Source organism: Mycobacterium sp. IDUB_24 (genome assembly GCF_055419385.1).
In genome coordinates this window covers 451,459-506,339 of the sequence record NZ_JBVAXO010000005.1, presented here as the reverse complement: position 1 = coordinate 506,339, position 54,881 = coordinate 451,459, and the positions used below count along the sequence as shown (strand labels likewise).

At 65.1% G+C, this 54,881-nt stretch carries 22 protein-coding genes (1 of these 22 running past the window's edge); 6 read left to right on the top strand and 16 right to left on the bottom strand.

All coding sequences use genetic code 11. The features are described 5' to 3' along the window. The 5 genes from ACZYZF_RS20300 to ACZYZF_RS20280 form a co-directional block, all read right to left on the bottom strand. Positions 1 to 1,061: WS/DGAT/MGAT family O-acyltransferase (locus ACZYZF_RS20300; RefSeq protein ID WP_463744084.1), on the bottom strand; the 1,061-nt coding region annotated here is incomplete at its 3' end. 61 nt (positions 1,062 to 1,122) lie between these two features. Further along, positions 1,123 to 13,146, bottom strand: a complete 12,024-nt coding sequence (locus ACZYZF_RS20295; RefSeq protein ID WP_463836637.1) for a non-ribosomal peptide synthetase — start codon at positions 13,144 to 13,146, stop codon at positions 1,123 to 1,125. Positions 13,147 to 13,337: 191 nt separating this feature from the next. Continuing rightward, positions 13,338 to 32,948 carry an amino acid adenylation domain-containing protein gene (locus tag ACZYZF_RS20290; RefSeq protein WP_463836616.1) on the bottom strand — a complete coding sequence of 6,537 codons (19,611 nt, stop codon included), beginning with the start codon at positions 32,946 to 32,948 and terminating at the stop codon, positions 13,338 to 13,340. Between the two features lie 60 nt (positions 32,949 to 33,008). Next, positions 33,009 to 33,224, bottom strand: a complete 216-nt coding sequence (locus ACZYZF_RS20285; RefSeq protein WP_463836615.1) for an MbtH family protein — start codon at positions 33,222 to 33,224, stop codon at positions 33,009 to 33,011. 1,260 nt (positions 33,225 to 34,484) lie between these two features. After that, positions 34,485 to 36,560: a RecQ family ATP-dependent DNA helicase gene (locus ACZYZF_RS20280; RefSeq protein ID WP_463744081.1), complete on the bottom strand. Its 2,076-nt coding sequence runs from the start codon at positions 36,558 to 36,560 to the stop codon at positions 34,485 to 34,487. A gap of 158 nt (positions 36,561 to 36,718) precedes the next feature. Here ACZYZF_RS20280 and ACZYZF_RS20275 point away from each other — a divergent pair, with 158 nt between their 5' ends. Then, the gene (locus ACZYZF_RS20275) at positions 36,719 to 38,605 is read left to right on the top strand and encodes an alpha/beta hydrolase (RefSeq protein ID WP_463744080.1); all 1,887 of its coding nucleotides are present in this window, start codon (positions 36,719 to 36,721) and stop codon (positions 38,603 to 38,605) included. On the opposite strand, the gene dmpG is transcribed toward ACZYZF_RS20275, so the two are convergent. From dmpG to ACZYZF_RS20260, 3 genes are read right to left on the bottom strand one after another with little or no spacing between them, the layout of a single operon-like run. Next, complete coding sequence (gene dmpG / locus ACZYZF_RS20270) at positions 38,602 to 39,654, bottom strand: 4-hydroxy-2-oxovalerate aldolase (RefSeq protein WP_463744079.1); 1,053 nt, start codon at positions 39,652 to 39,654, stop codon at positions 38,602 to 38,604. The two genes, ACZYZF_RS20275 and dmpG, sit on opposite strands and share 4 nt — an antisense overlap. Then, the gene (locus tag ACZYZF_RS20265) at positions 39,651 to 40,571 is read right to left on the bottom strand and encodes an acetaldehyde dehydrogenase (acetylating) (RefSeq protein WP_463744078.1); all 921 of its coding nucleotides are present in this window, start codon (positions 40,569 to 40,571) and stop codon (positions 39,651 to 39,653) included. Before ACZYZF_RS20265 ends, dmpG begins: the two co-directional genes overlap by 4 nt. Positions 40,572 to 40,582: 11 nt before the next feature. Then, complete coding sequence (locus ACZYZF_RS20260) at positions 40,583 to 41,368, bottom strand: 2-keto-4-pentenoate hydratase (protein WP_463744077.1); 786 nt, start codon at positions 41,366 to 41,368, stop codon at positions 40,583 to 40,585. A 73-nt stretch (positions 41,369 to 41,441) separates the two neighbouring features. Here ACZYZF_RS20260 and kstD point away from each other — a divergent pair, with 73 nt between their 5' ends. The 4 genes from kstD (at position 41,442) to ACZYZF_RS20240 (ending at position 46,049) form a co-directional block, all read left to right on the top strand. Continuing rightward, positions 41,442 to 43,124, top strand: coding sequence for a 3-oxosteroid 1-dehydrogenase (kstD, locus tag ACZYZF_RS20255; RefSeq protein WP_463744076.1), 1,683 nt, complete (start codon positions 41,442 to 41,444; stop codon positions 43,122 to 43,124). Further along, complete coding sequence (locus tag ACZYZF_RS20250; protein ID WP_463744075.1) at positions 43,125 to 43,985, top strand: MaoC family dehydratase; 861 nt, start codon at positions 43,125 to 43,127, stop codon at positions 43,983 to 43,985. 659 nt (positions 43,986 to 44,644) lie between these two features. Next, complete coding sequence (locus tag ACZYZF_RS20245) at positions 44,645 to 45,253, top strand: ANTAR domain-containing protein (protein WP_463744074.1); 609 nt, start codon at positions 44,645 to 44,647, stop codon at positions 45,251 to 45,253. A 58-nt stretch (positions 45,254 to 45,311) separates the two neighbouring features. After that, entirely contained in the window at positions 45,312 to 46,049 is a 738-nt protein-coding gene (locus ACZYZF_RS20240; RefSeq protein WP_463744073.1) for an ANTAR domain-containing protein, read from the top strand. A gap of 6 nt (positions 46,050 to 46,055) precedes the next feature. Here ACZYZF_RS20240 and ACZYZF_RS20235 read toward each other — a convergent pair whose 3' ends face one another. From ACZYZF_RS20235 to ACZYZF_RS20200, 8 genes are all read right to left on the bottom strand, one after another. Further along, positions 46,056 to 46,868, bottom strand: a complete 813-nt coding sequence (locus ACZYZF_RS20235) for a hypothetical protein (RefSeq protein ID WP_463744072.1) — start codon at positions 46,866 to 46,868, stop codon at positions 46,056 to 46,058. Beyond that, the gene (locus tag ACZYZF_RS20230) at positions 46,865 to 47,974 is read right to left on the bottom strand and encodes a hypothetical protein (protein WP_463744071.1); all 1,110 of its coding nucleotides are present in this window, start codon (positions 47,972 to 47,974) and stop codon (positions 46,865 to 46,867) included. The genes ACZYZF_RS20235 and ACZYZF_RS20230 overlap by 4 nt, the downstream gene beginning before the upstream one ends. A 75-nt stretch (positions 47,975 to 48,049) precedes the next feature. After that, on the bottom strand, positions 48,050 to 49,204 hold the full coding sequence (locus ACZYZF_RS20225; RefSeq protein WP_463744202.1) for a lipid-transfer protein: 1,155 nt from the start codon (positions 49,202 to 49,204) through the stop codon (positions 48,050 to 48,052). A gap of 2 nt (positions 49,205 to 49,206) precedes the next feature. Then, on the bottom strand, positions 49,207 to 49,617 hold the full coding sequence (locus ACZYZF_RS20220; RefSeq protein WP_463744070.1) for a MaoC family dehydratase: 411 nt from the start codon (positions 49,615 to 49,617) through the stop codon (positions 49,207 to 49,209). Then, positions 49,614 to 50,591 carry a bifunctional MaoC family dehydratase N-terminal/OB-fold nucleic acid binding domain-containing protein gene (locus ACZYZF_RS20215; RefSeq protein ID WP_463836614.1) on the bottom strand — a complete coding sequence of 326 codons (978 nt, stop codon included), beginning with the start codon at positions 50,589 to 50,591 and terminating at the stop codon, positions 49,614 to 49,616. The genes ACZYZF_RS20220 and ACZYZF_RS20215 overlap by 4 nt, the downstream gene beginning before the upstream one ends. Before the next feature lie 14 nt (positions 50,592 to 50,605). Further along, positions 50,606 to 51,769, bottom strand: a complete 1,164-nt coding sequence (gene fadE29 / locus ACZYZF_RS20210) for an acyl-CoA dehydrogenase FadE29 (RefSeq protein ID WP_463744068.1) — start codon at positions 51,767 to 51,769, stop codon at positions 50,606 to 50,608. Then, positions 51,769 to 52,773 (bottom strand): acyl-CoA dehydrogenase family protein, encoded by a 1,005-nt coding sequence (locus tag ACZYZF_RS20205; protein WP_463744067.1) that lies wholly within the window; start codon positions 52,771 to 52,773, stop codon positions 51,769 to 51,771. The genes fadE29 and ACZYZF_RS20205 overlap by 1 nt, the downstream gene beginning before the upstream one ends. 53 nt (positions 52,774 to 52,826) lie before the next feature. Next, complete coding sequence (locus ACZYZF_RS20200) at positions 52,827 to 54,077, bottom strand: cytochrome P450 (RefSeq protein WP_463744066.1); 1,251 nt, start codon at positions 54,075 to 54,077, stop codon at positions 52,827 to 52,829. Positions 54,078 to 54,244: 167 nt separating this feature from the next. Here ACZYZF_RS20200 and ACZYZF_RS20195 point away from each other — a divergent pair, with 167 nt between their 5' ends. Then, positions 54,245 to 54,881: the 5' portion of a steroid 3-ketoacyl-CoA thiolase gene (locus ACZYZF_RS20195; protein ID WP_463744065.1), read on the top strand. 515 nt of this gene lie beyond the right edge of the window; only the first 637 of its 1,152 coding nucleotides appear in the window; the start codon lies at positions 54,245 to 54,247; its stop codon lies beyond the right edge, outside the window.

Here is a 54,881-nt window from a genome sequence, read left to right as displayed (position 1 = left end):
GGAATAATGGCATTCACCGCATGCTCCTCGTCGGGCACCTCCCCGTGGCGAATCAACGCTTGTTTGACCGCGGCCCGAATCTCACGCAAGTCCTTCGGCGCACGTTCAGGGTCAACCGTGACCGCCACACTGCTTCTCGCGTTGGCGCGAGTGTCACCGTCAGCACGCACATTGACCGGCATCGTCACGACCACCGAGCCGTCCGCGCCGACCCGTCCTGCTCGATGAGCGAGCCGCGCCGCCAACCCCACCAACAGCGAGTTGCTGGTCCCCCCAAGTGCTTGTGCTCGGGCGTCCCACTCATCGGCATCGACCAGGACCGCTGCCATCGGAACCGCCATCGATTCGTCGGTGCCGGCGACAGGTGCAGGTGCGGTGGCAATCGGCGAAGGAGGCCCGCCAGCCGATCCGGCCGCCTCGCGGCTCCGCCGGGCCAACCGGATAGCGGCGACCACGCCCCGGCCCACGGCAGGGATGTCGCGCACGGTTTGCCAGGTGTCCTCCCACAGGGCTTTCCAACGACCGCGCGACGCGGCAGCCGGCCAGCTGATCGGATCGTCATGGCCGAGTGCCGCATCGGCCAGCGCCTCGCACAGCCCGACTCCGTCGATGAGGCAATGCGAGACGACCAAGCTGACGCCTGAGCCGCCGTCGGTGAACGGGAGCACTGCAAGGTGCCATCCGGGACCGTGCTCGCAGTCCAGCGGAGTATTGATCTGCTCGTCGAGCCAGGCGTCGAATTCTTCACGCGGGCGCGCCGCCTCGACGATCTCGAGGTCGGATGAGCCTTCGGACGCTATCCAGCGGTGGCGGCCGAACGCCAGTGGTGACCGTTCGATCCCGCGAGCCAACCGTCCACATCGAAGATGGTCATGGAACCGCCGAAGACCATCGGTATCGACCGGGCGGTCGTAAACCCAGACACTCTGCAGAAGGCTGTTGACCCCGATCGCCAGCCCGAGGTCAAACGTGCGCTGGTCGAGCACATCGAGAGTGTTGCTCACTTTCGTGACTGCGTCCGCGTTGGACTCGCGCGCCTCGTTTCCGTACGTGGTCCGCATTCGCGATCACCGTCCCAAAATCAGCGGCTCGACGCTTTCGCGCCACTGCATCGTCACGAAACTATTCCGCGTTACTTTTCAAAACAGAGCTGAGTTGTTGTACGTACGTGTTGAGGGATTCGGGGGTGAACATCTCGAAGTGAGTGCAGCCCACCGGCATCACCGTGATCTGACCGGAAACATAAGGTCGCCAACTACGCTCAAGTGCTCGTGCCGCCCGTTGGTTGCGCTGCCGCGCCCACCCCGACCGCGACCGCGCCGCCGAGAACATCACCACATCACCGTCGAAAACCTCGGGTTCATGATCGAGCAGAAGTAGCTGGCCCGCACTGACACTGCGCGCCATGAATTCCACCAACCGCCGCGACGGAGGACTCGACCCGTGCCGCGCGATGATGTCGGACACCCGCGAATAGGTCAACGACCCGACATGCACCGGAACCCGAACCTTGTTGGTGCGCAGGATGTAATCCAAAACCCATCCCTCGGCCACCGCCCGATTGCTCGCAATCTTCCGCGTGATGCGTTTCCAGAACCTGTTCGGGTTCAACAAACCATCGAGCAACACCAGCCGCTGCACCTCACACCCACGCCGCTGAAGCTCCACCGCCAACGCGTGAGCAACCACACCACCGAACGACCACCCCAGAACCCGGTACGGACCAGTCGGATACAACTCTTGCAGCCGATCGGCATAACTGGCCGCCATCTGCTGAATCGACGAAGCTTCCGACTCACCTTCAGCCAGCGCCCGGTTGATCCCGACGATCGGGCCGTCCACGTACTGGCCCAGCGCCCGATACGACCAACTCAACCCGAAACCGTCATGCACACAACACAACGGCACACCGTTGCCGGGTTTGAGAATCTCGACCGGGACCACTTCCCGCGAGCTCTCAAGCCGGCCCACCTGCTGGGCCAGACTGCGAACCGTCGGCGCATCGAACATCACTCGCACCGCCAACTCGGTACCCAAACTCTCATTGGCCGCGGCGATCACCCGCATCGCGGAGAGGGAATCGCCACCCAGGTCGAAGAACGAGTCGTCGACCCCCACCCGCTCCAGACCGAGAACTTCGGCGTATATGCCGACCAGGATCTCCTCGGTGAGCGTTTCCGGTGCACGGTACTGCCGAGCATCGACGTAGTCAGGCACCGGAAAAGCACGACGATCCAACTTCCCGTTGACCGTCAACGGCAAACTCTCCACCACCACCACGGCCGCCGGCACCATATAGCGCGGCAACCGTCTCGCCATGGCAGCCCGGATTTCGGCCGGGTCTGCGGTACCGGTGACGTAACCGAACAGACGCTTATCACCGGGACGATCTTCCCGAGCGATGACGGCGGCCTGATCCACTCCCTCCAGACCAGCAAGCACTGCTCGGACATCACCCAACTCGACGCGATACCCACGGATCTTGACCTGCTCATCCGCCCTACCCAAATACAACAACTGCCCATCTGCGCCCCAACGCACCAGATCCCCGGTGCGATACATGCGCTGCCCAGCGGCAAACGGGCACGCCACAAACCGCGACCCCGTCAACCCACCCCGACCCACATACCCATTCGCAAGGCCGGAACCGGCCACATACAACTCACCGACCACCCCAGCCGGCACCGGCCGCAACCACCGATCCAACACAAAGAACGCCGCACCCTGAATCGGCACACCAATCGGTACAACCCCCGAACCAGCAACCAGCGGCGCGCTGAACGACGTGTACCACGTCTCCGTCGGCCCATACCCATTGGCCATCAACCGAGCCGGCGCCCACCGATCGACCAACTCGGTCGGACAGGCCTCACCCGCCACCACCAACGCCGCCGACTCCAAGCCGTCCGAGGAGAGCGCCGCCGCGGCAGACGGAGTCTGATTCAACACCGTCACGCCCTCGGCAATCAGCAACGCGTGCAACTCATCCGGCGAACCCACCACCGCATCCGGCACCACCACCAACCGCCCACCGCTCAGCAGCGCACCGAAAATCTCCCACACCGACACATCAAACGCATACGAATGCCACTGCGACCACACCCCCGCAGCCGGCAACCCCACGTCCAATGAAGTGAGCAACCCAGTTACGTTGCTATGAGGGACCGCAACGCCCTTCGGGATGCCAGTGGTGCCTGAGGTGTAGATGACATAGGCGACGTCATCAGGAGCCGGCACCGGTAATGCAGTGCTCGACGCCGTATCGATCCGCGGATCCGCGACATCGACGACAGCCACTCCCAGGCCGTCCAATCGCCCAGCCAACGCGCCAGTGGTCACGGCGGCCACCGGCCTGGCGTCACCAACCACCACCGCGATCCGCGCATCCGGGTACGCCGGGTCGATCGGCACATACGCGGCCCCCGACTTCAACACCGCCAGAATCGCCACAATCGCAGCAGCAGAACGATTCAGCAACAACGCCACGCACTCACCCGGACCGGCACCATGTTCGACAAGTAGGTGCGCCAGCCGATTCGACGATTCGTCGAGTTCTCGGTACGACGTGGACCTGCCGTCGAAGGTCACCGCCGCCGCATCCGGGTCACGCGCGACCTGCTGGGCGAACACCGCCGGAACCGAGCCCGCCCCCCTCGCCGGGGCGGTCAGCGCGGCCCGATTTCCGAACTCATCGAGACGAGTATGGTCGTCGGTCCCCAACACATCGATCGACGACAAGCGCTGCGCCGCATCGGCCGTCATCGCCTCCAACACCCGCTCCAACCGCCCGATCAACGCCTCGATGGTGCCCGCGTCAAACACATCCGTACGGAACTCCACCGAACCACCGATACCGGCCGAGGCACTCTCCGCATCGAATCTCTCTCCCAACGCGAGGACCAGATCCATACGTGCGGTGTGGGTTTCGGCCATCTGGGGCGCGGCGCGTACATCGCCCGCTTCAGACTGATCGGCAGGGGCACTGGCGGGGTTCTGCCAGGCCAGCATCACCTGGATCAGCGGGTGATGACTCAGGCTACGGACTGGGTTGAGCCGCTCCACCAACACCTCAAACGGCACATCCTGATGCTCAAAGGCTCCCAAGCTGCGCTGACGCACCTGCCCCAACAACTCACCAACCGTGAGATCCCGCGACAGATCCACCCGCAACACCAGAGTGTTGACAAAGAACCCGACAAGATCATCCAAGGCCGGGTCGCTACGACCAGCAATCGGGAAGCCCACCGCCACATCGGAACTGGCCGTCATGCTCGACAACAACACCGCCAACGCAGCCTGCACCACCATGAAACTGGTCGCATTATGATCCCGGGCTACCGCCGCCACCCGCCGCTGCAACCCGGCCGGCCAATCCACCTCGACGACGGCGCCCCGGTAATCAGCGACCGCCGGATACGGCCGGTCGGTCGGCAACTCGAGACGGTCCGGGAGCCCTGCCAGTGCCTCCCGCCAGTAAGCCAATTGCCCGGCAATACGGCTTTCGGGATCAGACAGCTCGCCGAGCTGCTCACGCTGCCACAGCGTGTAATCCGCGTACTGCACGGGCAAGGGAGACCACGCCGGCGCCTGCCCGCCGCATCGGGCCGCGTAGGCGCCGGCCACATCCCGGGCGAGCGGGGCGAACGACCAAGCGTCCCCCGCGATGTGGTGGATCACAGCCACCAGCACATGATCGTCGTGGGAAACGCGGAGAAGTGTTGCCCAGATCGGAATCTCGGTACTCAGATCGAACGGATGCCTCACGGCCGTGTCGATGGCTTTGGCGACCCGGTCGGCCTGCCAATCTGACGCATCAACCTGCTCCCAGCCGATGTCAGCCTGCTCGGCAGGGACGACCACCTGCCGAGGGACACCGTCGACCGCGGGGAAAACCGTACGCAAAGACTCGTGACGCTCCACCACATCGGCCAACGCCCCGCGCAGCGCGGCGACGTCCAATCCGCTGACCCGATAGACCATCGGCATGTTGTAGATCGGTGAAGGACCGTGCAACTGCTCCAAGAACCACAACCGCTGCTGCGAATACGACAACGGCACCACTGCAGGCCGGCGCATGGGCATCAACGGTGTCCGTCCGCCCGACTCGGTCGCGATTCGGGGCTCCAGCTGGGCCACTGTCGGCGCATCGAATACCGCGCGGACCGCCAGGCCACTGTCGAATGCGGTGTTGATCGCATTGATCAGCCGTATGGCGGACAGGGAGTCACCACCGAGGTCGAAGAACGAATCGTCGACGCCTACCCGGTCCATGCCCAGGACTTGAGCGAAGATGCCGGCCAAGATCTCCTCTGAGGGCGTGGTCGGGGCGCGATAGCTGTCAGCGTTGCTGTACTCCGGTGCCGGCAACGCACGTCTGTCCAGTTTGCCGTTGACGGTCAACGGTATTGCGTCGACGACGATCACCGCCGCAGGCACCATGTAGGTCGGAAGGTGTTCGGCCAGCTGGGCCCGCGCCCTACCACTGTCCACCAACCCGGGCGTCGTCTCGGTGACGTAACCGACGAGTCGCTTCTCGCCTGGTTGATCCTCGCGGGCGATGACGACGGCTTGTTCCACGCCATCCAGATCGGCCAGCGCGACCTGGATCTCGCCGAGTTCGATCCGGTAGCCGCGGATCTTGACCTGCTCATCGGCTCGGCCGAGGTATTGCATCTGCCCATCACTACCCCAGCGCACCAGATCACCGGTCCGATACATGCGCGTTCCCACGCCGCCGAACGGGCAAGAGACGAAGCGGGATGCCGTCAACCCGGCTCGACCGACATAGCCGACGCCGACGCCGCGGCCCGCCACGTACAACTCCCCCACAACGCCTGGGGGCACTTCTCGTAGCCAGCGATTCAGAACGAACAACGCGGCCCCCGGCGCCGGGGCACCGATCGGAACAGTGTTGGCAATCCCTGTGTCAGCTGTCAACGGGGCACTGATCGCCGCGTACACCGTGGCCTCGGTGGGTCCATAGGCGTTGATCAGGACACGTCCCGGCGCCCACCGTTCGACCAACTCGGTGGGGCAGGACTCCCCGGCCACCACCAAGGCGGTGGATTCCAGGCCCTGTGGTGAGAGCATCCCCGCGGCCGACGGTGTCTGACTCAAGACGCTGACCTTCTCGGCCACCAACAAATCGTGCAGATCCTGCGGTGAACGGGCCACCTCCTCGGGCACCACCACCAGCCGTCCGCCGTGCAACAGCGCTCCGAAGATGTCCCACACCGATACGTCGAACACCAACGAATGCCACTGCGACCACACCGTTCCTGGGCCCACCAACGCCGGATCCACTGCTCCGAGGAATTGCGTCACATTCTGATGAGTGATCGCGACGCCCTTCGGGACGCCTGTGGTGCCCGACGTGTAGATCAGATAGGCGACGTCATCGGCGGCCGGCTCCGACAACGCGGTTCTGGGTTGCGTGTCGATCCGGGGGTCATCGATATCGATGACAGTCAGGTCGTGCCCGTCCAGCCGTGCGCGCAACTCAGCGGTGGTGACCGCCGCGACCGGACCGGCGTCTCCCAGCATGAACTCGATCCGCGCATCGGGCACCATCGGGTCGATCGGCAGGTACGCTGCCCCCGACTTGAGCACTGCCAGGATCGCGACGATCGCCTCGGCGGAATGGTTGAGCAGCAACGCCACGCACTCACCCGATCCGGCGCCATGGCCAACGAGTAGGTGCGCCAAGCGATTCGACGCCTCATCAAGCTCGCGATAGGTCCACGAACTCCCACCGCACACCACCGCCACCGCATCCGGGTCACGCGCCACCTGCTCGGCGAACACCACAGGAATCGACACGCCGGTCAGCGTTTCGGACAGCACCGCCCGGTTGCCCCATGCGTCGAGGCGCACGTGATCACCGGGCTCCAGGAGATTCATCGACGACAGGTTCGCTGCGGGATCCGCGGTCAGATCCTCCACCACCCGTGTCAACCGGTCGATGAAGATCTGGATGGTGGCGGCGTCGAACACGTCGGTGCGGAATTCCACCGCTCCGGTGATGCCGGCCGGGTCACCGGCACTCCAGCGCTCTGCCAACGAGATCATCAGATCCATGCGGGCAGTCTGCGTGTCCGCTTCCAACGGGGTGGCCTGCATGCCGCCCAAGGCCGGTTGGGCAGCTTGTTCGTCGTCCTGACCGGTCAGGTTCTGCCACGCCATCATCACCTGAACCAGCGGGTGGTGGGTCAAACTGCGGGCCGGGTTGAGCCGATCGACCACCATCTCGAACGGCACATCCTGGTGCTCATAGGCCGCCAGGCTGCGCCGCCGCACCTGCGCCAACAACTCGGCAGCCGTGGGATCCCCGTCCAGCTCTACCCGCAGCACCAGGGTGTTGATGAACACCCCGACCAACTCATCCAACGCCGGGTCGCTCCGTCCCGCGATCGGGAAGCCCACCGCCACATCGGAACTGCCGCTCAGGCTCGACAACAACACCGCCAACGCCGCCTGCACCACCATGAAACTGGTCGCGTTGTGCTCAGTCGCCGCTCGCGCGATCTGCTGCTGCAATTCGACCGGCCACCGCACCGCCAGACTGGCCCCTCGATAATCAGCCACCGACGGATACGGCCGATCCGTCGGCAACTCCAGGCTCTCGGGCAGTCCCGCCAACGCCTGCTCCCAGTACGATAACTGGCCGGCGATCCGACTCTCCGGATCACCCGGATCACCCAGATACGAGCGCTGCCACAACGTGTAATCCGCGTACTGCACCGGCAACGGAGACCAACCCGGGGCTTCACCCGCGCACCGGCTCGCATAGGCCAATCCGATATCACGCACCAGCGGACCGATCGACCAGCCATCGCCGGCGATGTGATGGACCACCGCCACCAGGACATGTTCACCCTCGCCGATGCGGAAAAGGGTTGCCCTCAGCGGAATCTCGGCAGACAGGTCGAATGTGTATCCGACGGCCGCGCGAATCGCATCGTGCAGCCGATCGACGGGCCAGTTCGTGGCGTCAACGACCTGCCAGCCCAGATCGGCCTGCCCCGCCGGCAGCACGACCTGTCGAGGTACACCATCGACGGCGGGGAATACCGTGCGCAAAGACTCGTGGCGCTCCACGACATCGGCCAGGGCCGCACCGAGCGCCACCACATCGAGCTCACCGGTGATCCGATACGCGGTCGGCATGTTGTAGATCGGCGACGGTCCCTCAAGCTGGTCCAGGAACCACAACCGCTGCTGGGCATACGACAGTGGAAGGACAGCGGGGCGTTGTTGGGCCACCAATGGCTCGCGCCGGCCCGAGCCCTCACCGGCATGCGCCGCGAGTTGTGCCACCGTCGGCGTCTCGAACACCGCCCGGACCGCAAGATCGGTATCGAGGGCGGCGTTGACGGCATTGATCAACCGCATCGCCGAAAGAGAGTCGCCGCCCAGATCGAAGAACGAATCATCGGCCCCGACCCGCTCCAACCCGAGCACCTGGGCATAGATCCCGGCCAGCACCTCCTCAACCGGAGTGGCCGGAGCACGATATTCCTGACCGTTGACGTAGTCCGGTGCGGGCAGGGCGCGCTTGTCGAGTTTGCCGTTGACCGTCAGAGGCAACGCATCGAGCAGCACTACGGCTGCGGGCACCATGTAACCGGGCAACCGCTCCGACAGGGCGGCACGCACAACAGCCGGATCCGCGGAGCCGGTGATGTAGCCGACCAGGCGTTTGTCGCCGGGGCGGTCCTCGCGGGCGATGACCTCGGCTTGCCTCACCCCATCGACATCCGCCAGGGCAGACTGGATTTCGCCGAGTTCGATGCGGTAGCCACGGATCTTGACCTGCTCATCGGCACGCCCCAGGTACCGCAACTGCCCGTCGGGGCCCCAGGACGCCAGATCGCCGGTCCGATACATCCTTGTCCCCGCACCACCGAACGGGCAGGCGACAAACCGCATCGCACTCAACCCACCACGACGCCAGTATCCGTATCCGAGTCCGGCGCCCACCACGTACAACTCGCTCACCACACCAGCCGGCACCGGTTGTAACGACGAATCCAGTACGAAAAAGCCCAGGTGCCCGAGCGGAACGCCAATGGGGCTGACGGTGTCTTCAGCATCGTCGACCACGATCTCCCGGAACGAGGCATGCACGGTCGTCTCGGTGATCCCATACATGTTGATCAACCGCGTCGAACTCGAATGTCCTTCCAACCACGGCCGAAGACGCTGCGGCTCAAGCGCCTCCCCGCCAAAGACCACGGTCTCCAATTTCAACTGACGGCCCAGTTCAGGTTGCAGCGCATCAGCCGACTGCAACGCATAGAACGCCGACGGCGTCTGACTCAACACCGTCACCTGCTCGGCCACCAACAAACCGAGCAACTCTTCCGGCGCCCGCGTCACCGACTCCGATACCACCACCAACCGGCCGCCATACAGCAACGCACCCCAGATCTCCCACACCGAATAGTCAAAAGCCAACGAATGACACTGCGTCCACACCTGCCCCGCCAGACCCAACTCCGCATCCAACGTCCCCAGCAACCGCGCCACATTCCGGTGGCTGATCGCCACGCCCTTCGGCTGACCCGTCGTGCCGGAGGTGTAGATCAAATACGCCACGTCATCGGGAACCGGCCCTCGCAACGCCGTACTGGGCTGCGCCTCGACAGCGGTGTCGTCAACGTCGACAACGGTCAGGCCGATCCCGTCCAAGCGAGCGCGCAATTCAGTCGTGGTCACCGCGACAACCGGTGCCGCATCACCGAGCATGAACCGTATCCGCGTATCAGGGTGCATCGGATCGACCGGCACATACGCCGCCCCCGACTTCAGCGAGGCCAAGATCGCGACGATCGCCTCAACCGACCGAGGCACCAGCACCGCCACGCACTCACCCCGGCCTGCGCCGTAGCCAACCAGCCAGTGCGCCAGGCGGTTCGACGCCTCGTCGAGCTCCCGATACGTCATCGAGCGGCCATCGAAACTCACCGCAACCGCCTCGGGCGCACGAGCCACCTGGGCAGCGAAGAGGCCCGGTATCGATTCCACCGGAACCGCCGCCTCGGTCAACACCGGCCGGTTGCCGACATCGTCGAGGCGAGCGTGCTCGAGGACGTCGAGCACATCGATCGACGACAGCCGCCGCGCCGGATCCGCGGTCAGCGCCTCAGCGACGCGGGTCAACCTCTCTATCAAGGTTTCGATGCCGGCCGCGTCGAACACGTCGGTACGGAACTCAACCGTGCCACCGATCCCTGCCGGATCACCGGCATCGTTCCACCGTTCAGCCAACGAGAATGTGAGATCCATCCGGGCCACGTGGGTGTCGACCGACAACGGTTTGACCTGAGCCTCACCCAACGTGGATTCCGTGGCGGCATCGGCGGTGAAGTTCTGCCAGGCCAATGCGACCTGTACCAACGGATGATGGGCCAGCGATCGGGTCGGCTTGAGCCGGTCCACCAACACCTCGAACGGCACGTCTTGATGCTCGAGGGCGCCAAGGCTGCGCTGACGCACCTGAGTCAACAGTTCGGCAACGGTGGGGTCGCCGACCAGATCCGTACGCAACACCAACGTGTTGACGAAGAACCCCACCACTCGATCCAGCGCGGCATCACCACGGCCGGCGATCGGAACGCCCACCGCCACATCCGAACTCGCACTCAGCTTCGACAACAGCATCGTCAGCGCAGCCTGCACCACCATGTACGTGGTCGCATTGTGTTCCCGCGCGACCTCGCGAATCCGCTTGTGCAGTTCGGCCGGCAACGACACCGCCAGGCTGGCACCGCGGTGATCGGCTACCGGCGGATAAGGGCGGTCGGTGGGTAGTTCCAGGCGCTCGGGCAGCCCGGCCAACGCCTGCTCCCAGTACGCCACCTGCCCAGCGATCCGACTGTCGGGATCGCCCAGATCCCCCAGTTGCGCGCGTTGCCACAATGTGTAATCCGCGTATTGCACCGGCAACGGTGCCCACTCCGGTGCTCGTCCCGCAGACCGACCGGCATACGCCAACTGCAGATCCGCGATCAACGGAGCTACGGACCAGCCGTCGGCAGCGATGTGGTGCACCACCGCCACGAGCACATGCTCATCCTCGGCCAGCCGTAAAAGTGTTGCCCGCAAGGGTATCTCGTGGGCGAGATCGAAGGCATGGCCCGCCATCTCCCCGATGGCCTCATGCAATTCAGTTGCCGAACAGCCGTCGGCGTCGATCACTCGCCACCCGCAGTCGGCTTCCTCGGCGGGCACCACCACCTGCTCTGGAACTCCTTTCACCGACCGGAACACGGTACGCAAGGACTCGTGGCGCTCCACCACATCGGCCAGCGCGCCGCCGAGCGCGTCGGCATCCAGATGCCCGGTGACCCGCAACGCCACCGCCATGTTGTAAATCGGTGACGGCCCCTCCAACTGATCCAGGAACCACAGCCGCTGCTGAGCGTAGGACAACGGAAGCACATCCGGCCGCTGTCGAGCCACCAACGGCTCACGCCGCCCCGAACTCTCACCGGCACGCCCCGACAGTTGCGCCACAGTCGGCGTCTCGAACACCGCCCGAACTGCGAAATCAGCACCCAGACTGGCATTGACGGCGTTGATCAAGCGGGTCGCCGACAGCGAATCCCCACCCAGGTCGAAGAACGAATCATCGACTCCCACCCGCTCGAGTCCCAGGACCTGGGCATAGATACCGGCCAACACCTCCTCGACAGGAGTTGCCGGAGCACGATATTCCCGGCCGTCGACGTACTCCGGTGCCGGCAGAGCACGCCTGTCGAGCTTGCCGTTGACCGTCAACGGCAAGCTGTCCAGCGCCACGATTGCGGTCGGCACCATGTAGCCGGGTAACCGCTGCGAGAGTGCGGCACGAACAACCGCTGGATCTGCGGCGCCGGTGATATAGCCCACCAGGCGTTTGTCGCCGGGGCGGTCCTCCCGCGCGATCACCGCCGCTTGGCCGACGCCGTCGACTTCCGCCAAAGCGGTTTGAACCTCGCCCAACTCGATGCGGTATCCGCGGATCTTGACCTGCTCATCAGCACGCCCGGCATACCGCAACTGCCCGTCGCCGGCCCACGACGCGAGGTCGCCGGTCCGATACATCCGCGCCCCGGCCCCACCGAATGGGCAGGCCACAAACCGCGAAGCACTCAATCCGCCCCGCCGCCAGTACCCACATCCCAAACCGGCGCCCACCACATACAGCTCACCCAACACTCCGACTGGCACCGGCTGTAACGACGCATCCAGGACAAAAAACCCAAGGTGTGCCAGGGGGACACCGATGGGGCTGACGCTGCCCTCAGCGTCCCCGCCAACGATCTCCCGGAACGAGGCGTGCACCGTCGTCTCGGTGATCCCATACATGTTGATCAAGCGCGGCGAACCTGGATGACGATCCAGCCATGCGCGAAGGCGCTGTGGCTCGAGCGCTTCCCCGCCAAAGACCACCGTCTCCAACTTGAGCTGGCCGCCGGGCCCAGGTTGCAGCGCTTCCACAGCTTGCAGCGCGTAGAACGCCGACGGCGTCTGACTGAACATGGTGACTTGTTCGGCAGCCAGCAAGGCATACAGTTCCTCCGGAGCCCGCGTCACCGCCTCGGACACCACCACCAACCGGCCGCCGAACAGCAGTGCCCCCCAGATCTCCCACACCGAATAGTCGAACGCCAACGAATGACACTGCGTCCAAACCTGACCCGCGAGCCCCAGCTCCGTATCCAACGTCTCCAGCAGCCCGATCACATTGCGATGAGTGATCGCCACGCCCTTCGGCACACCGGTCGTTCCCGAGGTGTAGATCAGATACGCGACATCATCAGCCGACGGCGCCGGCAACCCTTCACTCCGGCAGGGCCGCTGGTCCAGATCATTGAAATCGATGACCTCCAGATCGCACCCGGCGAATCGGCCCTTCAACTCCGTAGTCGTCACCGCCACAATGGGTTCGGCATCACCGAGCATGAACTGAATCCGCGCATCCGGATGCATCGGATCGATCGGGAGGTACGCCGCTCCGGACTTCAACACGGCGACAATGGAAACGATCGCCTCAACAGAGCGAGGAAAGAGCAGTGCCACCCTTTGACCCGGGCCAACGCCAAGACTGACCAACCAGTGCGCCAACCGGTTCGACGCCTCATCCAACTCCGTGTATGTCATCGAGCGACCGTTGAACGTCATCGCCGGCGCGTCGGACACCCGAGCCACCTGCACGGCGAGCAACTCCGGAATCGACGCCGACACCGACACCGCACCGGCCAGCGCAGCGCGGTTGCCCCACTCGAACAGCTCGGCGTGCTCGTCCTCATCCAAGAAATCCATCGACGACAGCCGCCGGCTCAGGTCGGCCGTCACGACGACGCCTCCGCCTCAGCCGTCATCGCCATCAATACCTTTCGCAACCGATCGATCAACCGCACGACAGTGACCTCGTCATAAACATCGGTGCGAAACTCAACGGTCCCCCCAATCCCGGCCGGCTCGCCGGTCTCAGTCCAACGTTCACCCAGCGCAATGGTCAGATCAGTACGGGCAGTGTGGGTCTGGGCAGGCAGCGGGGTCACCCGGACATCGCCCAGCGTCAGGCCACCGGCAGCATGTGCGCTGTGCTGCCAGGCCAGGTTCTGCCAAGACAGCATCACCTGCACGAGTGGGTGATGGGTCAGGCTGCGGGTGGGGTTGAGTCGATCCACCACTACCTCGAACGGCACATCCTGATGCTCGAAGGCCGCCAAGCCGCGCTGTCGCACTTGCGCCAGCAGTTCACCGATTGTCGGATCTCCGGCGAAGTCGACGCGGAGAACCAATGTGTTGACGAAGAATCCCACCAAGTTGTCGAGCGCGGGGTCATTGCGCCCCGCAATCGATATGCCCACTGCCACATCTGAACTCGCACTGAGCTTCGACAGCAATAGCGCCAACGCGGCCTGCACCACCATGAAACTGGTGGCGTTCTGCTCGCGGGCCACGCGGGCGATCCGTTGCTGGAGTTCAGCGGGCCACTCCACCACCAAGCTCGCCCCCCGGTAGTCAGCCACCGGTGGGTACGGTCGATCTGTCGGCAACTCCAACCGCTCTGGCAGACCCGCCAAAGCCTGCTCCCAGTACGCCAGCTGACCGGAAATCCGACTCTCCGGATCGGCCAGATCACCCAGATACGCCCGCTGCCACAGCGTGTAATCCACATACTGCACCGGCAACGGCAGCCACTCCGGCGGCCTCCCCGCAGACCTGGCGGCATATGCCGCACCCAGATCTGCCACCAAAGGGGTGACCGACCAGCCGTCGGCAGCAATGTGGTGCACGACTGCCACCAGCACATGCTCACCTTCTGCGACGCGGAAAAGTGTTGCTCTCAATGGCAGTTCAGTCGACAGGTCAAAGGAGTGACGTGCGACTGCGCTTGCGGCCTCCACCAACCGGTCCGCGGACCAGCCCGCTGCGTCCACGACTTCCCAGAACGGACGCGCACTCGCGGCCGGCACTACGGATTGCTGCGGCATCTCCCCGGCCAGAGTGAACAGGGTGCGCAGACTCTCATGGCGGCCCACCACATCTGCCAGCGACTGTCCGAGCGCGGCCGCGTCGAGGTCTCCGGTGAAGCGCAACCCGACCGCCAGGTTGTAAACCGGTGACGGACCGTTCAATTGGTCGAAGAACCACAACCGCTGCTGGGCATACGACAAGGGAACCGTCTGCGGGCGCGGCATCACCTGCAGCGGTGGACGCGCCGCGTCGTCCTGTTGGCGGTCCAGGCAGGCAGCCAACCGGCCGACGGTGGGTGTATCGAACAGATACCTGACCGGCACGTCCTTGCCGAGCGCCGACTGGAGTCGCGCGCTCACCCGGATGGCGATCAACGAATCCCCGCCCAAGGCAAAGAAGTCGTCGTCGAGGCCAACCCGGTCCAGACCGAGCACCTCGGCGAAGACTTCGGCGACGGTCTTCTCCGTCGGGGTCTGCGGTGACCGGAACGACGCGGCTACGAACACCGGTTCGGGCAGCGCCCGGCGGTCGATCTTGCCCGAAGAAGTCAGTGGGAACTCGTCGACCACCACGATCTGACTCGGCACCATGTATTCCGGCAGCCGAGAGGCCAACCACTGACGCACTTCGCTGACCTTGCTGTTGGTGTCAGGGTCATTCGCGTGGGTGCTGCGCTCACGCGATCCGTCTGGCAGATAGAGATCGGTCAGGACCGGGATCTCTGCCACTCCCGTGGCGTCGAGGAAGACCGCGTCGACGGTGCCGGGCTGCGAACCCCACGTGACGGCAACGTGGTAGCCGGCCGCCTCGCCGAGCCGGTACAGCAGTTCCGGTGTCACGGCATCCGAGGGCCCGTCGGCGGCCTTCGCCTGTGCCACGGCTTCAGACACTGAACGCCCGTCTGCAAGGGCTTGTTCGATGACAACATCACCGATCACACCCGCCCGCGGGATCGCGCTGACCCGCACCGTCGACGGCCGCCGAGCCGTCAACTCGGCGTGCAACCCGCTCAGTCCCGCGCAGTCAGCCCAATCCCAGGTGAGTGCTTCCGCAAGCGACTGGACCCCGGATGCTGACTTGTGAATGACGACGTCGTAGCGGTAGCGGGTCAGCTCATTGTCGGCTTCACCGCGCTTTACCTGGATCCCGATGCCTCCCACTTCCGGGTGGTCCGCCGCCCAGCTGGTGAAGAACTCTGGCGCCAAGAGCAACTCCGGCTCTCCGAGGACGGCGCGCTGCACACGCTGGCGGACGTCGTCGGTGTCGGCACCCGATCCACTGCGGGCCAGCGCGATACCGGTCTGGAAGGCGCCTTGAAGGCTGTGATTGCGCACATCGCCGACGAACAGAGTCCCGCCCGGGGCCAACAGTCCCATGGCGTTGTCGACGACCTCGGTGAGATACCCGGCGTTGGGGAAGTATTGGATGACCGAGTTGACGATGATCGTGTCGAAGTATCCGACCGGCAGCCCGTCGACCACATCCGCGGGCTGTACGCGCAACCGAACGCGGTCCCCCCACGGTTGGCCGGCCACCGCTGATTCCAGCGTGCGGATGGTCGGTGCGGAAAAGTCTGTGCCCCAATACTCCACGCAGTTCGGAGCGATCTCGGCAAGCACTAGGCCCGAACCCACACCGAGCTCGAGTACCCGCTGCGGCCGCAGCGCCATGATTCGATCGACCGCACCCGAGCGCCATTCACGCATCTGATCGATCGGGATCGGATCCCCGGTGTAACTGCTGTTCCACCCACGGAAGTCGCTGCCGAACTCCACCACTTCGAGATCGGCGTCATACAACTCGTCGTAGACGTGTTGCCACTGATCGACAACCTCGGCATCTTTGTCGGCACTGCTGGTCCGTTCCAACGCGACATAGGCGACCAGGTGGTCCGTGGCATCACGGTGGTAAACCGTGGCAGCGGCGCGCGCGACCGGTGGGCAGGCGAGCAGCGTGTTCTCGATCTCACCCAACTCAAGGCGCTGCCCGCGCAACTTCACCTGCGCATCAGCACGACCGAGATACTCCAGACTGCCGTCGGAGTTCCAGCGCACCAGATCACCCGTGCGATACAACCGCGTCCCCGGAGCACCAAAGGGATTGGCCACAAACCGATCCGCGGTCAAGTCCGGCCGGCCCACATAACCCCGCGCCAACACCGGACCAGCCACATACAACTCACCCACCACACCAACCGGAACGGGATTGAGCCGCACATCCAGCACCAACGCAGACGTGCCAGGCACCGGAGCACCGATACGCACCGGCTCCCCGGCCGACAACGCACTCCACGTCGCCCAGATCGTCACCTCTGTCGGGCCATACGCATTGAACATCCGCCGGGTTGTCCTATTTCCCTCCTCGCGTGCGGATGCAGCCCACGCCGCCACCAACTCCGCCGGACATGCCTCACCGCCGGTGATCAAGGTGGTCAGCGCGCCCAACCGGGTACGGTCGAGCGTTGCCACCACCGACGGTGTGATCAACGCCGCTTCGACATGTTGATCCTCGATGACTGCGGTGAGCGCCTCACCCGCATAGGAATCCGGCGGTGCCACCACCAACGCCGCCCCCGAAGCCGCCGCCCACAACCACTCGAACACCGAGGCATCGAACGTCGGTGCGGCCACCATCAGCACGCGCGCACCCGCGCTCACACCGAACAAATTGCGCGTGGCCGCAGCCACACCCAGCACCCCGGCATGGGTGATCGCCACACCCTTCGGCGTACCCGTCGACCCCGACGTGAAAATCACATACGCCGCATCGTCAACAGCCAACGGCGCCAACCGATCAGTATCGGTGATCGGCGCCGCCGAAGCTGCCGAATGATCCAGTGAGTCCATGTCCATGACCGCGCGCGTCCCGGCTCCGGCCACGGAGTCGTCGCCCCGGGTCAGCACACATACCGCTTCGGAGGCATCCAGCACCGTGGCGATCCGCTCGGCCGGGTGCGTCCGGTCCACCGGGACATACACACCTCCGGCCTTGAGCACCGCCCACCACGCGATCACCAACTCAGCGCACCGGCCCATCGCCACACCGACCGCGCGCTCAGGGCCCACCCCCGCGCCAATCAACACCCGCGCCAACCGGTTGGAGGCCTCGTCGAGCTGCCGGTAGGTGAACTCCCGCGGGTCATCGACCAACGCCAGGCCGTCCGGATCAGCGGCGGCCGCAGCCGTCAACAGCTCCGGAGCGAGCCCCACCTGGGCATCGAATCCGGCGCCAGACCACTTGTTCAACACCAGATCTCGCTCGTCGTGGTCCAGGAGAGCCACCTCGCCCACCATCACCGACGAGTCGGCCACCACGGCCTGGACCATCCGGTCGAACCAACCCACCAAGCGTTCGATCGTGGACCGGTCGAACAAGTCCGTGGCGTAGGTCAACACACCGGCAGCCATCGGTGCGCCCGAACGCTCGTCGGGTACCTCTCTGATGTCGACATCGAGATCGAACTTGGCGGTGCGGGTAACCATTGACATCGGCTCGATGCCGGCACCCTCCAAGGCCACCTCGGGACGCACGTTGTTCTGGAAGACCAGGGCGACCTGGAACAGCGGATGGTGCGATGTGGACCGCGTCGGGTTGAGCTGCTCCACCAGTAACTCGAAGGGCACGTCCTGATTCGTGTACCCGTCCAGCGCCTTCTGGCGCACCTGATCGAGCACATCGCTGAACCTGTGCTGAGAGTTCAAACCGACCCGCAGAACCCAGGTGTTGACGAAGAACCCGACCAACTCCTGCAGGGCCTGGTCATTGCGTCCGGCGATCGGCGTCCCCAGCGCGATGTCCTCACCGACCCCAGCCCGGTGCAGCACGACAGACATGACGGCCTGCAACACCATCGACGTGGTGACGTTGTGTTGTGCGGCAACCGCTTTGACTCCGGCCCAGGTTTGGGAGTCGATGCGCAGCTGGACCCCGTCGCCGCGGTAGCTGGGCACTGGCGGACGTGGCCGATCGGTGGGCAGCGACACCACCTCGGGCAGGTCCGCCAGCTCCTTACGCCAGTAGGACAACTGTTCCGCGATCCGACTGTCCGGATCCTCCAGGTCTCCCAGATGTTCACGCTGCCACAGCGAGTAATCGGCGTACTGGACAGGCAGCGGTGACCAGTCAGGAACCTGCCCGCCGCATCGAGCCGCGTAAGCGATCCCGACATCCTTGACCATCGGCGCCATCGACCAACCGTCGAACGCGATGTGGTGCAGGACGATTCCGAGGACGTACCGCTCGGGCCCCACGGCGTAGATCTGCGCACGGATCGGGATCTCGGTCGCCAGGTCGAACCGGTACCCCGCCAACGCGATCAACTCGCCGATGACAGCGTCTTCTTGGTCCTCGGGTACCTGCACCACAGCCGGACCGCCGCGGCGCCACATGCCATCCTGTGCCGGCATCACCTTCTGCGACGGCACGCCATCGACGTCAGGGAACACCGTGCGCAGCGATTCGTGCCGGGCGAGGACGTCGTCAAGCGCTGATCCCAGAGCTTCGACGTCCACCGCACCGTTGATCCGGAAGCCGATCGGCATGTTGTAGGTGGCGACCCCGCCCTCGAACCGGTTGAGGAACCACAGCCGCTGTTGCGCGTACGACAACGGGATGACGGCTGGACGCTGCTGCGGGATCAGCGGCCGGCGTCCACTCGTGCCCGAGCCCAGACGGGAGGCGAGCTGAGCGACTGTGGGTGCGTCGAACAGAGTGCGCACCGCAAGGTCGACGTCCAGGCGGCTGTTGACGGCAGCGAGCAACCTCATGGCCGACAACGAGTCCCCGCCGAGGTCGAAGAAGGAGTCGTCGACACCGACCCGTTCCAGGCCGAGGACATCGGCGTAGATGCCGGCCAGGATCTCTTCGGTGGCAGTGCTCGGAGCCCGGTAGTGATCGGTATCGGCGTAGTCGGGTGCGGGTAGGGCGCGTTTGTCGAGCTTGCCGTTGACGGTCAACGGCAACGCGTCGAGCGCCACCACCGCCGCGGGCACCATGTACGAGGGCAGCTGCTGTGAAAGGCGTACCCGGATGTCTGACGGATCGGCGGTGCCGGTGATGTACCCGACCAGCCGCTTATCACCCGGACGGTCCTCCCGAGCGATCACCACTGCCTGGTCGACACCACCCAGATCGGCGAGAGCTGTTTGAATTTCACCTAATTCGATGCGATACCCGCGAATCTTGACCTGCTCATCAGCACGCCCGGCATACCGCAACTGCCCGTCCGACCCCCAGGAGACCAGATCCCCGGTCCGATACATCCGGGCGCCCACCCCGCCGAACGGGCAGGCGACGAACCGAGACGCACTCAATCCGGCGCGCCGCACATAACCCAGCCCCACCCCGCGGCCGGCCACATACAACTCACCCACCACACCGGGTGCCACCGGACGCAACCACCGATCCAGCACGAACAACGCCGCACCCGGCACCGGCACACCGATCGGCACGGTATTCGAACCTGCGACCAACGGAGCGCTGATCGTGGCATACACCGTCGTCTCGGTCGGACCGTAACCGTTGATCATCACCCGGCCCGGTGCCCAGTGGTCCACGACCTGGCCGGGGCAAGGCTCGGCTGCCACCATCAACGCCGCGGACTCCAGCCCCTCTGACGGCAACATGCCCACCGCCGAAGGGGTTTGACTCACCACGGTGACATGTTCATTGACGAGGAGGGCGTGCAGGTCTTGCGGTGAGCGCGTCGTTGACTCGGGCACCACCACCAGCCGGCCGCCGAAAAGCAGCGCACCCCAGATCTCCCACACCGAATAATCGAAGGCCAGCGACGAACATTGGGCCCACACTTGCCGCGGCCCCATCTCGATGCCGACGTCCATCCCGTCGAACAGCCGGGTCACGTTCTGGTGCGTGACCGCAACGCCTTTGGGAGCACCGGTCGTCCCGGAGGTGTAGATGATGTGCGCGATGTCCCCCGGCGCCGGCAACGACACCGGGGTGGCCGACTGCACATCAATGCGCGGATCGTCGACCTCGACCACCGGCACACCTGACCCGTCGAGCCGCTCGGCCAAACCACCCGTGGTGACTGCCGCGACGGGCTTGGCGTCAGTGAGCATGAACTCGATGCGGGCGTCTGGTACCGCCGGATCGATCGGCAGATACGCCGCGCCCGATTTGAGCACACCCAGGATCGCGACAACCGCCTGCGCCGAGCGCTCGAGCAACAACGCCACACACTCGCCGGGACCAGCGCCCCGGTCGATCAACATGTGTGCCATCCGGTTCGACGCTTCGTCGAGTTCCCGGTAGCTCAGCGTACGACCATCGAAACTGACCGCCTCGGAGCCCGGCGCCCGCTCCACCTGCGCCGCGAACAACGCCGGAATCGATGTCTCCTGCACCGATTGCGTCAGTACTGCCCGATGACCAATCTGGTCCAGCCGCGCACGGTCAGCTGCGTCGAGCAGATCGACGGCCGACAACCGCTGCCCGGTGTCGGAGGTCATCACCACCAATGCCCGCTGCAGCCGCTCCACCAGCGTGTTGACGGTGGTGGCGTCGAATACGTCGGTACGGAACTCGACGATCCCGCCGATGCCGGCCGGTGCACCGGTCTCGCTGAACCGTTCTGCCAGGGAGAACACCAGATCCATACGAGCGGTCCGGGATTCGGCGTCCAACGGAGTGGCCTCGACATTTCCGAGCGCCAGACTGGAGGCTTGCTCCGCGGCGAAATTCTGCCAGGACACCATCACCTGGACGAGCGGATGATGGGTCAGGCTGCGAGCCGGATTCAGTCGCTCCACCAGTACCTCGAAGGGCACATCCTGATGTTCGAACGCCGCAAGCCCGCGCTGACGCACCTGGCCCAACAGGTCGGCGACGGTGGGATCACCGACTAGGTCGAGCCGTAGAACCAGGGTGTTGACGAAGAAGCCGACAAGGTCATCGAGCGCTGGATCGCTGCGACCTGCCGTCGCAATACCCACCGCCACATCGGAACTGGCGCTCAACTGCGCGAGCAGGGCCGCCAGTGCGGACTGCACCACCATGAAGCTCGTCGCATTGTGCTCACGAGCCACCCGCCCCACCTGCTGCTGCAACTCGGCCGGCCAATCGATCGTCACGCTGGAACCCTGGTAATCGGCCACCAGCGGATAGGGCCGATCGGTGGGCAACTCGAGGCGCTCGGGCAGATCCGCCAGCACCTGTTCCCAGTACGCCAACTGCGTGGCGATAACGCTGTCCGGATCGGACTCCGACCCCAACCATTCTTGTTGCCACAACGTGTAATCGGCGTATTGCACGGCCAACGGCGCCCACGTCGGGGCCTGGCCGGCGCAACGGCTCGCATAGGCGGCACCCAGATCCGCGATGAACGGGGTGATCGACCAACCATCGGCGGCGATATGGTGCACCACCGCAACCAGAACATGGTCGTCCTCAGCAACCCGGAACAGAGTGGCCCGCAACGGTATTTCGTGAGTCAGGTCAAACGGGCGCCGCGCGACCGCCTCGGCGGCGTCCTTCAGTCGGTCTGCAGACCAACCGGTGGCGTCAACGACCTGCCAACCGAGTTCCGCCCGCTCGGTGGGCACCAGGATTTGATGCGGAGTCCCGTCGACAGCGCCGAACACGGTCCGCAAGCTCTCGTGGCGGCCCACAACATCCGTCAACGACTGCCCCAGCGCGTCGGCATCCAGATCCCCACGCAACTGGAGCGTGACGGCCATGTTGTAGATCGCCGACGGCCCCTGCAGCTGCTCCAGGAACCACAACCGCTGTTGCGCATAGGACAACGGGACGACGTCGGGACGTTGCTGCGGGGTCAACCGCTGACGCCCGCCCGAGCCTGCCTGGATGTGCGGTGCCAGCTGAGCAATTGTCGGTGCGTCGAACAGGGCGCGAACACCCACATCAGCGTCGAGGCTGGAGTTGACAGCAGCGATCAGCCGCATGGCCGACAGCGAGTCCCCGCCGAGGTCGAAGAAGGAGTCATCGATACCGACGCGTTCCAGGCCGAGGACCTGCGCATAGATCCCGGCCAGGATCTCCTCGGTGGCAGTGCTCGGCGCTCGGAAATGGTCGGTGTCGGCGTATTCGGGTACAGGTAGCGCGCGTTTGTCGAGCTTGCCGTTGACCGTCAACGGCAGCGCATCGAGCACCACAATCGCAGTGGGCACCATGTAGGAAGGCAACCGCTGTACCAGCGCTGCCCGCACCTCAGTTGGATCAGCCATGCCGGTGAAATAACCGACCAGCCGCCTATCACCCGGGCGATCCTCCCGGACGATCACCACCGCCTGCTGCACACCGTCCACCTCAGCCAAAGCTGTTTGGACTTCGCCCAATTCGATGCGATAGCCACGAATCTTGACCTGCTCATCAGCACGCCCGCCATACCGCAACTGCCCATCCGAACCCCAGGACACCAGATCCCCGGTCCGATACATCCGAGCGCCCACCCCGCCGAACGGACACGGCACAAACCGCGAAGCAGTCAACCCCGGCCGATGCACATAACCCAACCCCACACCACGACCGGCCACATACAACTCACCCACCACACCCGCAGGCACCGGACGCAACCACCGATCCAACACGAACAACGCCGCACCCGGCACCGGCACACCGATCGGCACCACACCCGACCCGGCTCGCAGCGGAGCGCTGATCGTGGCATACACCGTCGTCTCCGTCGGACCATAACCATTGATCATCACCCGACCCGGCGCCCACCGATCCACCACATCGGGCGGACACGCCTCGGCCGCGACCATCAACGCCGACACCGATTCCAACTTCTCCGGATCCAAAACACCCACCGCAGAAGGCGTCTGGCTCAACACCGTCACACCCTCGCCAACAACCAACTCCTCCAGATCCCGCGGTGAGCGCGTCGTCGACTCGGGCACCACCACCAAACGGCCACCATGCAGCAGCGCACCCCAGATCTCCCACACCGAATAATCGAACGCCAACGACGAACACGCAGCCCACACCTGCCGCGGGCCCATCTCGAAACCGACATCCATCCCATCGAACAACCGCGTCACGTTCTGATGAGTAACCGCAACACCTTTGGGAACACCCGTCGTCCCAGACGTATAAATAATGTGCGCGATGTCATCAGAGGCCGGGCCCACCACCAGAGGCGTACCGGGCTGAGAATCAATGCGTGGGTCAGCCAGGTCGATGACCGCCACACCAAATCCGCCCAGGCGATCGATCAACTCCACAGTCGTCAGGACGGCCACCGGAGCCGCGTCACCGAGCATGAACTCCACCCGCGCATCCGGCACCACCGGATCAATCGGCAGATACGCCGCCCCCGACTTCAACACACCCAAAATCGCCACAACCGCATCAGCACAACGACCAGTCATCAAACCCACACAGGCACCGGCACCAGCACCCTCACCCACCAGCAACTGCGCCAACCGATTCGACGCCTCATCCAGCTCCCGATAAGACAACGAACGACCCTCAAAACAGACCGCCACCGCATCCGGAGTCCGCTCCACCTGCGCTGCGAACAACGCCGGAATCGAGGACTCCACCACCGACCCGGTCAACACCGCCCGATGACCAACCTCATCCAGCCCCGCACGATCAGCCGCATCAAGCACATCCACCGCCGACAACCGCTGCGTCGGATCGGCCGTCATTCCCACCAGCATCCGCTGCAACCGCTCGATCACGGTCTCGATGGTGGCCGAGTCGAACACGTCGGTGCGGAACTCGACTGATCCTTCGATACCGGCCGGTGTGCCGGCGTCGTTGAAACGTTCGGCCAGGGAGAACACCAGATCCATACGGGCGGTCTGCGTTTCGGCCTCCAACCGGGTGACTCCAACGTCACCCAACGTCAGCGCGGCAGCGGGATCACTGTGCTGCCACGGCAGGTTCTGCCAAGTCAGCATGACCTGCACCAGCGGATGATGGGTCAGGCTTCGCGTCGGATTGAGCCGGTCCACCAGCACCTCGAACGGCACATCCTGATGCTCGAACGCCGCCAAACTCCGCCGCCGCACCTGGTCCAACAGGTCGGCAACCGTGGGGTCACCGGCGACGTCCACCCGCAGCACCAACGTGTTGACAAAGAAGCCCACCAGGTCGTCGAGCGCGGGCTCGCCCCGGCCGGCAGACGCAATGCCCACGGCCACATCGGTGCTCGCGCTCAGCTGGGCCATCAGCGCCGCCAACGCCGCTTGGACAACCATGAAACTCGTCGCACCACGTTCGCGGGCCACCCGGGCGATCTGTTGCTGCAACTCGGCCGGCCAAACCACCGTCACACTGGAGCCCTGGTAGTCGGCCACCGGCGGGTACGCCCGGTCCGTTGGCAGCTCCAACCGGTCGGGCAGCTCCGCCAGCTCGCCCTCCCAGTAGCTCAGCTGGCCGCTGATGACGCTGTCGGGGTCGGATACGGATCCCAACCACTCCTGCTGCCACAGCGTGTAATCGGCATACTGCACCGGCAAGGGATCCCAATCCGGCGCCTGCCCCGCGCACCGACTGGCGTACGAAGTCGCGAGATCGATCACCAGAGGGGTCACCGACCAGCCGTCGGCGGCGATATGGTGCACAACCGCCGCCAGCACATGCTCGTTCTCGTCGATACGGAAAAGCGTTGCCTTGATCGGGATCTCAGTCGTGAGGTCAAAACTGTGACGCGCCGTATCACCGATTGCTTCGTCGAGGCGGCCTGCGGGCCATCCGTCGGCGTCGACAATTCGCCACCCCGGGACAGTCTTTTCAACGCCGAGGACCACCTGCTGAGGTACCCCGTCGGCCGATGTGAACACGGTGCGGAGGCTCTCCTGCCGGCCCACGACGTCTGCCAGCGCGGCGCCGAGCGCGTCAGCGTCCAGGCGTCCCCGGAGCCGCAGCGCCACCGCCATGTTGTAGATCGGCGACGGACCGTGCAACTGCTCCAGGAACCACAACCGCTGCTGGGCATACGACAGCGGAACCATCGCCGGACGATGCCGCGCGGTCAACGGAGGCCGGGCCACCCCGTCCTGGTGCCGATTCAGATAGTCGGCCAGCCCACCGACTGTGGGTGCGTCAAACAGGTAGCGGACCGGCACATCCCTACCGAGAGCGGACCGTAGACGCGCACAGACCCGGATCGCAATCAGCGAATCGCCGCCGAGGACGAAGAAATCGTCATCGAGCCCCGCCCTGCCGAGTCCCAGGACCTCGGTGAACACCTCGGCGACGATCTTTTCCATATCGGCCTCAGGCGCACGGAATGAGGTGGCGACAAAGGTGGGTTCAGGAAGGGCCTTGCGATCGATCTTGCCCGAAGAAGTCAGCGGAAACTCGTCGAGCACCACGATCTGGGACGGCACCATGTATTCGGGCAACCGATCGGCCAACCATTGACGGACCGCGGTGACCTTCGAGTTGGTGTGCGGGTCATTGGCATAGCCGCCGCGCTGACGGGAGTCGGTGGCGGGCTGGTACAGATCGGTGAGCGCCGGCACGGCCTGCCCGTCGGAGGTGGCGATGAATACGGCGTCCAATGTGCCGGGTTGTGCGCCCCACGTGACCGCGACGTGGTATCCGGCCGCCTCGCCGAGCCGGTACACCATTTCGGGTGTGACGACGACATCGGCGGCGCCGGTGTCGGCGTGGACGAGCGCCTCCACGATGGGAAGTCCGGCGCTCAAGGCTTGTTCGGTCACCACATCGGTGATCACCCCGGCACGGGGAATGCCGCTGACCCGCACGGTGGACGGTTGCCGAGCCGTCAGCTCGGCCTGCAGCCCATTCAGGCCCGCACAATCGGCCCATGCCCAGTTCGGGGCACTGGTCAGCGAGCACACCTGGGTGGGCGACTTGTGGATGATCACGTCGTAGCGGTACCGGCTCAGCTCGTTGTCGGCCTCACCACGTTTGACCTGGATGGCGATACCGCCCACCGACGGGTGGTCGGCTGCCCAAGTGGTGAAAAACTCCGGGGCAAGCAGTAACTCGGGCTCGCCCAGCATCGCGCGCTGTACCCGCTGGCGGATCTCGTCGGTATCGGTACCATTCCGGCTGCGCGCCAGCGCAATACCGGTCTGGAACGCGGCCTGCAGACTGTGGTTGCGCACGTCGCCGACGAACAATTTGCCGCCCGGCGCCAGCAGATCCACTGCCTTGTCGATCACCTCGGCCAGGTACCCAGCGCTCGGGAAGTACTGGACCACCGAGTTGATCACCACCATGTCGAACTGGTTCTGCGGCAGCTCCTCGGTCATGTGCGCCGGTCGGGTGAGCAGATGCACCCGATCTCCCCACGGGTGGCCGACCACCGCCGATTGCAGCTTCTGGATGGTCGGTGCGGAAAAGTCTGTGCCCCAGTACTCCACGCACTTCGGAGCGAGCTGCGACAGCACCAAGCCCGATCCGACGCCGAGCTCGAGCACCCGCTGCGGCCGCAGCGCGAGGATCCGGTCCACGGTGGCCGAGCGCCACTCCTCCATCTCCTGGAGCGGGATCGGATCGTCGGTGTAGCTGCTGTTCCACCCCCGGAAATCGTTGCCGAACTCGACCATGTCGAGCTCGGCATCGTAGAGCTCGTCGTAGATGCCTTGCCACTGGTCGACGACGTCGGCGTCGTGGTCGGCGCTGCTGGTCTGCTCTAGGGCGATGTAGCCGACCAGGTGATCGACTCCGGTGCTGCCCCGATGCACGGCCGCAGCCGCACGCGTGACCTTCGGGCAGGTCAGCAGGGTGTTCTCGATCTCGCCCAGTTCCAGACGCTGGCCCCGCAGCTTGATCTGGGCATCGGCGCGTCCCCGGTATTCCAGACAGCCCGTATCGGTCCAACGCACGAGGTCGCCGGTACGATACAGCCGCGTCCCGGGAGCGCCAAAGGGGTTGGCCACGAACCGATCCGCCGTCAGATCGGGGCGGCCCACGTAACCACGCGCCACTGCGTGCCCGGCGAGATACAGCTCACCGACCACCCCGACCGGGGCCGGGTTCAGCCGCGCATCCAGCACCAGCGCGCAGGTGCCCGGAACCGGGGCACCGATTCGCACCGGCTCCCCGGCCGAGAGCGCACTCCAGGTCGACCAGATAGTGACCTCGGTCGGTCCGTACGCATTGAACATCCGCCGACCGGGCGCCCACGCGGCCACCAACTCAGCCGGACACGCCTCACCACCGGTGACCAACGTATCCAACCCGTCGATCTGAGTCGGATCCAGCGTGGCCAACACGGTCGGCGTGATCAGAGCCGCATCGACGCGCTGGCGCGCCAGAACCTCGGCCAGTGCCTCGCCGGCATAGGAATCCGGCGGAGCCACCACCAACGCCGCTCCCGACGCCACCGCCCACAGCCACTCGAAGACCGAGGCATCGAACGTCGGCGCAGCCACCATCAACACCCGAGAGTGCGGGCCCACGCCGAGCAAATCGTGGTGCGCAGCTGCCACACCCAGCACACCGGCGTGGCTGATCGCCACACCCTTCGGCGTACCCGTCGACCCCGACGTGAAAATCACATACGCCGCATCATCAATATCCAACGGCGACAACCGGTCCGAATCAGTAACCCGCTCGGCGCTGTACCCGGACAGATCGACCACTTCAAGCGGAATGACGAGGTGGCCGTCGGTCCCTTCGAGCCCGCCCATGCCGCGCGTGAGCACGCAAACAGCCTCGGCGGTGTCCAGTACCGTGGCGATCCGCTCGGCCGGGTGGCCTGGATCGACCGGCACGTACACCCCGCCGGCCTTGAGCACTGCCCACCATGCGATCACCAACTCCGCGCAGCGACTCATAGCCACACCGACGGCACGCTCGGGGCCCACGCCCGCCTCGATCAATGCCCGAGCCAACCGGTTCGAGACCTCATCCAGCTCCCGGTAGGACAGCTCGCGCGTCCCATCTATTACCGCAATGGCGTCCGGGTCAGCGGCAACCGCCGCAGCCAGCGAATCCGGCGCCAATCCCACCGGCAGGCTCACCTCAGCGCCAGACCACTTGTGCAGCACCAGATCCTGCTCATCGTGATCCAGCAGGCCGATCTCACCCACGACCACCGACGAATCGGCCACCACAGCGTGGACCACGCGGCCGAACCAACCCACCAACCGCTCGACGCTGGATCGGTCATACAGATCCGTGGCATAGGCGACCGTGCCGGCCGCCATCAGCTCACCGCGGCCTTCGGCAGGCGCTGCCTTCAGATCGAACAGCGCATTCGAGTCCCCGCTGGATATTTCTCGCAGGTCGAATTCGAGGTCGAACCGGGCGGTATGGATATCGGCAGTGACCGGCTCGACGTCGAGGTCATCCAGCTGGATTTCGGGACGCACGTTGTTCTGGAAGGCCAACGCCACCTGGAACAGCGGGTGGTGGGATGTCGATCGCGTCGGGTTGAGCCGCTCAACCAACAGCTCGAACGGCACATCCTGATTTGAGTAGGCATCCAATGCCTTCTGCCGCACACGTTCCAACACTTCGCTGAACGGCAGCGCAGGGTCAACGCCCAGTCGTAGCACCCAGGTGTTGACGAAGAAGCCGACCAGCTCATCAAGGGCCTGGTCCGTACGACCGGCAATCGGGGTCCCCAGTGCGATGTCATCGCCAACGCCGGCTCGGTGCAGCGCGACCGCGATCGTGGCCTGCAATACCATCGACGCCGTGGCGTTGTGCGCCGTGGCGACGGCTTTGATTCCCGCCCAGGACTCGGGATCGATGCACAGGTCAATCGCATCGCCGCGATAGCTGAGCGCGGGCGGACGCGGACGATCCGTTGGAAGCGACACCACCTCGGGGAGGTCAGCCAATTCCCGACGCCAGTAGGTCAACTGGCTGGCGAGCACACTGTCGGGATCGGACTCGGATCCCAGCCAACCATGTTGCCACAGCGTGTAATCGGCGTACTGCACCGGCAGCGGTGACCAGGCGGGGGCCTGGCCGAGGGTGCGCGACCGATACGCCTCGCCGACGTCCCGGGCCATGGGTGCCATCGACCAGCCGTCGAAGGCAATGTGGTGCAAGACGATTCCGAGAACGAACCGTTCGAGTCCCAGGGCATAGATCTGGGCCCGGATCGGGATCTCACTGGCCAAGTCAAACGTGTAACCCGCCAGGGCAGTCAATTCGCCGGCCAGGTCGTCTTCTGCAACCTGCACCATTGCCGGACCGCCGCGCCGCCACAGCCCCGGCTGCGCGGGCAGCACCTTCTGAGACGGCACACCGTCGACATCGCGGAACACTGTGCGCAGCGATTCGTGACGGGTGATCACGTCGTCCAGAGCCGCATCGAGCGCGCCGAGGTCCAGTGCGCCGTTGATCCGGAACGCGATCGGCATGTTGTATGTCGCCGCCCCGTCTTCGAACCGGTTGAGGAACCACAGCCGCTGTTGTGCGAAGGACAACGGAATCAGACGAGGACGCTCGGCCGCCACCAAGGGCGCGCGCCGGTCCGAATCTTCGCCGACATGTGGCGCCAGCTGCGCCACTGTCGGGGAATCGAAAAGGGTGCGCACCGCCAGGCCGGCATCCAAGGTCATGTTGACCGCCGACACCACCCGCATCGCCATGATGCTGTCGCCGCCGAGGTCGAAGAAGGAGTCATCGATACCGACGCGTTCCAGGCCGAGGACCTGCGCATAGATCCCGGCCAGGATCTCCTCGGTGGCAGTGCTCGGCGCTCGGAAATGGTCGGTGTCGGCGTATTCGGGTACAGGTAGCGCGCGTTTGTCGAGCTTGCCGTTGACCGTCAACGGCAGCGCATCGAGCACCACAATCGCAGTGGGCACCATGTAGGAAGGCAACCGCTGTACCAGCGCTGCCCGCACCTCAGTTGGATCAGCCATGCCGGTGAAATAACCGACCAGCCGCCTATCACCCGGGCGATCCTCCCGGACGATCACCACCGCCTGCTGCACACCGTCCACCTCAGCCAAAGCTGTTTGGACTTCGCCCAATTCGATGCGATAGCCACGAATCTTGACCTGCTCATCAGCACGCCCGCCATACCGCAACTGCCCATCCGAACCCCAGGACACCAGATCCCCGGTCCGATACATCCGAGCGCCCACCCCGCCGAACGGACACGGCACAAACCGCGAAGCAGTCAACCCCGGCCGATGCACATAACCCAACCCCACACCACGACCGGCCACATACAACTCACCCACCACACCCGCAGGCACCGGACGCAACCACCGATCCAACACGAACAACGCCGCACCCGGCACCGGCACACCGATCGGCACCACACCCGACCCGGCTCGCAGCGGAGCGCTGATCGTGGCATACACCGTCGTCTCCGTCGGACCATAACCATTGATCATCACCCGACCCGGCGCCCACCGATCCACCACATCGGGCGGACACGCCTCGGCCGCGACCATCAACGCCGACACCGATTCCAACTTCTCCGGATCCAAAACACCCACCGCAGAAGGCGTCTGGCTCAACACCGTCACACCCTCGCCAACAACCAACTCCTCCAGATCCCGCGGTGAGCGCGTCGTCGACTCGGGCACCACCACCAAACGGCCACCATGCAGCAGCGCACCCCAGATCTCCCACACCGAATAATCGAACGCCAACGACGAACACGCAGCCCACACCTGCCGCGGGCCCATCTCGAAACCGACATCCATCCCATCGAACAACCGCGTCACGTTCTGATGAGTAACCGCAACACCTTTGGGAACACCCGTCGTCCCAGACGTATAAATAATGTGCGCGATGTCATCAGAGGCCGGGCCCACCACCAGAGGCGTACCGGGCTGAGAATCAATGCGTGGGTCAGCCAGGTCGATGACCGCCACACCAAATCCGCCCAGGCGATCGATCAACTCCACAGTCGTCAGGACGGCCACCGGAGCCGCGTCACCGAGCATGAACTCCACCCGCGCATCCGGCACCACCGGATCAATCGGCAGATACGCCGCCCCCGACTTCAACACACCCAAAATCGCCACAACCGCATCAGCACAACGACCAGTCATCAAACCCACACAGGCACCGGCACCAGCACCCTCACCCACCAGCAACTGCGCCAACCGATTCGACGCCTCATCCAGCTCCCGATAAGACAACGAACGACCCTCAAAACAGACCGCCACCGCATCCGGAGTCCGCTCCACCTGCGCTGCGAACAACGCCGGAATCGAGGACTCCACCACCGACCCGGTCAACACCGCCCGATGACCAACCTCATCCAGCCCCGCACGATCAGCCGCATCAAGCACATCCACGGACACCACAAGCTCGTTGGGATCAGCCACCAGGCCGGCCAGCACGCGCTCCACCCGCGCCGCGAGGTCAGCGACGTCGAATTCGGAGAACGGCTGACCGGACCCCATGGTGCTGAGCAGCAACTGATCGCCCGAGCTGGAGAAGATCAGCCCGAAGCCACCGACAACGCCGGCGTTGGTCAGCGAAGCCGACGCGGGCGCGCCACCGAAGTCCAACGTGAATGTCGAGGGGAGGAAGTTCACGCTCACCCGATTGGCCATCTGGCCCGCGGCGTGCGGATTGACCTTGCGCTCAAGCGCATGCACCGGAAACCGTTGATGCTGCACAGCTTCTTGTATTCGAGTCTCGACATGGTCGACGAAATCGGAGATCGAGGTTGTCGGCGACGCCGTCAATACCAGCGGCACGACGCCCGCGACCATCCCCGGAAGGGTTCGGGATTCGGGACGTACACGTCGGCTGACGGGGAAGTCGAGTACCACATCTGAGCCGTCTGCACACCAGCCACGCACCAGGAGTGCGCAGGCCGCTGTGATGACCGAGGAGCGGGGAACGTTCTTGGAGTCGGCGAACTCATCGAGCCTGCGAAGCAGGTCTGAATCCAATTGCACTGGGGCCGAGGGCCAATGAGCTTCGTGGCCGCCGTCAACGTCGGTGGTCTCGAAGCGCGGGCTGCCATCCGGTGGAAGATGCTCATGCCAGTACGCCTGGTCGTCGAGGTATTCGCCGGACGCTTCGTATTCCGACTCGCAGTCGATCAGGTCGGACAGTGAACCGAAGATCGCGGGTGGTACCGGCGCACCGGTGACAAGTGAGGAGTACACCGAAGCGAGCCGCGAGCCGACGAGAGCGATACCCGTTCCGTCCAAGACTATGTGGTGACAGCACGCGATCAGGAAATGCTCGTCGGCGCGAGTCTTGAAGAGTGCGCACTTGAACAGCGGTCCTGTCATCGACATTGGTGTGCGCTGGATTGCCGCCGCCATGTCCCGGGCGTCCTGCTCCGGATCGGCCGCGCCAGTCAGGTCATGGAATGCCAGCTCAACATTCGGGTACTCGACCGCCCTCTGGAAAACCTGTCCATCGGCTTCGAAGAACGTGGCCCGCATTGGTTCGGCCTCGCGGACCACACGGGAGACCGCCCACTGAAGGGCATCGCGGTCTACGTCACCTGCGATTCGGACGAACAAGCCGAGTTGCCACTCCGTACTGGAGGAACCGACGTCTTGCGCAAGCCATATGTCGAGCTGTGCGCGCGTTACCGGCAGCGCCTGTTCAACATGCTGCATCGGACTCTCCCACCACGTGAAGAAATGCGAACCCCCCGGCCCTGTGATTTATCGGGACCCCTAGCTCTGCGCCAATCTGTCGCGCAGGCTCTTGGGTCGGATGTCCGGCCAGTTCTGATCGATGTAGTCCAGACACGCAGCGCGGTCAGCTTCGCCGAACACCACCTTCCAGCCGGCAGGAACGTCGGCGAAGGTCGGCCACAGACTGTGTTGCTCCTCATCGTTGATCAAAACGAGAAATCTGCCGTTTTCATCGTCAAACGGATTGATGCTCACCCTGGTCCTCCCCATCGTCGAGCAGGCCAGTAAAACGCTCGCAAATCCGACGCGAGGCGTCCAGCCTCGCACCCGTCCTCACGATGTCTGTTTCTTCTCGACCCACTCCAGCTATGACGTGTCTAGTTGCAGAGCGCCAGCATATCCAGATCTTCTTGACGGGGGTGCAGAAATTAGCGATCCACAAATAATCTGTTGCTGGTTGGACGGTATTCGCCCACTCACTCGACGCATCGGCGACTATCGAGCAAATAGTCGCGACATCGGTCGAGAGAAACCGCCCTCGTGCGGATTCAGTACCGTCAGCAGCTGCGGGGAAGTCAGAAATCGTTGGCCCCCGACTTCGGAAGGCGGTCCGTCGATGTTGTCGCCAGTGGTGGCACCCCGATGGTCGGCCGACGAAGGTGGTGTGGTTCGTACCGTCCGAATGGCGTGGGCGTGAGGAAAGTACGCGGAATCCACGCGGCGGACACAACACAGGCGGCGCCCTTTTCGGGTTCCTCCTGCTCCGCGCCCCTCACTACCTGGCATTTTCCTGGCCCTACGCTGAATGGCCATTGGGGTTCGCCGTCCCCACGACGACGTGCCGCAGCGAGTCCATTGCCACCATTGGCAGCCCCGGAACCTCTCCGCGCTCACGGACCCAGGGGGCAGGCGATTCAGAGATCCCGCGACCGAGCGCCGGTTCCGCCCGTGCCACGCGCGCCAATGCAGCGCTACCAAAACCCAGCGCAGAGATGCCCCACAACCGTGTAGTTCAATCCAGCGAAGCTGGGCGGAAAACAGCCAGGGCTCCACCAATGCCTCAACACCGTCAAAGAGAAGTTCAAACCCGGAGCCAAGGCTGTCAGCAAATCTGAGCGAACGTCCGCAACTTCATGACGCCGCGACTCAAGATCAGAACTATGCGATCAATAGTTAGCCACGCAATCCTTACTTACATTATCAAGATCACTTGATTTCAAAGTTTTCGTTCGCAATAACCGGCTAACAAATGGCCCACGATCTATGCCCCCTCGGTCGCAGCGACTTGATCTTCATCGCCGCACGATGTGGGTCGACTTCCGGCCCCAAAACCCGCACCAATTGACGCGCCAAGCGCACGGGCGTGCAGAGACAGTAAACATCGGTAGTTGACCAGTGAAAGAAATCTCCCACCCAATTGCTGGCAGCGTCATTTTTCTTGCGCCAGAGGCTACTCAAACCGGTGGCCGAAAAGTTCGCTCGAGGGCGACATCCACCAGGGTCCAACCGAACGCCTCAGCTGACGCTTGCCAGCACGAACGGCAGGACTGCGGACGCACCCGCATCACGCAGCACCCGGGTCGCCATCGTGAGCGTCCATCCGGTGTCGGTCATGTCATCGACCAACAACAGCGGCCCCTTCGAATCGAGTCGTGGCGGTTCCCAGGCACCGTCCAGCGCTGCCACCCGATAGGCCGAATTCGCGGCGGTGACAGGGCGGCGTTGCGGGGTGTAGGTCAGGATGCCCAGATTCGTCAGCCGGCCGATCTGCGCCAGGCGCTGCACCGTCGAGGAGATCAGCAGAGGATGCGCCTCGGAGTCCAGCCCCATCACCGCAGCCGGCCGCTGGTCCCAATCCCATGCCTTGAGCACCTCGATGGCCGCGTCGATCACGTCGTCGGGAACCTCGCCGTCCGGCTCGGCCATAAGGCGCCGTAGCCGCGCTCCCCAGCCGAGGTCCGTGAGTCGTCCGATCGCCCGACCCGGCGCCGCGCCCTCGGCGATTCGGCCGGACAGCGGCACACCGAGTGCAGCCAGCCCGGACGGCCACTGCTTGCGCGGGGCCACCAGGACACCGGGCCGGGACAACCGCTGCGCGGTATCGGTGAGGATGTCCTGCGCCACCGCAGCCTCGTAACGCCGGCCGGTGCAGTTGTCACAGCGGCCACACTGGGCGCCGGGAATGAGCTCAGGATCGTCGAGCTGGCCACGCAGGAACACCATCCGGCAGCCGTCGGTGGCCTGATAGTCGAGCATCGCCTGTTGCTCCCGGCGGCGCGCCTCGTCCAGTGCCCGGTACCGGGGCTCGTCATAACTCCAGGGCTCTCCGGTAGCGATCCAGCCGCCCTTCACCCGGCGGACCGCACCATCCACGTCGAGCACCTTGAGCACCATCTCGAGGCGCGACCGGTTGAGATCGACCAGCGGTTCCAGCGCCGGGGTGGACTGTGCGCGGTCGGTCTCCAGTGCGCCGATGACGTGGCGCACCATCGATTCCGACGGGAACGCCACCGACGCGAAGTACCTCCAGACGTCCTGATCCTCGGTGCCGGGGAGCAGGATCACCTCGGCGCTGTCGGTCGCACGCCCGGCACGCCCCACCTGCTGGTAGTAGGCGATCGGAGACGATGGCGCCCCCAGATGCACGACGAAACCCAGGTCGGGTTTGTCGAAGCCCATCCCCAGCGCCGACGTCGCCACCAGCGCCTTGACCCGATTGCCCAGCAGGTCGGCTTCCAGCTGTTCACGTTCGGTGGTATCGGTCGACCCGGTGTACGCAGCCACCTTGTGGCCACGCTCGGCCAATAGTGCGGCCACGTCGTGCGCCTGCGCCACCGTCAGCGTGTAGATGATGCCGGAGCCCGGCAGGGAATCCAGGTGCGCCGCGATCCAGGCAGCGCGCTGGGCCGGGGTACCCACCTGCACCACCGACAGCCGCAACGACTCGCGGTCCAAGCCACCGCGCAGCACCAAGGTGTCCGATCCGCCGACGCCCAGCTGAGCCGCGACGTCACTGACCACGCGATCGTTGGCGGTCGCGGTTGTCGCGAGAACCGGTACCTGCGAACCCAATTCGCCTATCAACGTACGAATTCGGCGGTAATCCGGCCGGAAGTCGTGTCCCCAGTCCGAAACACAGTGCGCCTCGTCGACCACCACCAAACCCGCATCGGCGGCCAGCGCGGGCAGCACGTTGTCACGGAAGTCGGGATTGTTGAGGCGCTCGGGGCTGACGAGTAGTACGTCGAGTTCGCCGTCGGCGACCTGCCGGTGAATCGCGTCCCATTCGGTGACATTGCCGGAGTTGATCGTCGCGGCCCGCACCCCGGCCCGCTCGGCGGCGGCCACCTGGTTGCGCATCAACGCCAGCAGCGGGGAGACGATGACCGTGGGGCCGCGGCCGACGGCGCGCAGCAGCTTCGCCGCGATGAAATACACCGCCGACTTGCCCCAGCCGGTGCGTTGCACGACGAGCGCGCGCTGCCGCCGGACCACCAGTGCCTCGATGGCCGACCACTGGTCATCGCGCAGCACCGCCCCGGGGCCGGCCAGTTGTTCAAGGATCGACTGGGCCTGCTCGCGGGTTGTCATGGCCCAATCATGCCGGGCCCGGCAGACACTCCTCACCACACCAGCCCGGCCGGCAGCGAAAACCCCAGGCCCACTAAGCGTTTCGCTTAAACATGAATCTCTGTCAACTTTCCGCGAAACACCGTAGAGCCCGATACTCATCCGGTAGACGTGGATCCATGCCTATGGGGGGATATGTGGGGCACGTCGGTGCGTTGGCGGTGGCCCTGGGGGTCGGTTCTGCGGTGGCGCTGAGCAACGGGTGCGGGGTGGCCGCGGCCGATCCGACGGGCTCGTCCACGTCGTCTGCTTCATCTGGTTCATCTCGCTCCTCGGGAACGACGGCCAAGCCGCCTGATCGGGCGAAAGCGAAACGACAGCACCCATCCAAACCGCGCAAGCCTGTTGCAGCCAAGACGGACCACACCGCCGGCGGCACCGGTTCCGAGGATGTCGCGTCGACTCCGAGAGCCGCGATCGACAAGGTGGGTGCCGAACTGCGCACCGCCGTGCGTGACGCGCTGGGTTCGGTCGCCTCCAACCGGCCAGGCGACAACGACGGAGCGGCGGTGAAGGCGCTCACCGTCAAGGCGAAGACGAAGCGCGGGGCCAAAACTGTCGCGCGCCTCCTGCCCAGGACGGCCACACCATCACAACCCGAGGCCGACACTGCCGTTGCGCCCGACAAGACCGAACCCGAAGCGCCCGTAGCGGTCGAGGTCGACGCGCTCACCAGTGCGCTGCACCCACTGTCGGCGATCATCCCCGCTCCGGGCCCGAAGTTCCCGGAACCGAAGGCTCCCGCACCGCCGAAGGTCGAGAAAGTCGAGAACGTACAAACCGAGGTCACGGGCGCTATCTCCACGGTGATCAACACCGTCCTGAACCCCTTCTCGGTGAACTCCACTCCTGAATCCCCGGCCGAACCACCCGCGGCCTGGGCCATGCTGGCGTTCGCACGCCGCGAGTTCGAGCACGCCCTCCGGCAACCGCAGGAACTCCTGACCCAGGTCAACGCCCTCACCAGCGCCGTGACCGCGCAGGGGCCAGTCGCACTCGCTCCGGGAATCGTCATCCCACCGGAGCTCGCGGACCATGTGATCGCGACGCCCGGCCCATCGCTGACCGATCAGATCACGGTTCTCGGAATGGAGGCGCTCAAGCAGGTCTCTCAGGTCATCGGCGTCAACATCACGATGAAGCTCGGCGAGTTGATCACCACCCCCACGCCGCCGTGGTTCACCACCATCGGGGTCACGGTCAGCAAGGACACCTACGAGGGCGGCGACGTCTGGGTGATCACCCCGCCCAACCCCACCGGCGAGCGTGTCATCGCGGTGCACGGCAGCGGATTCGTCTACGACCCCAACATCATTCACTGGATGGACTACAGCCAGATGGCGCGCGAGACCGGCGCCACGGTCGTCGTCCCCCGCTATCCGCTGATCCCCGACGGCGGCACCGCGGCGAACTCGGTTCCGCCGATGGCCGATTTCATCGCCAACGAGGTCGAGACCTACGGTGCCGAGAACGTCAGCATCTACGCAGATTCGGCCGGCGGAACGCTGTCCGCGCTTGCCGTGCAGAAGATCGTCCGCGATTGCAACGGGGACTCCGGGTGCCTGGAAGCCCGGGTTCCGTCCCGCATGGTGCTGCTCTCCCCCGGACTCAGCGGGCAGGAGATCTACACCGACCCCAATGTGGCGTTGGTGAACGACCCCGTCGTATGGCTCACCGAGGAGGACAAGGAGTACTACGGCTCGTGGGCCAGCGGTCCGGAAGAACTCTGGAACCCGATGATCGGACCGACCGACGGTATGCCGCCGACCACGATCTACGTGGGTTCGCGCGAGCAGGCCGCACCGGGTGCGCTGCTCTACGCCGAGCGAATGGTCGACGCCGATCCGAATGCCGATGTCACCGTGGTGATCGGGATGGGCCAGATCCACGACTGGGCCCAAGGCGGCCCCATCCCGATCAACTCACAGTCGGCGAACTACCGCGACGATGTCTACCGACAGCTCGGCATCCTCGAAAACAACGCCGACGAAGCAATCAGCCTCTAGGACTTGGCGGCCGCAGCTTCCTGCTCGCGCTTGATCTCGAGTGCGATGTCGATCAGCTGGTCTTCCTGACCACCGATCAGCTTCCGCTGGCCGACGCGGAGCAACAGTTCGTGGGCGGGCACCCCGTAGCGTTCACCCTGGCGCACCGCGTGCTTCAGGAAGCTGGAGTACACCCCCGCGTAGCCCATCACGAGCGCGTTGCGGTCCAGCAGACACTCGGCCGGCATCGCCGGGGCGACGACCTCCTCGGCGGCATCGGCGATGTCGAAGAAGTCGATGCCGGTCTTGACGCCGATCTTGTCGAACACCCCGACCAGCGCCTCGACCGGGGCATTGCCGGCACCGGCACCGAACCGACGGCACGAGCCGTCGATCTGCTTGGCACCCGCGCGCACCGCTTCGACACTGTTGGCCACGCCGAGACCGAGGTTCTCGTGACCATGAAAGCCAACTTGAGCATCGTTACCGAGTTCGGCGACCAGCGCCGCCACCCGGTCGGCGACACCTTCGAGCACCAGGGCACCCGCGGAGTCCACGACATACACGCACTGGCAGCCGGCGTCGGCCATGATGCGGGCCTGCTTGGCCAGCTTCTCCGGCGGGATGGTGTGGCTCATCATCAGGAACCCGACGGTCTCCAGGCCCAGCTCACGGGCGAGCCCGAAGTGCTGGATCGAGACGTCGGCCTCGGTGCAGTGGGTCGCAATGCGGCAGATCGAGCCACCGTTGTTCTGGGCTTCCTTGATGTCTTCCTTGGTGCCCACACCGGGCAGCATCAGGAAGGCGATCTTGGCTTCCTTGGCCGTCTCGGCGGCCAGCTTGATCAGCTCCTGCTCCGGGGTCTTGGAGAACCCGTAGTTGAAGCTCGACCCGCCCAGGCCGTCGCCGTGGGTGACCTCGATGACCGGGACACCGGCGGCATCCAGGGCGGCGACGATGGCGCCGACCTCATCCTTGGTGAACTGATGCCGCTTGTGGTGCGACCCGTCGCGCAGCGACGTGTCGGTCATCCGGACGTCCCACACCGGGTTGAAGAAAATGTCACTCATGCTTGCGCACCTCCTGAAACCGCTGATGCCAGTTCCTTGGCGATTTCCTCGCCGACCTTGGTCGCCGCGGCGGTCATGATGTCCAGATTTCCAGCGTAGGGCGGCAGGTAATCACCCGCACCCTCCACTTCCACGAACACCGTGACCAGGTGGTTTCCACCGTTGACCACCGACGGTTCGTCGAACTGCGGTTCGTTGAGCAGGCGGTAGCCCGGGACGTAGGTCTGCACCTCGGCCACCACATCCTTGACCGACTGTGTGATCGCAGCGTGGTCGGCATCCTCGGGGATCGCGCAGAAGATGGTGTCGCGCATGATCATCGGCGGCTCAGCCGGGTTCAGGATGATGATCGCCTTGCCGTTGCGGGCCCCACCGATATCACGCACACCCGCGCTGGTGGTCTTGGTGAACTCGTCGATGTTGGCCCGGGTGCCCGGACCGGCCGAGGCCGACGACACCGACGCCACGATCTCGGCGTAGGGCACGTCCACCACACGGCTCACGGCGTACACCATCGGGATGGTCGCTTGACCGCCGCAGGTGACCATGTTGACGTTCGGCGCATCGAGGTGCGCGCGCAGGTTGGCCGGCGGGATGACGCCGGGGCCGACGGCCGCCGGGGTCAGGTCGATGGCACGGATACCGGCCTCGGCGTAGCGCGGCGCCGCGTCACGGTGCACGTAGGCACTGGTGGCCTCGAACACCAGGTCCGGCTTCTCGTCCCGAGCCAGCAGCCAGTCCACCCCCTCGTGACTGGTTTCCAGACCGAGCTTGCGGGCCCGCGCCAGACCTTCGGACTCCGGATCGATGCCGATCATCCAGCGCGGCTCGAGCCACTCCGAACGCAACAACTTGTACAGCAGGTCGGTGCTGATGTTGCCCGACCCGACGATGGCAACTGATGCTTTGTCAGCCATATTCGGCTCCCTTATTCGAAACTCAGTCTTACTGAACCTAACCCGGCGAAGTCAGCGACGAAATCGCTGCCCGGAGGTGCATCTATCGCACGCGTGCACGACCCCGGCAACACGATGTCACCGGCCTTCAGGCGTACCCCGAAGCTCTCCACCTTGCGGGCCAACCAGGCCACCGCGGTGACCGGATTTCCCAGCACCGCATCGCTGCGCCCCTCGGCCACGACCTTGCCGTGGTTGGTCAACACTGCGTCGATGCCTCTGATATCCACGTCTTTGGGCGATACCCGCGCTTCGCCCAGTACCCAGCCGGCGCTCGACGCGTTGTCCGCGATGGTGTCGCACAACTTGATCTGCCAGTTGGTGATGCGGGTGTCGATCAGCTCGATCGCCGGGGCGAACGCGGCCGTCGCGGCCAGCACGTCCTCCTCGGTGCAGCCGGCCCCGGGCAGATCGTCGGCCAGGATGAACCCGACCTCGACCTCGACGCGCGGGTAAAGGAACTTCGACGAGGGCACCGGGACGTTCTCGAACACCTCCATCTCGTCGAGGAGATGGCCGTAGTCCGGCTCGTCGACACCCATCATGTCCTGCATCGCCTTGCTGGACAGCCCGACCTTGTGACCGATGATGCGCGCACCCTCGGCGACCCGCTGCCGGATGTTGATCAGCTGGATCTCGTAGGCATCCACCACGTCGATATCGCCGTACCGATCCGTCAGCGGCGTCATCGGCACCCGGCTCCGCTCGGCCTCGGCAAGATCGGCAGCGAGCTCGTCGCGCACCTCGACACTAAGCATTTTGGTGAATTCCCCTCGCTTCTTTGACCGGCGCAGTTGTCCACAGGCCCGGCAATTCTATAACGTGTTCTACATGACTGGACAGGAGTACGACGTTGTGGTGGTCGGCAGCGGCGCTGCCGGCATGGTCGCCGCCCTCACCGCAGCCCATCAGGGCCTCTCGACAGTAGTCGTAGAGAAGGCGCCGCACTATGGAGGTTCCACTGCGCGGTCAGGTGGTGGGGTGTGGATCCCGAACAACGAGATTCTCAAGCGCGACGGCGTGAAAGATACCCCCGAGGCCGCCCGCACCTACCTGCACAAAATCATCGGTGACGTGGTGCCCGCGGAGAAGGTCGACACCTACCTCGACCGCTCGCCGGAGATGCTGTCGTTCGTCCTGAAGCACTCGCCACTGAAGCTCTGCTGGGTGCCCGGATACTCCGACTACTACCCGGAGACGCCCGGTGGCAAGCCCACGGGCCGCTCGGTGGAACCCAAGCCGTTCAACGCGAAGAAGCTCGGCGTTGACGAGAAGGGTCTGGAGCCGCCGTACGGCAAGGTGCCGATGAACATGGTGGTGATGCAGCAGGACTACGTGCGGCTCAACCAGCTCAAGCGTCATCCCCGCGGCGTGCTGCGCAGCATCAAGGTGGGCGTCCGCTCCGTGTGGGCCAACGCCACCGGCAAGAACCTGGTCGGCATGGGCCGCGCGCTGATCGCGCCGCTGCGCATCGGCCTGCAGCAGGCCGGCGTCCCGGTACAGCTGAACACCGCGCTGACCGATCTCTATGTCGAGGACGGCGTGGTCCGCGGCATCTATGTCCGTGACACCACCAAGGGTGAAACTGCTGAGCCGCAACTGATCCGCGCGCGCCGCGCCGTCATCCTGGGCTCGGGCGGATTCGAGCACAACGAGCAGATGCGGGTGAAGTACCAGCGCGCGCCCATCACTACCGAGTGGACCGTGGGCGCGGTGGCCAACACCGGCGACGGCATCCTGGCCGCCGAAAAGCAGGGCGCTGCACTCGAATTCATGGAGGACTCGTGGTGGGGCCCGACGGTCCCGCTGGTCGACTCACCGTGGTTCGCGCTGTCCGAGCGCAACTCCCCCGGCTCGATCATCGTCAACATGGCCGGCAAGCGATTCATGAACGAGTCGATGCCGTACGTCGAGGCCTGCCACCACATGTACGGCGGCGAGTACGGCCAGGGTGCCGGCCCGGGCGAGAACATCCCGGCCTGGCTCATCTTCGACCAGCAGTACCGCGATCGCTTCATCTTCGCGGGACTTCAGCCCGGACAACGCATTCCGAAGAAGTGGTTGGAATCCGGCGTCATCGTCAAGGCCGACACCCTCGAGGAGCTGGCCGCCAAGACCGGCCTGCCCGCCGATGCGTTCGGCGCGACCATCGACCGATTCAACGGCTTCGCCCGCTCCGGGGTCGACGAGGACTTCCACCGCGGCGAGAGCGCCTATGACCGCTACTACGGCGATCCGACCAACAAGCCGAACCCCAACCTCGGCGAGATCAAGCACGGCCCCTACTACGCGGCCAAGATGGTGCCGGGCGATTTGGGCACCAAGGGCGGTGTCCGCACCGACCTCGTCGGCCGGGTGCTGCGGGACGACGACTCCGTGATCGAGGGCCTCTACGCCGCAGGTAACGTCAGCTCACCGGTGATGGGTCACACCTACCCCGGCCCTGGCGGCACCATTGGTCCCGCCATGACGTGGGGTTACCTCGCAGCACTCGACATTGCAGGGAAGAAGTAGATGCCAATCGATCTCGACAAGGCGCTGGGCGCCGAGCTGGAACCCATCGAGTTCTCCTGGACCAGCAGTGACATCCAGCTCTACCACCTGGGTCTGGGCGCCGGCGCCGACCCGATGGATCAGCGCGAACTGAGCTACCTCGTCGACGACACTCCACAGGTGCTGCCGACGTTCGGCAACGTCGCGGTCAGCTTCCACATGACCGAGGCGCCGAAGGTGCAGTTCCCCGGCATCGACATCGAGCTGTCCAAGGTGCTGCACGCCAGCGAGGCAGTGAGCGTGCCGGGCCCGATCCCGACCAGCGGAACCGCGAAGTCGGTGCAGCGCTTCACCGAGATCTGGGACAAGGGCAAGGCCGCCGTCATCGTCAGCGAGTCCACGGTGACCGATCCGTCGGGCACCGTGCTGTGGACCACCAAGCGGTCGATCTTCGCCCGTGGCGAGGGTGGATTCGGCGGCGAGCGCGGACCGGCGACCTCGGCCGAACTGCCCGACCGCGCACCCGATGTCGAGATCTCGTTGCCGACGCTGCCGCAGCAGGCACTGCTGTACCGGCTGTGCGGTGACCGCAACCCCCTACACTCCGACCCGGCCTTCGCCGCGGCGGCAGGCTTCGACCGGCCGATCCTGCACGGGCTGTGCACCTACGGCATCGGCTGCAAGGCCATCGTCGACAACCTGCTCGACGGCGATGTCTCCCAGGTGGCTTCCTACGGCGCCCGGTTCGCCGGAGTGGTGTTCCCGGGTGAGACGCTGCAGGCCAACATCTGGAAGGAAGACGGCAAGTTCATCGGCGTGCTGACCGCACCGTCGCGGGACAACGCCGTTGTGCTGTCGGGCGTGGAGCTCGTCCCGGCCTGATCAGCAGGAGAGGTTGCCGCCCGGGCCGACGCCCAGCAGGTTGGTGATCCGGCGGTACTGGTCCACACGGCTGTGCACCTGGTCGGGTCGCGTAGCTGTTGACCGAGCGTCGGTTCACCTCCTCCGCGACGAGGTTGAGCCCCGCCGTCTCGTGGGCGATGTTGGCCAGAAACTGCGCGGCGTCCCTTCGCGAATCGAAGTGGGTGTGGGCGGCGAATCCGTCGCAGTTGTAGAACACGCTGTGCCCGGGGAAGATCTGCTCGAACTCCGCGCGACTCACCTTCTCAGGCCGGCGGGTCGAGGAGCCGCAGCCCATACTCAGCGCCGATACCAATCCCAACGAATCTATTTCTCACACAGCTAATTAGTTGCGTTTACATCTGCCCAGAATTGAACGCCCCGCGCGTTGACGCGACGCCCTCCCCGATCCGTGGTCGGACGCGAACCGCACGTCAGCCGGTACGGTGAGGGTTCGGAGTTGACCGATGGACAGAGCGGAGCGTTCCGTGAATGCGTCGGATCCGTCGGATGTGCGTGCGAGGTTTCTCGCTGCCTTCCACACGACCTCGCCGGACGGCGATCCGGCTCAGCGACTGTGCGAGACATGCGTAGCGGTCCTTCCGGTCACACGGGCAGGCATCTCGGTCAATGTAGAGGGTGTGGGACTTGAAGTCCTGCGGACCAGCGACGCTGTCGCCGAACGCGTGGAATGGACTCAGGTCACATTGGGCGAAGGACCCGGCGTGGACGCCATCGAATCCGGCGGCCCGGTGGTGGTGGCGGATCTGTCCGTACCGGACGCGCGGTGGCCGACGTTCGCCAATGAGGCCGCCGGCATCGGCGTCGCCGCAATGTACGCACTACCGCTGCAGATCGGTGCGATCCAAGTAGGTGTCCTCGATCTGTACCGCGATGCCCCGGCCGAACTGGCCGCCATCGATTTCGCCAACGCCTTGGCGGTAGCCGAGATGGTGACCGCGACATTGCTCAGTCCGGATCGGACAGATATCCCGGTCGATTCGATCGGATCCGTGTGGGACCAACCCGTGGGCAGTCGCGAGGTTCACCAGGCCACCGGCATGATCGTCGCGCAGCTGGGGGTCAGCGCCCGAAATGCCTACGTCTGCCTGCAGGCCTACGCCTACGCGCACGGGCGTTTGCTCAGCGAAGTCGCCCATGAGGTTGTGCATCGCCGGCTGAGATTCACACCAGGCGCCGACTCCGACCCGGCACCGGATGCAGACCCGGATCCGTCGGTGACCCTGTGAGCAAAGTTGACCACCGCAGGCGCCAGAGGGAAAGATTGATTCCGGTAAGGGGATGCTGATGGACCGTTACGAGCAACTCGCAAATACATTCGTCGGGCTGGCGGACACCCTCGTCGCGGACTACGACGTGGTCGAGTTCGCCCAGCGCCTGGTTGACAACCTCACTGCCTTGCTGCCGGTTTCCTCGGCGGGCATCATGCTCGGTGACGCGAACGGACGCCTCCACGTGTTCGCTTCGAGTAGCGAACACACCCGGCTGCTCGAACTGCTGCAGGTCGAAGCGAACGCCGGTCCGTGCCTGGAGGCCTACGTCACTCGAAACCCGGTGCTGGTACCCGATATCCCGAACGAGAGCGAGCGTTGGCCCGCGTTCGCCGAGCGTGCCGCGGAGTATGGGTTCGCCGCGGTGTTCGCGTTGCCATTGCGGTTGCGAGACGAGCGCATCGGTGCGGTGAATCTGTTTCGCACCGATCCAGGGGCCCTGTCAGCGGGCGACCTTGCGGTCGGACAGGGATTGGCAGACGTCGCTGCGGTAGGGATACTGCACCAACGCATCCTGACCCGCGCCGAGATCATCAATCAGCAACTGCAAAGTGCGCTCAACACCCGGACCATCATCGAACAAGCGAAGGGTGTTCTCGCCGAACGTGGGGCCGTCGGGATGGACGAGTCCTTCGTTTTGCTGCGCACACACGCCAGGCGAACCAATCAACGACTGGCCGACCTGGCCCGCGCCGTGGTCGGCGGTGCGGACACCGAAGCCATTCTCAACCCCGGCGCCGCAACCCAACGCTGACACCTCTTACATGCGACGCGACAGATCACCATCGTCGTAACGCGGCGGCGGCTGATGCGGAGCTACCGGAGCCGCCGGCGCGTGCGGAGCGGCCGGTGCGGATGCGGCGGGCGGTGCCGAATGTGTGACCGGAGGCGCCGCATGCGGAGCCGCCGATGCCGCCCCACCCGTCGGGGCGTTCATCTGAGTCTCCCGCGCATCGAGGCCGGCGTCGCGTCGATCCTGCGCAATGTCGCGATCGTTCTGCGCCGTCTCGCGATCGTCCTGCTGCTTGTCCCGCTCATCGAGCTTGGCTTCGCGTTCGTCCTGCTGCTGTTGAGGGTTCGGTCCGCCGGGACCACCGGGCCCGCCGGGCTGGCCCGCACCTGGTGCGCCGCCGTTCTCCCCGCCGCCTTTGGCGCCCTCCATGGCCTTCATCAACGGCTCCATCAACGAGCCGAACTGTCCACCCATCTGGCCCGCCATTTGCGCGGGGGCACTGGCCATCTGACCCATCTGGCCCATCTGCCCCATCATCTGGCTGAGCTGACCGACGCCCTGACCACCGGACTCATCGGCCTTCTCGTAGGCGCCCTGAGCATCCGACAGCTTGGCGTTGAACATGTTTTCCTTGGCCGACAACGCCGTCACATTGGTGGTCAGCGAGGCCGCCAGGGTCGGCAGGATGGCGGAGATGGTCGCGCTCATGGCGTCCTCACCGCCTTGAATCGGCGGCATTTCGGGCGTTTCCAACGACGCGGCCTCCCAGCCGAGCCCCGACTCGGCCATTTTCATCGGCTCACCGAACACGGTTATCCCCTTCCCGTCGAGACCGATCACCAATCGTCATAGTCATCGTCACCATCCCCCGTGTCGTGTTCCAAAGGAGCCGGGACCGCCAGCCCGGTCGCGGTGCCCCCACCGCCACCGCCGCGCTGACCGCCGCCCATCATGCCCATGCCACCACCCATACCGCCGGCCGAGTTGGCCGCCGCCACCGGGGCGACACCGCCGACCACAGCGGCGCTGGCACCGGGGTCGACCGAGACCGGCGAAGTACTGCCACCGCCCACCATCTTGGCCAGCAAGGGCGTCTGGGGGCTGCCGCCACCCGAGCCCCCGGGCAGACCCGCGGCCTTGACCATGCCCGCACCACTGCTGGGACCGGAGCCACCGGCCGCCGGATGGTTCGAGAACGACGAGAACGGGCTGACCCCACCACCGGTGCCCTTGCCGCCCGAACCCAACTGCGAGACCAGTTGCTGCAGCGGCTGCGACAATTGCTGCAGCGGTTGAGAGAGCTGCTGTGGAATCTGGCCGGCCATCTGTGGGATCTGCCCGAGCATCTGCGGCAGCTGGCTGATCAGCTGCATCATCGAATCGGCGCCCTTCTGGGCCGCCTGCTGCGCCTGGGCCGTCGGCGGGGTGCCGACCTGAGGAAGGTTGGCAATCGTGCTGAGGCTGTCCGCCATTTCAACGGAGGCGGCCGAGACCGTCGCGGTGTTCTGCGCCAGCCCAGCCTTGACCCGGCTCTCGATCAGCGCCTGCACATTAGGGCCGGCAAGCGGCCCCAGTTTCTGGATCGCCTCGACCTCGGCTTGTACTTCCTGCGCGGCCGCATTCACGATCGTCTTGGTCTCCGCCACGGTCGCTGCCATTTTCATCAACGCCGTGGAGATGGCCTGCGCCTGTAGGCCATTGGCCTCGTGTCCGCCGATCATCGTGGTCGCCTCACCCGAGGCAGCTACCGATGCGGTGCCCTCCCAATTACCCTGCAGCTTCGACAGCTGGCTGGTCTGTTGCGGGACGACGGTGCCGCTGATCTTGGCGGCGATCTTCTGGTACGACGCCGCTGCCGCGGTCAGTTGCCCTTCATCGACACTCGGCCAGCCCGGCCCGAGCAACGTCTGCGACCCGTACGGGCTACTGTCGCGCTCCACTGCCATACCGCGGCCCCCTTCTACGCGTGATGCATAACCGGAGCAAACATTACCGTGCCCGAAGGGGGTGGTGATGCACCTTTATCCGAGGATCAGCCCGGAGGTTGGGACGCCGGTGCCCGCGGTGACCAGCACATGCTCGACGCCGTCGACCTGGTTGACCGAGGTGCCCCGCAATTGACGCACGCCCTCGGCGATGCCGTTCATGCCGTGGATGTAGGCCTCGCCGAGCTGACCACCATGGGTGTTGATCGGCAGCCTGCCGCCGAGTTCAATGGCGCCGCCTGCAATGAAGTCCTTGGCCTCGCCCTTACCGCAGAAGCCGAGCTCCTCGAGCTGGATCAGCGTGTACGGGGTGAAGTGGTCGTAGAGGATCGCGGTCTGGATGTCGTCGGGCGACAGGCCACTCTGCTCCCAGAGCTGACGGCCGACCAGTCCCATCTCGGGAAGGCCGAGCTCCTCGCGGTAGTACGAGTACATCGTGAACTGGTCGGTGCCGGCGCCCTGAGCGGCAGCCTCGATGATCGCGGGCCGGTGCTTGAGGTCCTTGGCCCGCTCGGGTGTGGTGACGACGATGGCGACGCCGCCGTCGCTCTCCTGGCAGCAGTCCAGCAGCCGGAGCGGCTCGGCGATCCACCGCGAGTTCTGGTGATCCTCGATGGTGATGGGTTTGCCGTAGAAGAACGCCTTCGGGTTGGTGGCGGCGTGCTTGCGGTCGGCCACCGACACGGCGCCGAAATCGGCACTCGTGGCGCCGTATTCGTGCATGTAGCGCTGGGCGATCATCGCCACCGACGCCGCCGGGGTGCTCAGCCCGTGCGGGTAGGACCAGCTGTACTCGACACCACGGGAGTCGGCGTTGACGGTGAGGCCGGTCATCACCTGGCCGAACCGGAACTCCGAGCGCTCATTGAAAGCTCTGTATGCCACCACACATTCCGCGACGCCGGTCGCGACGGCCAGCGCTGCCTGCTGCACGGTCGCGGCCGCGGCCCCGCCGCCATAGCCGATCTGGCTGAAGAACTTCAGATCCCCGATCCCGGTCGAGCGGGCTACGGCGGTCTCCAGGTTGGAGTCCATGGTGAACGTCACCAAGCCGTCGACATCGGACGGCTTCAGCCCGGCGTCGTCGAGTGCGTCGAGCACTGCCTCGGCGGCCAGACGCAGCTCACTGCGACCGGAGTTCTTGGAGAAGTCGGTGGCGCCGATACCGGCGATGGCGGCTTTACCGGACAGACTCACTGTGCGCCTCCCAGAACGAGGGTGGACGTGGCGATGACATGGTTGCCAAGGCTGTTGCTGCCCACCACCTTCAGAGTCACCAGGTCACCCTCGATCTCCGTGACCTCACCGGTGAAGGCGATCGTGTCGTAGGCGTACCAGGGCACTCCGAGTCGCAGCTTGATCGATTTGATGATCGCGTTCGGTCCGGCCCAGTCGGTCACGTAACGGCCGACCAGCCCGGTGTCGGTCAGGATGTTGACGAAGATGTCCTTGGAACCCTTGGCTTGCGCCTTGTCCCGGTCGTGGTGCACATCCTGGTAGTCGCGCGTCGCGATGGCCGTGGAGACAATGAACGTCGGGTCGCCATAGATCTTGAGCTCGGGGAGTGCAGTGCCCACTCGAACGTCGGAAACAGTCAGGCTCATGCTTGCGGCTCCCATGCGTACAGCGTCCAAGCCGGACTGATCTCACTGTCCGGAAAGTCGATATAGGTTGCGGTGACGGGCATTCCGATCTTCACCTGATCGGAGCTGACACCCCGCAACTCGCCCAGCATCCGGACGCCTTCCTCGAGTTCCACGAGGGCGATCACGAACGGCAGGCTGCGACCCGGCACCTTCGGCGCATGATGCACGACGTAGCTGAACACCGTGCCCTTGCCGGATGCCACGACGTAATCGGACTCCGTCACCGGGTCCTGGTAGTCCTTCCACACCGCAGGCACCGGCGGGTGCTGCAGCGTCCCGTCCGGGCGACGCTGAATCCGAAGTTCGTGGGCGTTGATGCCGTCCCAGAAGAACTTCGTGTCCCGCGACGAGGACGGCCGCATCAGCTTATCCGGATCGAGATCCTCAGGGATGACCTCTGTTTCGGGTGCCCCCTCGCCGGCCTGCTTACCGGCCGGCAGGAACTTCATGATCCGCCAGTCCATGTCGGCGACTTCCTCGTCACCGACATGCCAGCGGATCTTCTGATTGATGAAGTAGCCCTCCCCCAACGCGGTCTGCTTGGGGCCGACGATGCCGACGATCTCGGCGCTCATCACCACCTGCTCGCCGGGCTCGAGGTAACGGTGATAAGTCTGGTCGCAGTTGGTGGCCACGACGCCGACATACCCGGCGTCGTCGAACAACTTCATCGCACGGCCCAGCGGATCATCGTCGGAGCGGGTGCGACCCAGGCCCATCATGGTCCAGACCTGGATCATCGCCGGCGGCGCCACGATGCCGGGATGCCCGGCCGCTCGTGCTGCCTCCGCGTCGACGTAGATCGGGTTCTTGTCGCCGATCGCGTCAGTCCAGTGGTGAATCATCGGCTGATTCACCAGATCCCGGCCCACCGTCGGTTTGCTTCGCCCAGCCGCGATGATCTCGTCGATGCCGGCCTGCAGATCGCTCATCTCAACCCTTCGCTTTACCGGGTCACCCTCGGCACCCGCAGGCCCGACGCCGCGATCATCTCGCGCATGACCTCGTTGACACCACCGCCGAAGGTGATCACCAGGTTCCGCTTGGCCATCTTGTCCAACCAGACCAGCAGTTCGGCGGTCTCCGAGTCGGCCGGGTTGCCGTAACTGCCGACAATCTCTTCGGCCAACCGGCCAACCTCTTGCAACCGTTCGGTGGAAAACACCTTGGTGGCGGCGGCATCGGCCACGGCGATCGTCTCGCCGGACGCCGCGACCTGCCAGTTGAGCAGCTCGTTGATCCGCCAGATCGACTTGATCTGCGCCAGAAGGCGTTTCACGTCGTCCTGCTCGATCGGTGTGACACCGTCCGAGCCTGGCTTGGACGCCCAGGTGTGCACCCGGTCGTAGATGCCGGCGATGCGGCCCGCCGGCCCGAGGCCGACCCTCTCGTGGTTGAGCTGGGTGGTGATGAGCTTCCAGCCGCCGTTCTCCTCGCCGACGAGCATGTCGGCGGGCACGTGCACATCGTTGAAGTACGTCGCGTTGGTGTGGTGCGCGCCGTCGGACAGGATGATCGGGGTCCAGGAGTAGCCCGGGTCCTTGGTGTCGACGATCAGGATCGAGATGCCCTTGTGCTTGGCCGCGGTCGGGTCGGTACGGCAGGCCAGCCAGATGTAATCGGCATCATGCGCGCCGGTGGTCCACATCTTCTGCCCGTTGACGATGTACTCGTCACCGTGACGGACCGCGGTCGTCCGCAGCGACGCCAGGTCGGTACCGGCGTCGGGCTCGGAGTAACCGATGGCGAAATGCACTTCACCGGCAAGAATTCCGGGCAGGAACTTCTTCTTCTGTTCCTCGGTTCCGAGCGCCTGCAGGGTGGGGCCCACCGTCTGCAACGTGACCATCGGCAACGGGATGTCGGCGCGGTTGGCCTCGTTGATGAAGATCTGCTGCTCGACGGGACCGAAGCCCAGGCCGCCGTACTCCTTGGGCCAACCGACGCCGAGCTTGCCGTCGCTGCCCATCCGCTTGATCACCGCGCGGTAGGCCTCGTTGTGCCGGTCGGACTCCATCGCCGCGGCCTCTTCGGGCGTGACGACAGTCGAGAAGTATTCCCGCAGTTCGGCTTGCAGCGCGCGCTGCTCCGGGGTCAGATCGATGAACATTACGCTCCCACCAAATCGAGGCGATGCGACGGACCGCCCAACAGCCGGGTCAGGTCCTTGATCGAGGAGTAGTAGCGGTCCATCGGGTACGTGATGTCCATACCCATACCGCCGTGCAGGTGATGGCACAACCGCATGGCCGGCGCGGCCTGCGAGGTGAACCAATAGCCCAGGATGGCCAGATCCTCGTCGGCGTCCAGGCCCTCGGACAGCCGCCACATCACCGAGGTCGACAACAGAGCGATTGTCCGCGAGGCGATGTAGACCTCGGACAGCTGTGCGGCCACGGTCTGGAACGTCGACAACGGACGGCCGAACTGCTCACGCGTCGCCACGTAGTCGGCGGTCAGCCGCAGCGCGCCGGCCACCAGACCGGCCGCGAACGCTCCGGTGGCCGCCAGCGCCAGCTGGTTGACCCGGTGCGCCCCGGCGCCGTCGAGGACATCGGCCGCGTCGACGGCGACGTCGGCGAACGTGACCACGTATTCGTCGGAACCGTTGGAGGTCGGAGTCTTGGTGACCGTCACACCGTCGGCCGTGGGTGACACCACCACCACGGCGTTGTCGGCGGTGACCACCAGCCACTTCGCTGTTTCGGCGTAGGGCACACCGACTTTGGTGCCGTTGAGCTTGCCGTCGGCGTAGTTGGTCGCGGGCCGCTCGGGAAGCGACTGCCCCGGCTCGTTGAGTGCAGCCGACAGCACCGCACCCGTGGCAACGCCGGCCAGATACCGGTCCTGCTGGGCGTCGGAGGCCAGGTCGAGCAGCGACACCACACCCAGGCCGATGGTGGCCAGCGCGGGGCCGATGGTCCCGTGCCGACCGATCTCGGTCAACGCGGTGGACAGTTCTGGCAGACCCAAACCGTCACCGCCGAGCCGGTCCGGCACCCCCAGCGCCGCGACACCACCGGAAACCAGGGCGTCCCAAGAGTTGTCGCGTTCCAGAACGGACGTCACCACGTCGGCGACGGCCTGCTGTTCCGGGTTCGGTGTGAAATCCACCCGAATCCTCCTTGATTCGTCAGGCGATCAGTGCGCTCAGTGGGCTCAGGCGATCAGTGGTTGACCGGGCACGTGCCGGTGAAATCCACCGGCCAGTGCTTGATGCCGTTGAGCCAACCCGACTTCAGCCGCTCGGGGTCACCGATCGGCTTGAGGTCGGGCATGTGATCGGCAACCGCGTTGAAGATCAGGTTGATCGTCAGGCGGGCCAGGTTGGCCCCGATGCAATAGTGCGCCCCGGTGCCGCCGAACCCGACGTGCGGGTTGGGGTCACGCAGGATATTGAAATCGAAGGGGTGATCAAAAACCGTCTCGTCGAAGTTCGCCGAACGGTAAGACATCACCACGCGCTCGCCGGCCTTGATCTTCACACCCGAGATCTCGGTGTCCTCGCTGGCGGTGCGCTGGAAGGCCGAAACCGGCGTGGCCCAACGGATGATCTCGTCCACCGCGGTCTTCGGCCGCTCCCGCTTGAACAGTTCCCATTGATCGGGATTCTGCGAGAACGCGATCATGCCGTGGGTGATCGAGTTGCGGCTGGTCTCGTTGCCGGCGACCGCCAGCATGATGACGAAGAAGCCGAACTCGTCGTCGCTGAGCTTCTCACCGTCGATGTCGGCCTGGATCAGCTTGGTGACGATGTCGTCGGTCGGGTTCTTGCCCCGCTCCTCGGCCATCTTCATGGCGTAGGTGATGACCTCGAACGACGATGCCGCCGGATCGATGTCGGCGTATTCGGGGTCGTCACCGGCGGTCATCTCGTTGGACCAGCGGAACAGTTTGTCGCGGTCGTCCTGCGGCACACCGAGCAGCTCGGCGATGGCCTGCAGCGGCAACTCGCAGGACACCTGCTCGACGAAGTCTCCGGTATCCGACGCCACGGCGTTCTTGACGATCTGCTGCGCACGGTTGTTCAGCTCGTCCTCGAGCCGCGAGAGTGCCCGCGGGGTGAAACCACGGGAGATGATCTTGCGCAGCCGGGTGTGGTGCGGCGCGTCCATGTTGAGCAGGACAGCACTCTGCACGTCGACGGCCTCGCGGGGCATCTCCTGCGGCCAAACCGGGATCGCGCCGTTCATCGCGCTCGAGAACACCTCACTGCGCAACGAGACATCCTTGACGTCCTCGTGGCGGGTGACGAGCCAGTAGCCCTTGTCGCCGAAGCCTCCGGTGCCACCGGGCACATCGACCCAGTGCACCGGCTCGGCCTTGCGGAGCTCGGCAAGTTCCTCGACCGGTAGGCCCTTGAGGTTGAGCTCGGAATCGAGGAAGTCGAATTCCTTGGGGATGTTCGGGCAGCCCATGTGTCTAACTCCTAGTGTCGATAGCAAGCCGTGCGCATAGCCAGCAATGCTTGAAACAACGTGGTCTAGTACCAATTGAGACCATTGAAACACGGCTTGACCGCAGATCAAAGGCAGTGATACATCGCCGCTTGTCAGAGTAATGAAACGTGTTCTAGCCTGACTTCATGGGTAACCCTGTCATCGTCGAAGCCACCCGCAGCCCCATCGGCAAGCGCAACGGCTGGTTGTCCGGCCTGCACGCCACCGAGCTTCTCGGAGCCGTCCAGAAGGCCCTCATCGAGAAGGCCGGCATCGATGCCGGCAGCGTCGAGCAGCTCATCGGTGGCTGCGTCACGCAGTACGGCGAGCAGGGCAACAACGTCACCCGCCAGTCCTGGCTGGTCGCCGGGCTGCCCGAACACGTCGGCGCCACGACCGTCGACTGCCAGTGCGGCAGTGCCCAGCAGGCCAACCATCTGGTCGCCGGCCTGATCGCTACCGGTGCCATCGATATCGGTATCGCCTGCGGCATCGAGGCGATGAGCCGCGTCGGACTCGGCGCCAACGGCGGCGGCGCCCGCGCCGCGTCCTGGGACATCGACCTGCCCAACCAGTTCGAAGCCGCCGAGCGGATCGCCAAGCGCCGTGGCATCACCCGCGCCGATGTGGACGCCCTGGGTCTGGCCTCGCAGCTGAAGGCCAAGCAGGCCTGGGCCGAGGGTCGTTTCGACCGGGAGATCTCCCCCATCGAGGCACCGGTCATCGACGAGAACAAGCAGCCGACCGCCGAATGGAACACGGTCACCCGCGACCAGGGCCTGC

What these genes read in the sequence shown, in the direction of transcription:
- dmpG (WP_463744079.1), bottom strand. Translation starts at nt 39,654, where the DNA reads ATGAGTGACATTTTCTTCAACCCGGTGTGGGACGTCCGGATGACCGAC.
- ACZYZF_RS20280 (WP_463744081.1), bottom strand. Translation starts at nt 36,560, where the DNA reads ATGACAACCCGCGAGCAGGCCCAGTCGATCCTTGAACAACTGGCCGGC.
- ACZYZF_RS20250 (WP_463744075.1), top strand. Translation starts at nt 43,125, where the DNA reads ATGCCAATCGATCTCGACAAGGCGCTGGGCGCCGAGCTGGAACCCATC.
- fadE29 (WP_463744068.1), bottom strand. Translation starts at nt 51,769, where the DNA reads ATGTTCATCGATCTGACCCCGGAGCAGCGCGCGCTGCAAGCCGAACTG.
- ACZYZF_RS20265 (WP_463744078.1), bottom strand. Translation starts at nt 40,571, where the DNA reads ATGGCTGACAAAGCATCAGTTGCCATCGTCGGGTCGGGCAACATCAGC.
- ACZYZF_RS20240 (WP_463744073.1), top strand. Translation starts at nt 45,312, where the DNA reads ATGGACCGTTACGAGCAACTCGCAAATACATTCGTCGGGCTGGCGGAC.
- ACZYZF_RS20260 (WP_463744077.1), bottom strand. Translation starts at nt 41,368, where the DNA reads ATGCTTAGTGTCGAGGTGCGCGACGAGCTCGCTGCCGATCTTGCCGAG.
- ACZYZF_RS20230 (WP_463744071.1), bottom strand. Translation starts at nt 47,974, where the DNA reads ATGGCAGTGGAGCGCGACAGTAGCCCGTACGGGTCGCAGACGTTGCTC.
- ACZYZF_RS20215 (WP_463836614.1), bottom strand. Translation starts at nt 50,591, where the DNA reads ATGAGCGATCTGCAGGCCGGCATCGACGAGATCATCGCGGCTGGGCGA.
- kstD (WP_463744076.1), top strand. Translation starts at nt 41,442, where the DNA reads ATGACTGGACAGGAGTACGACGTTGTGGTGGTCGGCAGCGGCGCTGCC.
- ACZYZF_RS20220 (WP_463744070.1), bottom strand. Translation starts at nt 49,617, where the DNA reads ATGAGCCTGACTGTTTCCGACGTTCGAGTGGGCACTGCACTCCCCGAG.
- ACZYZF_RS20275 (WP_463744080.1), top strand. Translation starts at nt 36,719, where the DNA reads ATGCCTATGGGGGGATATGTGGGGCACGTCGGTGCGTTGGCGGTGGCC.
- ACZYZF_RS20200 (WP_463744066.1), bottom strand. Translation starts at nt 54,077, where the DNA reads ATGGGCTGCCCGAACATCCCCAAGGAATTCGACTTCCTCGATTCCGAG.
- ACZYZF_RS20290 (WP_463836616.1), bottom strand. Translation starts at nt 32,948, where the DNA reads ATGCAGCATGTTGAACAGGCGCTGCCGGTAACGCGCGCACAGCTCGAC.
- ACZYZF_RS20295 (WP_463836637.1), bottom strand. Translation starts at nt 13,146, where the DNA reads ATGACATACACGGAGTTGGATGAGGCGTCGAACCGGTTGGCGCACTGG.